This is a genomic window from Streptomyces sp. NPDC049597, assembly GCF_040675505.1.
Taxonomy (GTDB): domain Bacteria; phylum Actinomycetota; class Actinomycetes; order Streptomycetales; family Streptomycetaceae; genus Streptomyces.
Map to the genome: position 1 here is coordinate 57,150 of NZ_JBFAOY010000012.1, position 54,267 is coordinate 111,416.

48 protein-coding genes are annotated in these 54,267 nt (G+C 71.9%); 35 read left to right on the plus strand and 13 right to left on the minus strand.

What is annotated here, in order from left to right; genetic code table 11:
• Positions 1–415: 415 nt before the first annotated feature.
• Positions 416–613, plus strand: a complete 198-nt coding sequence (locus tag AB0K02_RS15985; RefSeq protein ID WP_365993031.1) for a hypothetical protein — start codon at positions 416–418, stop codon at positions 611–613.
• On the opposite strand, the gene AB0K02_RS15990 is transcribed toward AB0K02_RS15985, so the two are convergent.
• The gene (locus AB0K02_RS15990; RefSeq protein WP_365993032.1) at positions 610–831 is read right to left on the minus strand and encodes a hypothetical protein; all 222 of its coding nucleotides are present in this window, start codon (positions 829–831) and stop codon (positions 610–612) included. The two genes, AB0K02_RS15985 and AB0K02_RS15990, sit on opposite strands and share 4 nt — an antisense overlap.
• 31 nt (positions 832–862) lie before the next feature.
• Between AB0K02_RS15990 and AB0K02_RS15995 the strand changes: the two genes are divergently transcribed.
• Genes AB0K02_RS15995 through AB0K02_RS16005 form a run of 3 tightly spaced genes read left to right on the plus strand, consistent with a single transcriptional unit; the run spans position 863 to position 3,218 of the window.
• Complete coding sequence (locus AB0K02_RS15995; protein ID WP_365993033.1) at positions 863–1,180, plus strand: hypothetical protein; 318 nt, start codon at positions 863–865, stop codon at positions 1,178–1,180.
• A 53-nt stretch (positions 1,181–1,233) separates the two neighbouring features.
• Complete coding sequence (locus AB0K02_RS16000) at positions 1,234–1,923, plus strand: response regulator transcription factor (protein WP_365993034.1); 690 nt, start codon at positions 1,234–1,236, stop codon at positions 1,921–1,923.
• Positions 1,920–3,218 (plus strand): HAMP domain-containing sensor histidine kinase, encoded by a 1,299-nt coding sequence (locus tag AB0K02_RS16005; protein ID WP_365993035.1) that lies wholly within the window; start codon positions 1,920–1,922, stop codon positions 3,216–3,218. Before AB0K02_RS16000 ends, AB0K02_RS16005 begins: the two co-directional genes overlap by 4 nt.
• Before the next feature lie 38 nt (positions 3,219–3,256).
• Here AB0K02_RS16005 and AB0K02_RS16010 read toward each other — a convergent pair whose 3' ends face one another.
• Positions 3,257–4,090: a CAP domain-containing protein gene (locus AB0K02_RS16010; RefSeq protein WP_365993036.1), complete on the minus strand. Its 834-nt coding sequence runs from the start codon at positions 4,088–4,090 to the stop codon at positions 3,257–3,259.
• A gap of 275 nt (positions 4,091–4,365) precedes the next feature.
• On the opposite strand from AB0K02_RS16010, the gene AB0K02_RS16015 reads away from it, so the two are divergent.
• The 3 genes from AB0K02_RS16015 to AB0K02_RS16025 are packed head-to-tail and all read left to right on the plus strand — an operon-like array spanning position 4,366 to position 6,758.
• Positions 4,366–5,319: a fibronectin type III domain-containing protein gene (locus AB0K02_RS16015; protein WP_365993037.1), complete on the plus strand. Its 954-nt coding sequence runs from the start codon at positions 4,366–4,368 to the stop codon at positions 5,317–5,319.
• Between the two features lie 18 nt (positions 5,320–5,337).
• The gene (locus tag AB0K02_RS16020) at positions 5,338–5,895 is read left to right on the plus strand and encodes a hypothetical protein (RefSeq protein ID WP_365993038.1); all 558 of its coding nucleotides are present in this window, start codon (positions 5,338–5,340) and stop codon (positions 5,893–5,895) included.
• The gene (locus AB0K02_RS16025; RefSeq protein WP_365993039.1) at positions 5,892–6,758 is read left to right on the plus strand and encodes a PhzF family phenazine biosynthesis isomerase; all 867 of its coding nucleotides are present in this window, start codon (positions 5,892–5,894) and stop codon (positions 6,756–6,758) included. The genes AB0K02_RS16020 and AB0K02_RS16025 overlap by 4 nt, the downstream gene beginning before the upstream one ends.
• Before the next feature lie 749 nt (positions 6,759–7,507).
• On the opposite strand, the gene AB0K02_RS16030 is transcribed toward AB0K02_RS16025, so the two are convergent.
• From AB0K02_RS16030 to AB0K02_RS16050, 5 genes are all read right to left on the minus strand, one after another.
• Positions 7,508–8,140 carry a hypothetical protein gene (locus tag AB0K02_RS16030; RefSeq protein WP_365993040.1) on the minus strand — a complete coding sequence of 211 codons (633 nt, stop codon included), beginning with the start codon at positions 8,138–8,140 and terminating at the stop codon, positions 7,508–7,510.
• A complete protein-coding gene (locus AB0K02_RS16035) occupies positions 8,137–9,636 on the minus strand; it encodes a hypothetical protein (RefSeq protein ID WP_365993041.1) in 1,500 nt (499 codons plus the stop codon). Before AB0K02_RS16035 ends, AB0K02_RS16030 begins: the two co-directional genes overlap by 4 nt.
• 15 nt (positions 9,637–9,651) lie before the next feature.
• Positions 9,652–10,137 carry a hypothetical protein gene (locus tag AB0K02_RS16040; RefSeq protein ID WP_365993042.1) on the minus strand — a complete coding sequence of 162 codons (486 nt, stop codon included), beginning with the start codon at positions 10,135–10,137 and terminating at the stop codon, positions 9,652–9,654.
• A gap of 370 nt (positions 10,138–10,507) precedes the next feature.
• Positions 10,508–11,014 (minus strand): hypothetical protein, encoded by a 507-nt coding sequence (locus tag AB0K02_RS16045; RefSeq protein WP_365993043.1) that lies wholly within the window; start codon positions 11,012–11,014, stop codon positions 10,508–10,510.
• A 166-nt stretch (positions 11,015–11,180) separates the two neighbouring features.
• Positions 11,181–12,293, minus strand: coding sequence for an NADAR family protein (locus AB0K02_RS16050; protein WP_365993044.1), 1,113 nt, complete (start codon positions 12,291–12,293; stop codon positions 11,181–11,183).
• A gap of 212 nt (positions 12,294–12,505) precedes the next feature.
• Here AB0K02_RS16050 and AB0K02_RS16055 point away from each other — a divergent pair, with 212 nt between their 5' ends.
• Positions 12,506–15,103 carry an MXAN_6230/SCO0854 family RING domain-containing protein gene (locus AB0K02_RS16055; protein ID WP_365993045.1) on the plus strand — a complete coding sequence of 866 codons (2,598 nt, stop codon included), beginning with the start codon at positions 12,506–12,508 and terminating at the stop codon, positions 15,101–15,103.
• A gap of 92 nt (positions 15,104–15,195) precedes the next feature.
• Here AB0K02_RS16055 and aceB read toward each other — a convergent pair whose 3' ends face one another.
• Positions 15,196–16,827 (minus strand): malate synthase A, encoded by a 1,632-nt coding sequence (gene aceB, locus AB0K02_RS16060; protein WP_365993046.1) that lies wholly within the window; start codon positions 16,825–16,827, stop codon positions 15,196–15,198.
• A gap of 257 nt (positions 16,828–17,084) precedes the next feature.
• Entirely contained in the window at positions 17,085–17,705 is a 621-nt protein-coding gene (locus AB0K02_RS16065) for a nucleotidyltransferase family protein (protein ID WP_365993047.1), read from the minus strand.
• 151 nt (positions 17,706–17,856) lie between these two features.
• Between AB0K02_RS16065 and AB0K02_RS16070 the strand changes: the two genes are divergently transcribed.
• Both AB0K02_RS16070 and AB0K02_RS16075 read left to right on the plus strand, forming a co-directional pair.
• The gene (locus tag AB0K02_RS16070; protein WP_365993048.1) at positions 17,857–19,842 is read left to right on the plus strand and encodes a protein kinase; all 1,986 of its coding nucleotides are present in this window, start codon (positions 17,857–17,859) and stop codon (positions 19,840–19,842) included.
• Positions 19,843–19,974: 132 nt separating this feature from the next.
• Positions 19,975–20,283 (plus strand): DUF5955 family protein, encoded by a 309-nt coding sequence (locus AB0K02_RS16075; RefSeq protein ID WP_365993049.1) that lies wholly within the window; start codon positions 19,975–19,977, stop codon positions 20,281–20,283.
• 113 nt (positions 20,284–20,396) lie between these two features.
• Here the strand turns inward: AB0K02_RS16075 and AB0K02_RS16080 are convergent, their stop codons facing one another.
• Positions 20,397–21,197 carry an IclR family transcriptional regulator gene (locus tag AB0K02_RS16080; protein ID WP_365993050.1) on the minus strand — a complete coding sequence of 267 codons (801 nt, stop codon included), beginning with the start codon at positions 21,195–21,197 and terminating at the stop codon, positions 20,397–20,399.
• Positions 21,198–21,538: 341 nt separating this feature from the next.
• Here AB0K02_RS16080 and allB point away from each other — a divergent pair, with 341 nt between their 5' ends.
• Both allB and alc read left to right on the plus strand, forming a co-directional pair.
• Positions 21,539–22,894: an allantoinase AllB gene (gene allB / locus AB0K02_RS16085; protein ID WP_365993051.1), complete on the plus strand. Its 1,356-nt coding sequence runs from the start codon at positions 21,539–21,541 to the stop codon at positions 22,892–22,894.
• A 4-nt stretch (positions 22,895–22,898) separates the two neighbouring features.
• The gene (gene alc, locus AB0K02_RS16090; protein WP_365993052.1) at positions 22,899–24,029 is read left to right on the plus strand and encodes an allantoicase; all 1,131 of its coding nucleotides are present in this window, start codon (positions 22,899–22,901) and stop codon (positions 24,027–24,029) included.
• A gap of 123 nt (positions 24,030–24,152) precedes the next feature.
• Here the strand turns inward: alc and AB0K02_RS16095 are convergent, their stop codons facing one another.
• A complete protein-coding gene (locus tag AB0K02_RS16095; protein WP_365993053.1) occupies positions 24,153–24,884 on the minus strand; it encodes an SDR family oxidoreductase in 732 nt (243 codons plus the stop codon).
• Between the two features lie 177 nt (positions 24,885–25,061).
• On the opposite strand from AB0K02_RS16095, the gene AB0K02_RS16100 reads away from it, so the two are divergent.
• From AB0K02_RS16100 to AB0K02_RS16115, 4 genes are all read left to right on the plus strand, one after another.
• A complete protein-coding gene (locus AB0K02_RS16100; RefSeq protein WP_365993054.1) occupies positions 25,062–25,673 on the plus strand; it encodes a dihydrofolate reductase family protein in 612 nt (203 codons plus the stop codon).
• Between the two features lie 104 nt (positions 25,674–25,777).
• On the plus strand, positions 25,778–26,704 hold the full coding sequence (locus AB0K02_RS16105; RefSeq protein WP_365993055.1) for a DMT family transporter: 927 nt from the start codon (positions 25,778–25,780) through the stop codon (positions 26,702–26,704).
• Between the two features lie 167 nt (positions 26,705–26,871).
• A complete protein-coding gene (locus AB0K02_RS16110; RefSeq protein WP_365993056.1) occupies positions 26,872–28,050 on the plus strand; it encodes a cytochrome P450 in 1,179 nt (392 codons plus the stop codon).
• Positions 28,051–28,110: 60 nt separating this feature from the next.
• Positions 28,111–29,307, plus strand: coding sequence for a cytochrome P450 (locus AB0K02_RS16115; protein WP_365993057.1), 1,197 nt, complete (start codon positions 28,111–28,113; stop codon positions 29,305–29,307).
• Positions 29,308–29,864: 557 nt separating this feature from the next.
• Here the strand turns inward: AB0K02_RS16115 and AB0K02_RS16120 are convergent.
• Positions 29,865–30,869 carry a Gfo/Idh/MocA family oxidoreductase gene (locus tag AB0K02_RS16120; protein WP_365993058.1) on the minus strand — a complete coding sequence of 335 codons (1,005 nt, stop codon included), beginning with the start codon at positions 30,867–30,869 and terminating at the stop codon, positions 29,865–29,867.
• A gap of 155 nt (positions 30,870–31,024) precedes the next feature.
• On the opposite strand from AB0K02_RS16120, the gene AB0K02_RS16125 reads away from it, so the two are divergent.
• The 11 genes from AB0K02_RS16125 (at position 31,025) to AB0K02_RS16175 (ending at position 41,197) form a co-directional block, all read left to right on the plus strand.
• Positions 31,025–31,744 carry a GntR family transcriptional regulator gene (locus tag AB0K02_RS16125; RefSeq protein ID WP_365993174.1) on the plus strand — a complete coding sequence of 240 codons (720 nt, stop codon included), beginning with the start codon at positions 31,025–31,027 and terminating at the stop codon, positions 31,742–31,744.
• Between the two features lie 135 nt (positions 31,745–31,879).
• Complete coding sequence (locus tag AB0K02_RS16130; RefSeq protein ID WP_365993059.1) at positions 31,880–32,875, plus strand: sugar ABC transporter substrate-binding protein; 996 nt, start codon at positions 31,880–31,882, stop codon at positions 32,873–32,875.
• 152 nt (positions 32,876–33,027) lie between these two features.
• Positions 33,028–34,047, plus strand: a complete 1,020-nt coding sequence (locus AB0K02_RS16135; protein ID WP_365993060.1) for a sugar ABC transporter substrate-binding protein — start codon at positions 33,028–33,030, stop codon at positions 34,045–34,047.
• On the plus strand, positions 34,044–35,108 hold the full coding sequence (locus AB0K02_RS16140; RefSeq protein ID WP_365993061.1) for an ABC transporter permease: 1,065 nt from the start codon (positions 34,044–34,046) through the stop codon (positions 35,106–35,108). The genes AB0K02_RS16135 and AB0K02_RS16140 overlap by 4 nt, the downstream gene beginning before the upstream one ends.
• Positions 35,105–35,968, plus strand: a complete 864-nt coding sequence (locus AB0K02_RS16145; RefSeq protein WP_365993062.1) for an ATP-binding cassette domain-containing protein — start codon at positions 35,105–35,107, stop codon at positions 35,966–35,968. Before AB0K02_RS16140 ends, AB0K02_RS16145 begins: the two co-directional genes overlap by 4 nt.
• A 78-nt stretch (positions 35,969–36,046) precedes the next feature.
• Positions 36,047–37,213 (plus strand): ROK family glucokinase, encoded by a 1,167-nt coding sequence (locus AB0K02_RS16150; protein WP_365993063.1) that lies wholly within the window; start codon positions 36,047–36,049, stop codon positions 37,211–37,213.
• Positions 37,210–37,779 (plus strand): hypothetical protein, encoded by a 570-nt coding sequence (locus AB0K02_RS16155; protein WP_365993064.1) that lies wholly within the window; start codon positions 37,210–37,212, stop codon positions 37,777–37,779. The genes AB0K02_RS16150 and AB0K02_RS16155 overlap by 4 nt, the downstream gene beginning before the upstream one ends.
• 134 nt (positions 37,780–37,913) lie before the next feature.
• The gene (pcaC, locus tag AB0K02_RS16160; RefSeq protein ID WP_365993065.1) at positions 37,914–39,206 is read left to right on the plus strand and encodes a 4-carboxymuconolactone decarboxylase; all 1,293 of its coding nucleotides are present in this window, start codon (positions 37,914–37,916) and stop codon (positions 39,204–39,206) included.
• Between the two features lie 13 nt (positions 39,207–39,219).
• A complete protein-coding gene (locus AB0K02_RS16165; RefSeq protein ID WP_365993066.1) occupies positions 39,220–39,852 on the plus strand; it encodes an MBL fold metallo-hydrolase in 633 nt (210 codons plus the stop codon).
• A gap of 54 nt (positions 39,853–39,906) precedes the next feature.
• On the plus strand, positions 39,907–40,686 hold the full coding sequence (locus AB0K02_RS16170) for an exodeoxyribonuclease III (protein ID WP_365993067.1): 780 nt from the start codon (positions 39,907–39,909) through the stop codon (positions 40,684–40,686).
• Positions 40,687–40,744: 58 nt separating this feature from the next.
• On the plus strand, positions 40,745–41,197 hold the full coding sequence (locus tag AB0K02_RS16175) for a DUF6278 family protein (RefSeq protein WP_365993068.1): 453 nt from the start codon (positions 40,745–40,747) through the stop codon (positions 41,195–41,197).
• Positions 41,198–41,977: 780 nt separating this feature from the next.
• Here AB0K02_RS16175 and AB0K02_RS16180 read toward each other — a convergent pair.
• A complete protein-coding gene (locus AB0K02_RS16180; RefSeq protein WP_365993070.1) occupies positions 41,978–42,721 on the minus strand; it encodes a hypothetical protein in 744 nt (247 codons plus the stop codon).
• A 104-nt stretch (positions 42,722–42,825) separates the two neighbouring features.
• Here AB0K02_RS16180 and ggt point away from each other — a divergent pair, with 104 nt between their 5' ends.
• The 8 genes from ggt to AB0K02_RS16220 all read left to right on the plus strand — a co-directional run bounded on the left by ggt (position 42,826) and on the right by AB0K02_RS16220 (position 53,939).
• Complete coding sequence (gene ggt, locus AB0K02_RS16185; RefSeq protein ID WP_365993072.1) at positions 42,826–44,640, plus strand: gamma-glutamyltransferase; 1,815 nt, start codon at positions 42,826–42,828, stop codon at positions 44,638–44,640.
• Positions 44,641–44,745: 105 nt separating this feature from the next.
• Positions 44,746–45,717: a glycoside hydrolase family 75 protein gene (locus AB0K02_RS16190; protein ID WP_365993073.1), complete on the plus strand. Its 972-nt coding sequence runs from the start codon at positions 44,746–44,748 to the stop codon at positions 45,715–45,717.
• Between the two features lie 208 nt (positions 45,718–45,925).
• The gene (locus AB0K02_RS16195) at positions 45,926–47,623 is read left to right on the plus strand and encodes a hypothetical protein (protein ID WP_365993074.1); all 1,698 of its coding nucleotides are present in this window, start codon (positions 45,926–45,928) and stop codon (positions 47,621–47,623) included.
• 168 nt (positions 47,624–47,791) lie between these two features.
• On the plus strand, positions 47,792–48,634 hold the full coding sequence (locus AB0K02_RS16200; RefSeq protein ID WP_365993075.1) for a nitrilase-related carbon-nitrogen hydrolase: 843 nt from the start codon (positions 47,792–47,794) through the stop codon (positions 48,632–48,634).
• Positions 48,631–49,911 (plus strand): aspartate aminotransferase family protein, encoded by a 1,281-nt coding sequence (locus AB0K02_RS16205; RefSeq protein ID WP_365993076.1) that lies wholly within the window; start codon positions 48,631–48,633, stop codon positions 49,909–49,911. Before AB0K02_RS16200 ends, AB0K02_RS16205 begins: the two co-directional genes overlap by 4 nt.
• 47 nt (positions 49,912–49,958) lie before the next feature.
• Positions 49,959–51,362 (plus strand): dihydropyrimidinase, encoded by a 1,404-nt coding sequence (gene hydA, locus AB0K02_RS16210; RefSeq protein ID WP_365993077.1) that lies wholly within the window; start codon positions 49,959–49,961, stop codon positions 51,360–51,362.
• A gap of 21 nt (positions 51,363–51,383) precedes the next feature.
• A complete protein-coding gene (locus AB0K02_RS16215) occupies positions 51,384–52,385 on the plus strand; it encodes a TIGR03842 family LLM class F420-dependent oxidoreductase (RefSeq protein WP_365993078.1) in 1,002 nt (333 codons plus the stop codon).
• A gap of 24 nt (positions 52,386–52,409) precedes the next feature.
• Positions 52,410–53,939 (plus strand): NCS1 family nucleobase:cation symporter-1, encoded by a 1,530-nt coding sequence (locus tag AB0K02_RS16220; RefSeq protein WP_365993079.1) that lies wholly within the window; start codon positions 52,410–52,412, stop codon positions 53,937–53,939.
• Positions 53,940–54,267: the final 328 nt, after the last annotated feature.

Genomic DNA, 54,267 nt, shown 5'->3' on the forward strand with positions numbered 1-54,267 from the left:
GCAGACCGCTGGGATCTGCTGCTTAACTCGAACCTCCTCGGCTACGTCGGTGCATCGCCCGCGACGCGCGCCATGCACCCCCACATGGCACCCCAGCCCCGTGACCTCGCGTCCCAGCCGACCTCACGCGGCGAGATCCCGGGACCATGCGAGAAGTTGCCGCTCCTGCCGTGTCGAAGGAGCCGCTGAACAGGAGAGCTGGCTGAGAAGCGTCTCACCCCCGAGCGCGTGGCCTGGAAGGACAAGTGATCCTGGCGGCGGCGGAAAACGGTGGGTTCCGTCGACAGAGCGACGGTCTGCGAGCTGGCCGGCTACGCGGAGGACCGCCAGCTCAGAGGTTTCACCCGTCCCATCACCACCGTGGCGCGGGAGCTGGAGGAGGCGGGCGTGCTGAGCGGAGAGGAGCCCTTCCTGCATGCGCACCGTCTACGGTTCGGCGGTAGAGCCGTCATTGGCGTCGGGCTTCCAGATCCCCGACGAGGTGGTTCCGATGGTCACCGACTTCTTCAGGCCACGGACGGGGGGAGACTCCGTGAGGAGCGGGACGGACGCCGACGAGGCCGCAAGGCGCTTGGAACTCGACGAGAGGCAACTCGCGCCGCGCCGGCCCTAGAACGATGTCTCGCGCACGCTCGCCCGGTCCGAGGGTTCCGTCGTGGCCGTGATCTGCGAGCGGTGCCCGGTCCCGTCGAAGGTCACCGTCAGCGTCTCCGGCGCGCTCTGCGTCGTACTCGCGGTGAAACCCTGGCTCGGCACGGCCGATATGAGGCACACCCCGCCGCTGCCGTAGCGCACCGTCGCCTTGCCGCCCCGCGACGAGATCGTGTGCACACCGGAACCGCCCTCCTCGCACCACTCACCCGTGTCCTGCCCGGTGGGCGGGGCCGGTTCCGCCGGCGGCGGCGCGGTCGTCGTGCGGGACGCGGGCGCCGGAGTCGCCGGGCGCGGCTTCACCGTCGTCGGCGACGGGCTCGGCGTCGCCGTGCGGCTCGGCTTCGGACTGGGTTTCGGCGACGGGCTGGGGCGCGGGGACGCCGACGCGTGGGGCGCGGCCGCGAAGTCCTTCGGCGCCGACTGGGCCACCGGCGCGGTCGGGCGGGTGGAGCCCACCACGAAATGGATCGTGATCATGACGGCCGTGACACTGGCCGCGGTGCACGACAGCCAGATCAACAGGTAACGCAGGAGGCGGGACACGACACCATAGTGACGGACCGGCTAACGTGCCTGCCCATGGCCTGCGTACTTGTCGTCGAGGACGACCCCGTGATCCGTGCCGCACTGATCGAGGTGCTCACCGGGCACGGGTACGCCGTCCGCACCGCCCATCAGGGATTCGAGGCGCTGCGCGAAGTCACCCAGGCCCCGCCCGACATCGTCGTGCTCGACCTCGGACTGCCCGACCTGGACGGTCTCGACGTCCTGCGCATGATCCGGGGCATATCGCGCGTACCCGTCCTCGTCGCCACCGCGCGCGACGACGACACCGAGGTCATCAGGCTCCTCAACGCCGGTGCGGACGACTACATGGTCAAGCCGTTCTCCGGCGGGCAGCTCGCCGCCCGGATAGCCGCCGTGCTGCGGCGTTCCGTACCGGCCGCACAGGAACGCGACCAGCAGCCGGTCGTGCAGGTGGCGGACCTCAGGATCGACCCGCTCGCCCGCACCGCGCACCTCGCGGGCCGCGAGCTGAGCCTGACCCGGCGGGAGTTCGACCTGCTCGCCTACCTCGCCGCCCACGCGGACCAGGTCATGTCCCGCCGGCGCATCCTCGCCGAGGTCTGGCAGCAGCCGTACCTGGAGGACCAGACGGTGGACGTCCATCTCTCCGCCCTGCGCAGGAAACTGGGCGAAAGGGCCTCCGAACCCCGCTATCTGCACACCGTGCGCGGTATCGGCATCAAACTGGTCGCCTCGCCATGAGGCGAGCACTCGCGGGCATCGCCCTCGCCGTGACCTCCATGGTCGCGCTGTCCTTCCTCATCCCGCTCGCCCTCCTCGTACGCGAACAGGCCAGGGACCGCGTCACCACGGCCGCCGAGCAGCGCGCGGGCGCGCTGTCCCCCGTTCTCGCCCTGACCACCAAGCGGTCCGACGTGCAGCAGGCCGTGGCTGAGCTCGACTCGCGCGACCAACTCGCCGTACGCCTACCCGGCGGGGAACTCGTCGGCAACCCGCACGCACCGGTGGAGGCGCTGGAACGCGCCGTACGCAAGCGCGAGACCCTGGCCATGGAGATCCCCGAGGGCTGGGTCTACCTCCAGCCCGTCGTCCTGCCGGGGGACCGGGTCGCCGTCGTCGAGGCGTACGTCCCGGCGGCGGACCTGACCCGCGGCGTGGGGGTGTCATGGGGCGTCATGTCCCTGCTCGCCATCGGTCTGGTGGGCGGATCGGTGCTGGTCGCCGACCGCCTCGGCGCCCGGGTCGTCCGCTCCTCGCGCGGGCTCAAGAGCGCCTCGCTCGCCCTGGGCTCCGGGGACCTGGACGTACGCGTGGAACCGGACGGCCCGCCCGAACTCCAGGAGGCCGGCGTCGCGTTCAACACCATGGCCGACCGCGTCGTCGAACTGCTCGCCGTCGAACGGGAGATGGTCGCCGACCTCTCGCACCGGCTGCGCACCCCGCTGACCGCGCTCTACCTGGAGGCGGACCTCATGAGCGGTACGCCGGGGGCGCGGCGGATCACCGAGGCCGTCGGCCGGCTGGAGAGCGAGCTGGACTCGATCATCGCCGCGGCCCGCACCCCGCTCGCCGCCACCACCGCCTCCCAGGCAGCGCCGGGCCGGCCGTGCGAGGTGACCGAGGTGGTCGCGCTGCGGCTCGACTTCTGGTCCGTCCTCGCCACGCAGCAGGACCGGCTGTGCGAGCGTTCCTTCACCCCGCGGCCGACGCCCGTCCTGTTCCCGGAGGACGACCTCGCCGCCGTCGTCGACGCCCTCATCGGCAACGTGTTCCGGCACACGCCGCAGGGCACGGCCTTCGCCGTGCGCGTGGAGCGCACCGACCGGCACGTGCTGCTGACCGTGGACGACGCGGGTCCGGGAGTCGAGGATCCCGAGGCGGCGCTCACCCGGGGAGTGAGCGTCGGCGGCTCCACCGGTCTGGGTCTGGACATCGTGGCCCGCGCGGCGCACACGGCCGACGGGGAACTGCGCATCACCCGCGCCCCGATGGGCGGGGCGCGGGTGCGGGTGTCGTTCGCGCTGGCGGGTGCCTGAGGAACCGGGCCACCGGCTCGGGGTCCGACTGCCGCGGGCTACCGGCTCGCGCCGAAGTTCTGCGTCCACCACGGGCCGTCGTCGCCGAAGTGGACGCCGACGCCCAGCTCGTCGAAGGAGCAGTTGAGGATGTTGGCGCGGTGGCCGGGGCTGTTCATCCACGCGTCCATGACGGATGCGGCGTCGGGCTGCCCCTGAGCTATGTTCTCGCCGAGCGTGGACCAGGCGTACCCGGCCGCCTCGACGCGGCTGGTCATGGTGGAACCGTCCGGCCCGGTGTGGGACATCACGCCGGAGCCGGCCATGACGTCGCTGTAGTCGTCCGCGGCCTGCGTCAGCCGGTCGTTGGCGGCGACCGGTCCGCAACCGGCCGCGGCACGCTCCTTGTTGACGAGCGCGAGGACCTGCGCCTCCGGGCCGCTCGGCGTGCTGTCGCCGGCCGCCTGACTCGTCCGGGCGGCGATGCCGGGAGTGCTCGTGGGCGTGCTCCTGTCCCTGCTCGCCGCGCGCTCCGCCGCCGCCGTACGGTCGGCCGACGGGCTGGGGCTCGCGCTCTTCCCGGGCTTCGCCGGCTTGGCGCGGACCGGGCTGTGCGAAGGGGACGGGCTCGCGCTTCCGGCCGTGGAGGGCGACGCGAGAGGCGAGGCGACGCCGCCCGCGACCTCGTCGGCCGAGCCGCTCGCGGTGTCGGCGCCGTCGGCCGTCAGCCGGTCCGCCGGCCTGCCCTGGTCCCCGCCCGACAAGGCGGTGACACCTGCGCCTGCGGCGACCGTGATCGCGCCGAGGGCCAGAACGATGCCCCGCGCCCGTGGAGCGCCCTTGGGCCGGGCGTGGGAACGGGACGGCTTTCGGGAGGCTCTGTGGGAACCCATGCGGAGGCACCTCGGTGACGGTTCGAAGGATGGTCGGTCCAACGAAAGATCCCGGCAGGCGCGACCGCGCCCACCGGGATTCGTGGGGGGTTGAACGAGAGCGTAGGCGGGACCGGCTCCGGATGGTGCGCAGGAAACGCATCTTCAAGAAGCCATAAGAAAGCCTTGAGGCTGAGGCAAGGTACGTCGCGCCGCAGGCCTTGAAGCGAGCCGGGAGGTGTGCCATACAGGTCTGGACCAATGCTCGTCAGTCTGCCGCCCGCGGAGGCCCGACCGTGCGACGTCCCCCCACCCTGGCCACGTTGGCCTGCCTCGCCGCCCTGCCGCTCGCCGCGTGCGCCGGCGAGCCCGAGGACACCGAACGCCCCACCACTCCCGCCGGGGTCACCGCCCAGGCGAGCAGCGCCACCACCGTCCACGTCATGTGGGAGGCATCCTCGGACAACGAGGAGGTGACCGGATACGAGATCTACGAGAACGGCACCAGGGTCAGGACGCTCCCCGCCTCCGGGCACATGGCCGACGTCGACCGCCTGAGCCCCCGGACCGCGTACCGCTTCACGGTCCGCGCCCGCGACGCAGCCGGGAACCTCTCCGCGCCGAGCACCGCGATATCGGTGACGACCCCGGCACCTGCCCCGGACGACCGCGGCGCGCCCACGCCCCCGGGCGGCGTGCGCGGCACGGTGGACGGCAGCCGGGCCGTCACCCTGACGTGGGCCCGGTCGACGGACGACACGGGCGTCACGTCGTACGACGTCTACCAGGAGGACTCCCGCGTCCACAGCGTGCCCGGCACCCGCACGACGGCCCGCGTGACGGGCCTGCGGCCGGGCACGGTCTACACGTTCACGGTTCGCGCCCGCGACGCCGCCGAGAACTCGTCCCCCGACAGCGCCCCGGTCGACCTCACCACGGCACCGGCCCCGGGCGACGAGACGCCGTCCACGGCCCCGACATCCTTGAAGGCCACGGCCCGCAAGGGGGCGATCGACCTGTCCTGGACGCCCCCGCGCACGGGCGCCCCGGTGCGCGAGCACCGGCTGTACCTGAACGGCCGCCCGGCGACGACGATCGTCTGGGGCGCGGAGCCACCGGCGGGAACAGCCACGTACACGATGACGATCACGGATCCCCCGGGCACCCGCTACAGCATCAAGCTCCGTGCGCGGCTCCCGGACGGCACGTGGGGGGACTTCTCGGCGCAGCGGACGGTGGTGGTGGAGTAGGGGCCCTGTGATCCGCCCGTGGACGCGCACATGCACGGCGATGTGGACCGGGACGCCAGGGCGCGCGATCGCGCCGACGCCGAACTCCCGGCGCTGAGCCGCACCGGCACACCGGACCGGGACGTCGTGGCGGACCGCATCGGCGACCTGCTGCGGGCGCGGGCCCTGAGCGCGGCGGACGCGGAGCGGGTCGTGCGCCGCCTCGCCGCCTGCTCCGTGACCGAGACGTCCTACGCCCTGCGGGAGTCCGCGCTGAACGCGATCGCCGAGGCCGCTGTGGCGTACACCCTGCCGTACGAGCTGCTCGCACCCCTGGCCAAGCGGGCTCACGCGGTCGAGCAGCCGGACCTCCTCGGACACATCCTGTTCAGCCTCGCGGCGACGCACGACGAGCGGGCCCGGGAGACGGCGGAGCTGTTCCTCGGCCATCCGGCCCCGGACGTCCGGCGGGAGGCGGCCGAGGCGGTCCGGGAACTCGACGCCGTCCGCGCCGGGTTGCGCCGCGACCGGGACCGGAGTGGGGGCTCCCGGGGGCCGGGAACAAACGTCTCCGGCCCCTCGTTCCGCGGATCATGACCACGACGCACGAAGTCCTGCGCTACACCGCCTTCTCCGACGACCCGGCCGGAGGCAACCCCGCCGGGGTCGTCCTCGACGCGTCGGGGCTGGACGACGACGCGATGCTGGCCATCGCCGCCGACCTCGGCTACAGCGAGTCCGCGTTCCTGACGGCGCCGCCCCAGGAGCTGGGCGGGCAGCCCGGCCGGGCGTACACCATCCGCTACTTCAGCCCCAAGGCCGAGGTGCCCTTCTGCGGTCACGCCACCGTCGCCACCGCCATCGCGCTGGGCCAACGCATCGGGACCGGCGACCTCGTCTTCGCCACACGGGCGGGCATCGTGCCCGTGACGGTGAGCGAGGAGGGCGGGGCGCTGCGGGCCACGCTCACCACGGTCGAGCCGCACACCGAGCCGGTCGGGACGGGGGACCTCGCGGAGGCCCTCGCGGCGCTCGACTGGCCCGCCTCCGACCTGGACCCGGCGATCCCGCCCCGCATCGCCTTCGCCGGCGCCCGCCACCTGGTGCTCGCCGCGTCGACCCGCGCCCGCCTGGCCGACCTGGCCTACGACTTCGACCGCCTCGAAGCCCTGATGCGCCGCCTCGACCTGACGACGGTCCAGCTGGTGTGGCGGGAGTCGGAGCACGTCTTCCACGTACGCGACCCGTTCCCGGTGGGTGGCGTGGTCGAGGACCCGGCAACGGGCGCGGCGGCAGGCGCGTTCGGCGCGTACGCCCGTGAACTGGGCCTGGTCCCCGAGGCGTCGGTGCTCACCCTCCACCAGGGCGAGGACATGGGCCGCCCCGGCGTCCTGACAGTGGAACTGAGGGAAGGTGACAAGCGGGTACGGGTGACGGGGACGGGGGCACGGATCGGCTGACCGGAGGCGGCGGCCGTCACATCGGTGAGCGTGATGTACGCGTAGTCAGCCGCCTTCATGGCCCGTGGGCCGCCTCGTCGCCCCGGACGTCCGGCGTGAGTTCGACCTTGAAGTCGGGAAACTGCATGGGCGGAGGACGTGGTTGCAGTTGGCGATGAGGAGTCGGCGTGGCGGTACTGCTCCGGCGGGTGCAGTTTGGTGCTGATATCTGCTATCACAGCTTCTGCCTGCAGGAGTCGGATGATGCGGATCTCCCTGTGCCGTATCCCGACGACACGACGTTCGGGCAGTTCCTGACCGCTTTCCCGGAAGGATCGACATCTTCAGCGCCGCCCACACGCACTCGGCCGCGGCGACCGCAGAAGTGTGGGAGGGCGCCCTCCCGAGGAGGACCGGCAACTCTGCGACGAATACGGCGAGTCCGAGTTCGTGTCGACCAGCGGTGTTGTGGCGGTCTGGTCGATGAGCCTCGGGCGAACCGAGCACAACGTGACGCTGTCCGAGGGCGGCGCTACATGGCAGGTGCAGGTGTACTGTGCCGGCCGGGCCGAAACCGAGCGGCTTTTCGCGGAGACCGGCACAGCCGAGGGTGTGGAACGCTACCTCGTCCGGTTCTGGCGCGCCCCGTAACGCCGGGCGACATGTCGGGGGGCGCGGCGCTTGCCGGTGAGCGCGCCACCCAGCTTCCAGCCGGGCATGTCCTGTTCGGGTGGCACAGTCTCCCAGCCAGTCTCTCCCTGAGCTGCCCGCTACCCGCGGGCCGTCGTCGCGGGCGGGCTCGTCCCCGGCTCGATCGTGGACTTGACGTAGATCCGTGTACTGCCCGGTTCGAACTCGTGCGCGAAGAGATCGACGCAGCGCCGGAGATGCTTGCCCTCCGGCGTTTCCAGGTTGTCGGGGCAGACGCTGATCTTCCGTAGCCCCTCGACGAGCGTCTCCGGCTCCGGCAGGTCGAGCTGGGTGAAGCCGTCCGCCGGCCGGAAACCCTTCTTCTCGGGGTGGAAGTTTCGGATCATTCTGGTGCCTTCACGGATGAGCCGTGACGTGTACTCGTCCGCGTCCCGGGTGGGAAGGGTGAAGACCAGCAGCCCGGTGTCGTAGCGGCTTCCGGTCTTGTAGCCGGCTCTGCGGTCTGACGCCTTCTGTGGGATCTGGATGCCGATTTCTTCACTCATCCAGTCAGGCGTCACACCGTCCTGCCAGCAGCAGACCCTGTCCTTCTCCGCCTGGTTCGACGACGTTCGGTCGGCAATCAGGGTGATGCCGCCCACGATGGTTCCCGCAACGACGATAAGGACAGCACCTACGATCAAGAGGCGGTTGCGTGCAGACCACCTGCCAGAGGATCCGATGGTGGGCATGCTCATGTCGGGGTGTTTCACCGGCCTTCCTGCTGCTCGCGCCCCGGGTCCGTACGCCCGCCTTCTCGCCCCGGCTCATCAGGCTTCGGCAGCGGGTCTTCATTGGGGGCACCGCTGCCCAGGTCGTAGTGCTTGACCGAGCTACTGCCTGCCATGTCAAACTCCTGCGCGATCCCGACAGTGTGCAGACGTGCCATCTCCCCGTCCGGGATAGCCATGGTGTACCCCCCTGGAAAGTCGATCGTCACGCCCTTGTTCTTGTCCCAGTTGTAGCGGTCCCAGGCGTTGACCTGGTAATCGAGGCCCACCTGAGGTTGGCCGTTCGCATCGGGAACCACGGTGACAACCCCGGTCACGTTCGATCTTGTGGAGCCGACCGCGTAGAACCAGTTCTCATTGACGTCCTCGTCGAAGCTGTAGTCGCGACGGCTCTCGGTCTCTACAGGGATCGCGACCGGCTGGCCTCCGTTCTTCCTGAACTCCTCCAACGCCTGTTCACGCCAGCCGTCCTGTTGCTCCCTGATGCCGTCCTCGACGTAGTTCCGGAACCCCTGGTCGTCGTCCATCATCTTGTCGACGGGGAGCTCCATGTCTTCGCCCGTGTTGCCCAGATAGTGAGCCATGTGACGCGAGGCATCGCTCATGCCGATCCAATCGGCACCCTCCGAGATCAGATTCATCTTCTCCCGCGTCCTGCGTTCCGCCGGACCGGCCTTCTCCGACCCGTGCGGGCCCGATCCTTGATCAGGAGAGACCTGCTTGACGGTTGGCGAAAACACGCCGGCAGCCAGGAGGTTGTCTCTGTGACCGTTCCACAGCTCTGCCCGTGCCTGCGGGCTGAGCGACTGCCAAAGCCGTTGCAACTCGGCGCGCTGGGCCTTGTTCGCCTCGTCGCCCAGCGAAGCAAGCTTGACAGCCCGCGGCAGCTGGTCCTCGTCGAGGGATGTGTACGTCGCGTGACCTGCGTTGTGCGGGTCACCGCCATGGCTTCTCTTCAGCGCCCGCGCGATGGCAGCATCGATCTCCGCAGCGTGGGAGACCAACCCGGTGAGGGTGTCGGCATACCACTGCATCATGTCCTTGGTGCGCTGCGAGGTCCCCTTGACATCGCAGAAGGCCTCCATCACCTTCACCGTTCCATTGCCGCAGTCGACCACCAACAGACCCGGGTCCGGATCCTCCCTCTCCGGATTCCCCCTGCGGGCTTCGGCAGCTAACTCCCTGGCACGTCGCTGGATATGGGTCAGCTCGCTGTGTCCGTCTTCCAGTACGCTCCAGATGCTCTTGGCCTCCTGGTGGAGATCCCAGACCTCCTTCGCCGCCTTGCGGACGAAATCCTTGGTGACTCCTGCGTTCAACCCGGCCCACTTGGCCCTGTCGGAAAGCTGTATGAGACCGCTGTAGACGTCGGACCGCAACTTCTCGAGTCCATCAGCCATGGCTTTCCAGTGATCGGCGGCCTCGCCCAGCTTGCCGAGGTTCACCTCGATGAGGTCGGTGTAGGTGAACACCCCCATGCCCCCTGCTCCCCGCTACTTGACGTACTTCGAGATTTCGGACACCGAGACCGCCGAGCCGTCGCGATGCCTGAGCGAAGCGGCGATCTCGGCCTCGTCGTTGGCATGCAACTTCTTCGAGAAGTCGAGATGGTTCGATATGTGGGCGAACATCTGGAGCACGGTCTTGACCTGAGAACTCCAGGTCTCAAGTGTGCTGAGGAGCTCGCCGCCTGCAGCGAGGTTGTGGACTTGCAGCTCGGCCGCCGCCTGTGCCGTCGAGCCAGACCCGTCCTTCCTCATGCCCGCGCCGGCGATGTCGGTCTTCTTCTGCAGTTCACCATGAATCCGGAACGCCTCGTTGCCCACGAGACCCAAGTCGTCCTGGTGGACCACGAGGTCGGCGTTGTTCCCCGCCGCTGCTCCATCGGCTTGGGGGCCGACAGAGTTGAGTAGCATCTGCTCAGATTGGCGCTCGTGCGCTTCGGACTTCAACTGGGCCCACTCTTCGTCGAAACCCATTGCTTCCCCCCCCCGTGCCGATCAAATGGATTGCCATGCTAGGCGCTCCGTTCGGTGAAGCTCCGACGTTTTCCATGCTGAGGGTGGTAACCACTGGTAAACGTTGTCCGAAAGTGCATCCGCGGGCCGAGGGCCCACAACCTTCGATGGCTGGTTGCCTGATCGTCGGGCACCCGCGGGAGGTTCCCCCATATGCCCGACCAGTCCAGGACCGTGCCCGCCGCAGGCAGAGCCCGGGCTCGATCGGCTGAAAACCGTACTCGGGGAATGGCGCAACTCGCTGCTTGACATGAGCGGACGGAACCGGCTGCTCAACTTCAGGGGTACGCGGGGGCCGCTGCGCGCCACCCCGACAGGCGGCCCGTCTCGCTCATCGGCGGCGGTTCAGCAAGCGGGCGAGGTCTCCCGGCGTCACGTCGAAGGGGAGCCGCCCGTCGTCGAACAGGTGGATGCCGCAGGCGCGGTAGATGTCGTCGGCCGCCTGCGAGCAGATCATCTTGTCCGAACGTGCCACGCGCGAACGTAAGAAGCGCGTCACCAGTGGCAGCCGGAGGCGGTAGGCCGCCAGGTAGAAGTACGTCGTCCAGTTGTAGCCCGTGCCGACCCGGCTCCGTGCCTCGGCGACGACGGCCTCCCGCTCGTCGCTCCGCAGGTCCCAGGGCACGACGGCATGCGGCCGGCCGTCGTACCTCGACCAGGGGCTGATGACAGCCCCACCGGGCTGGGCCTCGAAGACGGTGCTGTCGTCCAGGGCGACCGCCACGTGCGTCCAGCGGCTCAGGTCTCCGTTGATGGCCTGGAGCAGCCACACCAGCTTTCCGGCGAGGCCGTCTATCTGGGTCAGGACGATGGATCCGGGCAGGGGAGCAGAACCCATGGCGGTCACCTCTCAGAGGACCTGCGGATCGATGAGCCGAGAAGCCGGCGTCGTCATCGAGGTGAGTATTCCCAGCTTGCCGTGCAGTCCAGTCCTGCGGGCCGGCGTGCGACGACTCCTGTCCGCCCAGGCGGCTCCTGCGGGGACCAGCGGCTGGTGGCGGCCGTCACCCCAACCCGGCCCGCTCCGCGTGCAGTTCGGAGCGGACCAGCTCCAGCAGGCGTCCCAGCCAGTTGCGGCCGCGGCCGTCCTTGTCGCCCCAGTAGGCCGAGTCCCAGTCGGCGTAGACGAGAGTCGCGTCGTCCGTCGACAGGAGGAACTCGGCGAGCACCGGGTGCTGGGCGTACTTGGCGCGCAGCAGGCGGGTCATCACGGCGGTGCGGGCCTGTTCCCAGCCGTCGCGACGCGGGGCCTCGGCGGCGAGCCGGGCGGCCGCGCCGGCGGTGGCGGCCGACACGATCGCGGCACGGCCATCGGCGTCCGCCGTGGACAGCGCCCAGTACGCGTACGCGACCGAGGGATACGTGACGCCGTCGATGTCGACCGGCGCGGGGAAGTCCGTCCGCAGCGACAGCGTGGTCCGCGCCGCCGAGGGCTTCAGCGGGTACACCTGGGGGACGTGGACCGCCGGTGCGTGCGGGTCCGTGGGGCCGTCCGCCAGGGCGCGGGTGGGGCGTTCGGCGATCCAGCGGGCCCGGTCCTCGAGGAAGGCGATCGCCTCGTCGTACTCGTCCTGCGTGACGGGGTCGTCGGGCCACTCCTCCGTGTACCCGCCCGGTCCCGCCACGAGGATCTTGAGCGGCTCGTCCCTGCGGTCCATGTCGCCCAGCGCGTAGATCCGCTGGGTGCTCGGAATGGCGTGGTACGCGGCCCGGACGGCGGCGCGCCTCTCCTCGGTCCGGTCGGCGAGGAACGCGGCGACGGTCGCCAGGCACCGGTCCGTGGAGTCCGGGCGGCCGTTGAGCTGCTCGATCGTGTCGCGGATCTCGGCGAGCAGCAGCTCAGGAGTGAGCCGGGTGCACGGCTCGTGGAACGTCCAGCCCGCCAGGTCGTGGCCCGACGCCCGGGCGCCTTCGGGCAGTTCGGTGGCGACCCAGCCGCTGCGGAGCTTCTGCTCGAACTCGTCGAGGGTGACCAGGCCCCAGCAGTCGATCAGCCCGTCCGCGTAGATGAACAGGTCGGTCAGGTAGTAGTCACCGTTGCGGATGAAGGCGTGACGCCACGTGCCGGGGACGCGGACGCCGTCCGCCGTGCGATGGGTGACCCGTCTGCCGATCATCGTGCCATTGTGCAGGGTGCCCTCCGGCACCACGGCACGGAGTCCGGTGTACCGCTCCGAAAACCGGATGATCAGTGCCTCGGCCCCCTGTTACCTTCGTGATGCGCGGGGCGGCTCCCGGGTGTGCTTCCTTCTCATACTCTTCTGATGAATCAGCGCGCTCACTTCCCGCCCCGCGCATCACCCGGTCATCCGGGAGGGGGGAACCGAACGTGTTCAGCACCACCGTCACCACGCACACCACCACTCCGCGCAGTCTCGCCGCCGTGCTCCTCGCACGGCGCGGGGTCGTCCACCTGCCGGAGGCGGGGGACGTCTTTGAGCCCGCCGGCCACGTGGGCGCCGCGCTGCTCGAGGCCGATCTCGTCGAGCGCGGGTATCTCGTCGCCGCCCCGCTGCGTGCCGCGTTCGCGGCGCTCGACGCCCGGGCCCTCGGGGCGGTCGGCCGGGCGCTGCTCCAGGACATCGACCGGGAGACCGGCGCCGACCGGCCGCACGAGCCCCTGCTGCGCGGATTCCCGGACAGCACGCCGCGCGACACGTACGCGCACTACGCCGACCGCGTCCTCACGGTGCTCTTCCAGCGGCCCGAGCAGCCGTGCGTGCTGTGCGGCACGGTGGACTCGGTCGTGCCCGTCGCGCCGTGCGCCCACCTCGTGTGCGGCAGCTGTTTCGACGGCGCCGACTTCTCGGCCTGCCCGGTGTGCGAGCGGCGCATCGACCCCGCCGATCCGTTCCTGCGTCCCAAGCGGCCTCGTCGGATCTTCTCCCGTCGGCCGGCGCGGCCCCAGCGGCTTCGGCTGCTGGCGTACGGCGGCGATCTGAACGACCGTCAGCGCGACGCCGCCAGTGAACTGAACACCCTGCTCGCCCGGACCGGCGCACTGAGTCCGCAGGACAGCGACGACCTGGACGCCCTGCTCGCCGCCCGGCCGCGGGACGACCTCGACCGGCTTCCGACGGCCGTGCCCGGTCGCGAGACCAAGGCACGTCTGGTCGCCTGGCTGCTCGCCGACCCCGCGGACCTGCCGGCCGCCCTGCCCTTCGCCACCGGTCTGATCGACACCGCCACGGACGTGCTGCGCGTGCTCGCGGTCCGTTCCGGCGGCGACGCGGGGCTCGTGCGGATCCCGCGCTTCGCCCGGGTCCCCCGTCCCCTGCGCCGCGCCCTGCTGTCGGCCCTGGACACTCTCGACCCGGTGCAGGCGGCCCAGGACATGGGGCGGTACCGGCGCGCCTGGATCCACGCCGCCGAACTGCTCCACCCCTTCGAGCACGCGGACCGGTACCCTCGCGCGGCACTCGCCTTCGCCGCGCTGCGCGGCACGGCGCTCGGCGACGACGGCCTGTCCCTCGCGCTGCGCAAGGCGGCGGCCGGCGTCGACGGCTTCGACGTCTCGGGCCCGGCGGTGACCGTACGGACCTGGGGCGGCCAGGTCGAGGCCGCTCTCGGCGACCGCGACCTCGGCCGGGCGCTCACGCTGCTCGGCCGGCGGCCGGGCGAACTCGTCCGCCGCCTCGACCACCTGCTGCGCCTCGCCGGCGACGGACGGGACGAGGGCCGCGCCGTCGTGACCGCGCTGGAGCGTGCCGTCGGCCGCGTGGCGCCTGCCGTGGTGCTCTCCGCTCTCGGTGCGATCCGCACCCGTACGCGCGAGCGCACGGTACGGGTGTTCTTCCCCAGGGGCGCGGCGGCACGGGCCCATGTGACCGACGACGGCAGGCCGCCGCTCCCCACGCAGCTCGTGCGCTCGGTCACCGGCGTGCTGACGGCGGAGATGCTGCGCCGCGCCGGGGCAGCGGCACCCGTGGAGGTCGCGGTCGTGGACGCCGCGCTGGACGGCGTGGTCGCGCCGTTCACCGAACGCACCGCCTCACGTGCCCTGGTGACCCTTCCGCGCGGCAGCGAACTCGCCGTCCCGGACGGCACGACGCTGCGCCTGTTCCTGCACTGGATGGAGAGTCCCACGTCGGGGCGCACCGATCTCGACCTGTCCGCGGCCATGTTCGCCGACGACTGGCGGCACATGGGGGAGTGCGCGTACACGAGCCTGCGCTACGAGGGCACGGCGGCCGTGCACTCCGGCGACCTCCAGGACGCCCCGCCCCCGCTCGGCGCGTCAGAGTTCGTGGACCTCGACCTGGAGCGGCTCGCCGAGGCCGGGGTGCGGTACGTCGTCGCGGTCGTCTACTCGTACAACAACGTCCCCTTCGGCGACCTGGCGGACGCCTTCGCCGGGCTCATGGTGCGGGACGCGCCCGGGAACGAGGGCCCCGTGTTCGACGCGCGTGCGGTGGAGCAGCGCTTCGACCTCACCGGCACCAGTCGCGCCTGCGTGCCGCTGGTCGTCGACGTGCGGGCGCGCACCATGCGCTGGCTCGACGTGGTCAAGGGCGTCACGGGCACGCAGCACGCCGTGTGGCGGCATGCGCACGCGCTGGCCACCCTCTCCCACCGGCTCACGGAGCTGTTCGCGTCCGGCGCCCGCGTCGGCCTGGGCGAGCTCGCGGTGTGGCAGGCCGCGGCCCGGGCGGCCACGGTCGTCCTGCGCCACACGGACGGCTCGCGGAGCGTGTACGCGCGGCGGGACGGCGAGGACGTGGCGGCCTTCGCGGCCCGCATCGGCTCACCGGACACCGACGCGGCAGAGCCGCCGGCACCGCCCCGGCTGGCCTTCCTGCTGCGCGGCGACGTCGACGTGGCGGACGGCGGCGAGGTGTTCGCGGTGTACCCGTACGCGCAGGACGCGACACGCGTGCGCCTGCTCGCCGCCCCGGACGTCGTCACGGCCCTCGCGCCGCGACGCTGACACGCCACCGCCCCCGGTGCTGTGCGGTACCGGGGGCGGGGTGCGGCTCAGGCGTCGTCACCCGGGCCGGGTGTGCGCGTCGACGAGGGGTGTCAGCCGGCCAGTTGCTCGTAGGCGGGCAGCGTCAGGAAGTCCTCGTACTTCTCGTCCAGCGCCACCTTCAGCAGCAGGTCGTGCGCCTGCTGCCAGTGGCCCGCGGCGAACGCCTCCGCGCCCATCTCCTCGCGGATCGCGGCCAGTTCCTCGGCGGCGACCGTCCTCGCCAGCTCCGGAGTGGCCCGCACTGTCGTTCCGGCGTGCTCGAACACCACACCCGCGTTGATCCACTGCCAGATCTGGGAGCGGGAGATCTCCGCCGTCGCCGCGTCCTCCATCAGGTTGAAGATGGCGACCGCGCCGAGGCCGCGCAGCCACGCCTCGATGTAGCGGATGCCGACCTGGACCGCGTTGCGCAGGCCCTCGTAGGTGGGCCGGGCGTCCAGGGAGTCGATGGCGATCAGGTCACCCGGCGCCACCGAGACGTCCTCGCGCAGGCGGTCCTTCTGGTGGGGCTTGTCGCCCAGCACCGCGTCGAAGGACGCCATGGCGATGGGGACCAGGTCCGGATGGGCGACCCACGAGCCGTCGAAACCGTCGCCGGCCTCGCGGTCCTTGTCGGCCTTGACCTTCTCGAAGGCGACCTTGTTGACCTCGGCGTCCTTGCGGGAGGGGATGAACGCCGCCATGCCGCCGATCGCGTGCGCGCCCCTCTTGTGGCAGGTGCGGACCAGCAGTTCGGTGTACGCCCGCATGAACGGGGCGGTCATCGTGACCGCGTTGCGGTCCGGCAGGACGAACTTCTCCCCGCCGTCACGGAAGTTCTTGACGATGGAGAACAGGTAGTCCCAGCGGCCCGCGTTCAGACCGGAGGCGTGGTCGCGCAGCTCGTAGAGGATCTCCTCCATCTCGTACGCCGCCGTGATCGTCTCGATCAGGACGGTCGCGCGGACGGTGCCCTGCGGGATGCCGACGTAGTCCTGGGCGAAGACGAAGACGTCGTTCCAGAGGCGGGCCTCCAGGTGCGACTCGGTCTTCGGCAGGTAGAAGTACGGTCCCTTGCCGAGGTCGAGCAGGCGCCGCGCGTTGTGGAAGAAGTACAGGCCGAAGTCGACCAGGGCGCCCGGCACCGGGGTGCCGTCGACCCGCAGGTGGCGCTCGGTGAGGTGCCAGCCGCGCGGGCGCATCACGACGGTCGCGAGCTCCTCGGCGGGGCGCAGGGCGTACGACTTGCCCGACCGCGGGTCGGTGAAGTCGATGCGGCGCTCGTAGGCGTCGATCAGATTGAGCTGGCCGAGGACCACGTTCTCCCACGTGGGGGCGGAGGCGTCCTCGAAGTCGGCGAGCCAGACCTTCGCGCCCGAGTTGAGCGCGTTGATGGTCATCTTGCGGTCGGTGGGTCCGGTGATCTCCACCCGGCGGTCGTTCAGGGCCGCGGGCGCCGGGGCGACCTTCCAGGAGTCGTCCGCGCGGACGGCGGCGGTCTCCGGGAGGAAGTCCAGCGTGGAGGTGCGGGCGATCTCGGCGCGGCGGACGGCGCGGCGGGCGAGCAGCTCGTCACGCCGGGGCGTGAACCGCCGGTGCAGCTCTGCCACGAACGCGAGGGCCGCGTCGGTCAGGACCTCTTCCTGCCGGGGCAGGGGCTCGGCATCGACGATGGCCAGCGGGGACGGCGCTGGTGCGGACATGAGCTGTCACTTCCTTCAGCGAGCATTTCAGCGAGCTTCTAGCGAGCGTCGCGGGCTTCACGAGGGGGCGCCGGGCGGCCGCGGGACGCCACAGCGTGGCACTCAGTGCCAGCGTCCGAGGTACGGCCGAGGGGCGCCCTCCGATGGTCAGGCGCTTCTGAACAGTGGATAGTAGTTACCGCATGGTGGAAGTTCAATGGTTTGTTGATGTCGAGATTCTCCGGGTCGACAGAACGTGTCGCTCAGTGCCACGCCGCTCACTCAAGGTGCCTCAGGTCCCCGGGCGTGTCGATGTCGTACGCCTCCGCCACGTCCCCGCACTCCACGAGCGTCAGCTCGTCCTCGTGCGCGGCCACGTACGCCCGCGCCCCCCGGTCCCCGGCCGCGCTCGCCGCGATGTCCGCCCAGCGGTCCGCGCCGAACACGAGCGGATGGCCCCGCTCGCCCGCGTACGCCGCCGCAGCGAGCGCCGCACGCGACAGGCCCGCCGACCGCACCCGCGCGACGGCCCGCGCACCGATGCCCGGCTGGTCCACCAGCAGGACCAGCGCCGCGTCCACGCCCTCGGCGGGCAGCGAGGCCAGCCCCGCCCTCAGCGACGAGCCCATCCCGCTCTCCCAGTCCGGGTTCTCGGTCACCGTGCACCCCGCCAGGTCCGCCGCCTCGCGCACCGCGCCGGCCGCCGCGCCCAGCACGACATGAACGGGGCCGCACCCGCCCTCCCGCAGGACCCGTACGGCGTGTTCCACGAGCGGTCTGCCGCGGTGCGTCAGCAGCGCCTTCGGCCGGCCGCCGAGCCGCCTGCCGCCGCCCGCCGCGAGCAACAGGCCCGCGACGACCGGTGCTTGGGGCACGGCGTGCGGCTGAGGGTGTGTCATGGGGACTCCTTCGTCCATTTCGGGGCATGCGGCGCCGGTGGCTCGCCGGGCATTTCCCGCGGGCTGCAACCGCGGGGCCCGCTCCGGCCGTCCGACGTGGAGAACACGGGGTGACCTTGGATAAGGTTCACCTCCAATACTGAGGTTCGCCATGGGGGATCGAGAGTCGATGAGTGGGCGCGCGCACCAGGGAGCGGTGTTCCAGCCGCTGGGTGAGGACGATCCGAAGACGGTCGCCGGATACAAGATCGCAGCCCGCCTCGGCGCCGGTGGAATGGGCAAGGTCTACCTGTCGTACACCCCCGGCGGCCGGCCGGTCGCCATCAAGGTGATCCGGCCCGACTTCGGCCAGGACGCGGAGTTCCGCCGCCGGTTCGCCCAGGAGGTGCAGGCCGCGCAGCGCGTGCAGGGCCTGTTCACGGCGCCCGTGATCGACGCCGACGCGGATGCCGAACAGCCGTGGCTCGCCACCGCCTACGTGCCCGGTCCCTCGCTCTCCGACGCCGTCGCCCAGCACGGCAGACTGCCGGTCGAGACCGTGCTGCTGCTCGTCGCCGGCATCGCCGAGGCGCTGCAGATCATCCACGGCGCGGGCATCGTCCACCGCGACCTCAAGCCCGCCAACGTCCTGCTCGCCGCCGACGGCCCGCGGGTCATCGACTTCGGTATCGCCCGCGCCGCCGACGCCACCTCGCTGACCAGCAGCGGAGTGACCATCGGCACGCCCTCGTTCATGGCCCCGGAGCAGGCGGCGGGCAGCCATGTCACGCCCGCGACCGACATCTTCGCCCTCGGCCAGATCGCGGCGTACGCCGCCACCGGCAAGGCGGCCTTCGGCGAGGGCACCTCGCACGGTGTGCTCTACCGGATCGTCCACGAGGAGCCCGACCTCACCGAACTCCCGGAGCAGCTGCGGGAACTCGTCACCCGGTGCATGGTCAAGGACCCCGCGGGCCGCCCCTCCGTCGCGGAGATCCTGGGCATCTGCCAGGCGGCCAACGGCGAGACGGTGCTGCGCCGTCCCGAGGAGTGGCTGCCGAGCGTGGTCGCCGCCGAGATCACCACCCGCAAGGCCGCGCCCGCGCCGCCCGCGACCCCGCCGGCCGGGCAGCCGCCGGTCGCCGCGCAGCCCCCCGCGCAGCCGGCCGCGGCCCCCACCCACATGCCCACCGCGCACGCGGCGCCGTCGACGCCGCCGCCCGGGTTCGGCCCCGCGCCGCAGCCGCCCGCGCAGCCGCACGGCCACTCGGGTCCGCAGAGCCCGTACGGACAGCCCCACGCGCAGCCGGGCGCCCAGCACCCGACCCACGCGCAGCCTGGCGCCCAGCACCCGACCCACGCTCAGCCGGGCACCCAGCCGCACGCCCAGCCGACGTACGGCTACCCGCAGCCCGGCGCGCAGGGCCCTGGGTACGGCTATCCGCAGACGGCCGCCCACCCGCAGCCCGGCGGCCCCGCCCCCTACAACCCCGCCGCCACCGGGCAGACGGCTCCCGCCGCCCCCAAGAAGAAGACGGCGCGCAATCTCGCCATCGCCGTCGCGGTCACGCTGGTGCTGGGCGTCGCCGTCGGCGGCGGCACGTACTTCGCCCTGTCCGGCGACGACAAGGGCAAGGAGAACCAGAGCCAGGACAAGAGCGGTTCGGCCAAGCAGAGCCCGACGCCGGAGCCGGACGGCTCCCCCGCGGATCAGGGTGACGGCGGCAGCGGCGTGGACGCGCCGCCGGACGAGCCGGTGGCCGACCCGACGCCGAAGACGTACACCGGGATCAACCTGGTGGACACCTACCACCTCACCCTCGACGACGATCCCGTCAAGCCCATCGACGACGACTCGCCCTCGGACGTCTACTACAGCGACATGCTCGAGGAGATCAACGCGGATCACAGCCGGTACGTCCTGCTCCGCAGCGGTCAGTCGGGGGACCTCGACACGTGCCGGAGCGAGACGCGCTACGCCACCAGCATCGACCTGGACGTCCTGTCGAAGGGCGCCAAGTTCTGCGTGCTGACGGAATCGGGGCATGTCGGTGTGGCGACCTATCAGGGGAAGTCGCCCGACACCGATCCGAGCCAGTTCATCACACTCGATGTCACCGTGTGGCGTAACGCGATCGATCCCGCCCCTTCGTCCTGAATTCTGTCCGTACTGTGGCGCGTCGCGGGCCGGATGGCGTTAACTGGCCCGCACCCCGCGGACGTTTCGCCGTCCGGCGGAACGCGGTCGCGGGCACAAGGACGTGCGAGGGGCTGGGCTTTGTTGCGGAGCGTGGGGCAGACGCGGGTGACAGGGAGCGGCGAGGATCCGAGAGCGGTGCGGTTACGTGCTGCCGTCGCGCAGCTCCGGCGTGAACTGGCCGGATACCGCGCGGAGTTCGGGGACCGGGCGATCGCCGAGGACGAACTGGCCGTACTGGCGGCGATGATCGCCGCGGGCGACCCCGAGATCCCGCGCATGCGCCGCTCGCTGCTGCTCATAGCGGGTGCGATCGGATCGGTGAGCGCGCTGTCACCGGCGCTGATGCAGGTGCGGAACGCGGTGGACACGTTCGGGGACGTGCCGCCGCGGCGGTTCTGAGACCGGCGACGTGCCGACACGCCCCCCGCTCCTGGAGGGCTGGGCCCCGGGCTGCCCTGGCGGGCGTCGCCCGGCGGTCCGGGCGCGGAGTCCCGGGCCGGACGGGGCCGTGCTCAGGACTGCGGGGACGTGTTCGCCAGGGCCGTGGAGAGGTCGTGCGCGACCTCCTGGAGGATCGGCACGATCTTCTCCGTCGCCGCCTCCGTCACCCGCCCCGCCGGTCCCGAGATCGAGATCGCCGCTGCCGTCGGCGAGTTCGGCACGGGGACCGCGAGGCAGCGCACGCCGATCTCCTGCTCGTTGTCGTCGACCGCGTACCCCGCCCGGCGGACCTGTTCGAGCGCGGCCAGGAAGCCCTCGGGCGTCGTGATCGTCTTCTCCGTCGCGGCCGGCATGCCGGTGCGCGACAGAAGCGCGCGTACCTCGTCCGCCGGGGTGTGCGCCAGCAGTGCCTTGCCCACGCCCGTGGAGTGCGGCAGGACGCGTCGGCCGACCTCGGTGAACATGCGCATCGAGTGCTTGGAGGGCACCTGCGCCACGTACACGATCTCGTCGCCGTCCAGGAGCGCCATGTTCGCCGTCTCGCCGGTCTCCTCGACCAGGCGGGCCAGGTAGGGGCGCGCCCACGTGCCCAGCAGCCGGGACGCGGACTCGCCGAGCCGGATCAGCCGGGGACCGAGCGCGTAGCGGCGGTTGGACTGCTGCCGTACGTACCCGCACGCCACCAGCGTGCGCATCAGCCGGTGGATGGTCGGCAGGGGGAGCCCGCTGCTCGCGGACAGCTCGCTCAGCCCGACCTCGCCGCCGGCGTCGGCCATGCGTTCGAGCAGGTCGAAGGCGCGCTCCAGGGACTGCACGCCGCCACTGGCGGCGGGCTTGGCTGCGTCGGTGGTGCTGGCGCTGGACGTCGGCACGTCGGCGGTCCTTTCGGGCAGGCAGGGCAAGTCAGCAGCCTACCGGGCGTGTGCGCGGGGCACATCGCTCCCGTCGAGGCGTCTTTGCCGGTCAGGGCCCGTTTGTCCGGGTGTCTGCGGGCTTTTCGGGCAGGCCGGCGGCCCCGCCGTTGGGCGAAGCGACCCACATGACAGTGGAATCTTACTTCCACTTTGTGGAAACGTCCAAGGGTGCCGTCCGGGGCGGGCGGGTCTTGACGGGCATCGATCGGAAGTGAAGACTTCTTCAACAGTTCGTTGAATTTCTGGCCCGCCGGAGCAGATCCGGCGTTCGCCTGCGTTCATGATTGTGAGGGGAGCTGGTGTCCGACGTGGACGGAACCGTGGACGTGAACCTGGTGCTGCGCTCGACGCGCGTCGTCACCCCGGAGGGCACGCGCGCCGCGACGGTCGCCATCGCCCACGGGAAGATCGCGGCGGTGGGGCCGTACGACGCCGAGGTCCCGGCAGGCGCCCGGCTGGAGGACTTCGGCGGCGACGCGCTGCTGCCCGGCCTCGTCGACACCCACGTCCATGTGAACGACCCCGGCCGCACCGCCTGGGAGGGCTTCTGGACCGCCACCCGCGCCGCCGCGGCCGGCGGCATCACGACCCTCCTCGACATGCCGCTGAACTCGCTCCCGCCGACGACCACCGTCGAGCACCTGCGCACCAAGCAGGACGTCGCCCGCCCCAAGGCCCACGTCGACACCGGCTTCTGGGGCGGCGCGATCCCGGACAACGTCAAGGACCTGCGGCCCCTGCACGACGCCGGCGTCTTCGGCTTCAAGTGCTTCCTGTCGCCCTCCGGCGTCGAGGAGTTCCCCGAGCTCGACCAGGAGCAGCTCGCCCGCTCCATGGCCGAGATCGCCGGCTTCGGCGGCCTGCTCATCGTGCACGCCGAGGACCCGCACCACCTCGCCTCCGCTCCCCAGCGCAGCGGCCCCAAGTACGCCGACTTCCTCGCCTCCCGGCCCCGCGACGCGGAGAACACCGCCATCGAGGGCCTGATCGCGCACGCCGAGCGGCTGAACGCGCGGGTGCACGTACTGCACCTGTCGTCCAGCGACGCGCTGGCGCTGATCGCCGCCGCGAAGCGCAGGGGCGTGGCGGTCTCCGTCGAGTCCTGCCCGCACTTCCTCACCCTCACCGCGGAGGAAGTCCCCGACGGCGCCACCGAGTTCAAGTGCTGCCCGCCGATCAGGGAGGCCGCCAACCAGGACCTGCTCTGGCAGGGCCTCGCCGACGGCACCATCGACTGCATCGTCTCCGACCACTCCCCGTGCACCACCGACCTCAAGACCCCGGACTTCGCATCCGCGTGGGGCGGCATCTCCTCGCTCCAGCTGGGCCTGCCCGCCATCTGGACCGAGGCCCGCAGGCGCGGCCACACCCTCGACGACGTCGTCCGCTGGATGTCCTTCGCCCCCGCGAAGCTGGCGGGCCTGAGCGACAAGGGCGCCATCGAGGCCGGCCGCGACGCCGACTTCGCGGTCCTCGCCCCCGACGAGACGTTCACCGTCGACCCCGCCGAACTGCACCACCGCAACCAGGTGACCGCCTACGCGGGCAAGACCCTGCACGGCGTCGTCCGGTCGACGTGGCTGCGCGGCGAGCGGATCGTGGAGAACGGCAACCCGGCCGAGCCGACGGGCCGGCTGCTCGAAAGGAACAACTGAAACCGTGTCCTCTTCCTCCCTTCCTTCCTACACCGGTGACGCCAGCCCGTACGGTGGCGGCGACCCGTACGCCGACTACCGCAGCCCAGGACCGTCGGGGTTCCCCTTCACCCAGTACGCCGACCTCGCCGACCGCCGTCTCGGCGCCGGCGTCGTCGCCGCCAACGACGAGTTCTTCGCCGAGCGCGAGAACCTGCTGAAGCCGGAGGCGGCGGAGTTCGACCCCGAGCACTTCGGCCACAAGGGCAAGATCATGGACGGCTGGGAGACCCGCCGCCGCCGCGGTGTCTCCGCCGAGCAGCCCCACCCCACCGACGAGGACCACGACTGGGCGCTGATACGCCTCGGCGCGCCCGGCGTCGTACGCGGCATCGTCGTCGACACCGCCCACTTCCGCGGCAACTACCCGCAGGCCGTGTCCATCGAGGGCACCTCGGTCGCCGGGTCACCGTCGCCCGAGGAGCTGCTCTCCGGCGACGTGAAGTGGACGACGCTCGTCCCGCGCACGGCCGTCGGCGGCCACGCCGCGAACGGCTTCGCCGTCGACGCCGAACAGCGCTTCACGCACCTGCGCGTCAACCAGCACCCCGACGGCGGCATCGCCCGCCTGCGCGTGTACGGCGAGGTCGCGCCGGACCCGGCGTGGCTGGCCGCGCTCTCCACGTTCGACCTCGTGGCGCTGGAGAACGGCGGGCAGGTCGAGGACGCGTCCGACCGCTTCTACTCCCCGGCCACCAACACCATCCAGCCCGGCCGTTCCCGCAAGATGGACGACGGCTGGGAGACCCGCCGCCGCCGCGACAAGGGCAACGACTGGATCCGCTACCGACTCGTGGAGCAGTCCGAGATCCGCGCCGTGGAGATCGACACCGCCTACCTCAAGGGCAACAGCGCCGGCTGGGCCGCCCTGTCCGTACGCGACGGCGAGAGCGGGGAGTGGCGCGAGGTGCTGCCGCGCACCCGCCTGCAGCCCGACACCAACCACCGCTTCGTCCTGGACGCCCCGGCGGTGGGCACCCACGCCCGCATCGACATCTACCCCGACGGCGGCATCTCCCGGCTGCGCCTGTTCGGTTCCCTGACCGACCAGGGCGCGGCCCGGCTGACCGCCCGCCACCAGGAGCTCGGCGGCTGACGGTCCGCCGAGGGGCGGGCAGGCACGACACCCTCCCCGCCCCCGCGCGCGGGGCGCACCGACCGACAGCAACGGTGCGCCCCGCACGCACGCCGGCGCGCCCCGCACGCCCGGCGCGGCGTCTCACGCCCCGTGGCCGCCGTCGACGGAGAACTCGGCGCCTGTCACGTACGCCGCCCCCTCCCCCGCCAGATACGCGACCATGAAGGCGATCTCCTCCGCGGTGCCGAAGCGGCCGAGCGCCGTGTCCGCCTTCTGCGGCTCCGCGTACGGGCCGTCCGCCGGGTTCATGTCCGTGTCGACCGGCCCGGGGTGGACGATGTTGGCCGTGATGCCCCGCCCGCCCAACTCCCGTGCCAGCGCCTTCGTCAGTCCGATCAGGGCCGCCTTGCTCATCGCGTACAGCGTGCCGCCGGGGCCCGGTACGCGCCGCGTCATGCAGGTGCCGATCGTGATGATGCGCGAGCCGTGCCCCATCCGCGTCGCGGCGGCCTGGGACGCCATATAGACACCGCGGACGTTGGTGGCGAGCACCCTGTCCACGTCGGCGACGGTGATGTTCTCCAGCGGCGCGAGGAGCCCCACGCCCACGTTGTTCACCAGCACGTCGAGCCCGCCGAGCGCGTCCGCGGCACGTGTCACCGCCTCGGCGGCCTCGGCCGCGTCCGCGGAGTCGGCGCGCAGCGCCACGGCCCGCCGTCCGAGCGCCTCCGCCGTGCGCACGACGTCCTCGGCGGCTTCCTTCCCCGCCGTGTACGTGATGGCGACATCGGCCCCGTCGCGGGCCAGCCGCAGCGCCGTCGCCGCACCGATTCCGCGGCTTCCGCCGGTCACCAGTGCCACCTTGCCGTTCATCGAAGCCTCCGTGTGCGTTCCCAAGATTGGTTGCGGCTTCAATGACAGCGGGTCGGGGCGCCCGGCGCTGGCGGTGATCGGACGTCGTGATCGGCGCGCCGATGACTTCCGGGCGACAGTGGAGTCAGAGCTGTGACATCCGAAGGAACCTCGCGACCAGCAGTGAAAGGCCCCATCATGGCAACGCTCAGCCTCACCCAGTTCGTCTCCCTCGACGGCGTCTACCAGGCCCCTGGCGGCCCCGACGAGGACCGCCGCGGCGGTTTCGACCAGGGCGGCTGGTCCGTGCCGTACGGGGACGAGGACTTCGGCCGGTTCGTCAACGAGGTGTTCGACCGGCCCACCGCCTTCCTGCTCGGCCGCCGGACGTACGAGATCTTCGCCGGCTACTGGCCCCTGCAGACCGACCCCGCGGACCCGGTCGCCACGAAGCTCAACGCCCTGCCGAAGTACGTCGTCTCGACCACCCTCGAAAGCGCCGACTGGTCGGGCAGCAGCATCATCCGCGGCGACCTGGTCAAGGAGGTCGCCGGCCTGAAGGAGCGCACCGAGGGCGAGATCCAGATGCACGGCAGCGGCCGTCTCGCCCAGTCGCTCATGGCGCACGACCTCATCGACACGCTCTACCTGCTGACCTTCCCGGTCGTGCTCGGGGCGGGGCTGCGCCTGTTCGCCGACGGCGCGACGCCCACCGCCTTCCGGCACGTCGACGCGAGGACCACCGGCTCCGGCATCGCCATCCACACCTACGAGCTGTCCGGCCGCCCCGAGTACGGCAGCTACGTCTGAAACATGTAGCACCCACACGTCTTGCGCGGGTACGGTGATCGCTCCGTGAACGAGCCGCCGACGCCTCCGCCACGCCTGTCCGCCGGAGACGTTGGAGACCCAAGGTGTCGTCGATCGCCGTACCCGCCCCCGCGCTCACCCCACGCCGCGCGTGGCTCACCGATCTGCCCGTCCTGCTGGTGGCCGTCGTCTGGGGCGCCAGCTATCTCGCGGCCAAGGGCATCACCACCGCGCACACCGTCGTCGCCGTGCTGGTCCTGCGCTTCGCGCTCGTCGTGCCGGTGCTCGTGGTCGCGGGCCGACGGCGGCTGCGAGCCCTGAGCGCGGCCCAATGGCGCGGGGCCGGCCTGCTGGGACTCGTCCTGAGCGGGATCTTCCTGCTGGAGACGTACGGCGTCGTGCACACCTCGGCCACCAACGCCGGGCTCATCATCAGCCTCACCATGATCTTCACCCCGCTCGCGGAAGCGGCCGTGACCGGACAGCGGCCCTCCCGCTCCTTCGTCGCCGCGGCCGGCGTCTCCGTCGCCGGAGTGGTGCTGCTGACGCAGGGCGGCGGTTTCACCACGCCCTCCCTCGGAGACCTGCTGATCCTGCTCGCCGCTCTCGCGCGCACCGTCCACGTCCTGGCGATGGCCAGGATGAAGGCGGTGCGGGGCGCGGACTCGCTGTCGCTGACCACCGTCCAACTGGCCGGCGCGGTCGCGGTGTTCGCTGTGCTCGCGGCCGTCCCGGGCGCGGGGGCCTCGCCGTGGTCCGTGGCGGTCGGCTTCGGACCGGGGGAGTGGGCCGGACTGCTGTTCCTGTCGGTGTTCTGCACGCTGTTCGCCTTCTTCGTGCAGATGTGGGCCGTGCGCCGCACCTCGCCGTCGCGCGTGAGCCTGCTTCTCGGCACCGAGCCGCTGTGGGCGGCGGCAGCAGGGATGTCGATCGGCGGGGAACACCTGGGTGCACCGGGCCTGCTGGGGGCGGCGCTGGTCCTGGCGGGCACGACGTGGGGCCGCCGGGCGGCGGACGGCGCGGAGCGTTAGTGGACCATGCGGTCGCCTGTACAGGCGCGCGTGCCGACGGTCAGGACCATGTGTGGCGGAATCCGGCCAAGCCCGGGGCCAACGACCGTGTCCGGATCGCGCTGTTGGCCCATGACGTCGCCCTTGTGGATGAGGACGGCCCCCGCACACCGCCGTAGGCTGGACGAATGACGATCGTCGATCTTGCCGAGTTCGGTGCGGACTTCACGGCGGACCCTTATCCGTACTACGCCCGGCTGCGCGAGGCGGGTCCGGTCCATCTGGTGCGCGGCGCCGACGGCGGCCGGTTCTGGCTGATCGTCGGCCACGAGGAGGCACGGGCGGCGCTCGCCGACACGCGGCTGTCCAAGACGCCTGGCACGGTGGGCGTGACCATGCTCGACGAGCAGGTCATCGGTCCCAACCTGCTGGTGCTCGACCCACCCGACCACACCCGGCTGCGCAAGCTCGTCGCGCGCGAGTTCACCGGCCGGCGCGTGGAGGCGCTGCGCCCGAGGATCCAGCAGATCACCGACGAACTGATCGACGCCATGCTGCCGATGGGCCGCGGCGACCTGGTCGACGCGCTCGCCTTCCCGCTGCCGATCATCGTCATCTGCGAGCTGCTCGGCATCCCGGCCGCCCACCGCGACGACTTCCGCACGTGGTCCAACGCGATCGTCGCCCCCACCAGCGCCGAGGGCGAGTCGGACGCGGTCCACCGGCTGCGCGGCTACCTGGACGAGCTGATCGAGGACAAGCGCTGCGCCGGTCCCGCGGACGACCTGCTCTCCGCCCTGCTGAGCACACGCGCCACGGACGACGACCGCCTCTCCGCCGCCGAACTGCGGGCCCTGGCCTACCTGTTGCTCATCGCCGGCCACGAGACCACGGTCAACCTCATCTCCAACGGCGTGCGCGCGCTGCTCACCCACCCCGATCAGCTCGCCGAGCTCCGAGCCGACTTCTCGCTGCTCGACGGCGCCGTGGAGGAGATGCTGCGCTACGACGGCCCGGTGGAGAACGCCACCGTCCGCTTCAGTGTCGCCCCCGTCCCGTACGGTGACACCGTCATCCCGCCGGGCGAGACGGTCCTCGTGGGCCTCGCCGCCGGCGACCGGGACCCGGCGCGCTTCCCCGAGCCGGACCGCTTCGACATCCGCCGCGACACGCGGGGCCATCTGGCCTTCGGCCACGGCATCCACTTCTGTCTGGGCGCGCCGCTGGCCCGGCTGGAAGCCCGTGTCGCCATCCGCTCGCTGCTGGAGCGCTGCCCGGACCTCGCCCTCGACGAGTCCGCCTCCGCGTACGAGTGGCTCCCCGGCCTGCTGATGCGCGGCGTCCGCCACCTGCCGGTGCGCTGGTAGGCCGGTGACCGACGGCCCCGGCATGCCGCACACAACACCTGACGATGCGAGAGGAACGCCGTGACCACCGAAGCCGCCACCGTTGACCTCGCCGCGCTCGGCGCGGACTTCACCCGCGACCCCTATCCCGTCTACGCCGCGTTACGCGAGCGGGGACCCGTCCACCGGGTCCGGCTGCCCGAGGGGCACGAGGCATGGCTCGTCGTCGGCTACGAGGCCGGGCGCGCCGTCCTCGCCGACGATGCCCTGTCCAAGGAATGGCGCAACGCCGCCCCCGATCTCGGCGCCTCCCAGCTGTCGGCCGGCATCACCATGCTCAGCGCCGACCCGCCCCGGCACACGCGGCTGCGCAAGCTCGTGGCGCGCGAGTTCACCATGCGGCGCGTCGAGCAACTGGCCCCGCGTGTGCAGCACATCACCGACGAACTGCTGGACCGCATGGGGCCCACGGGCAGCGCCGACCTCGTCGACGCGTTCTGCTTCCCGCTGCCCATCGCCGTCATCTGCGAACTGCTGGGCGTGCCCTTCCTCGACCAGGACTCCTTCCGGCGCTGGTCCAACACCGCTCTGGCCTCGACCGACCGCGCCGAGCGGGAGGCGGCGGCGGGCGAGCTGACGACGTATCTGGCCGGGCTGCTCGCCGAGAAGCGGGACAAGCCCGGCGACGACCTCATGAGCGCGCTGATCCACCGCGCCGACGGGGACGACGACGACCGGCTCGGCGGCGACGAACTGATGGGCATGGCGTGGCTGCTGCTGATCGCCGGCCACGAGACGACGGTCAACCTGATCTCCAACGGTGTTCTCGCGCTGCTCACCCATCCCGACCAACTGGCGTCGTTGCGAGCCGACTTCTCGCTGATGGACGGAGCCGTGGAGGAGATGCTGCGCTACGACGGGCCGGTGGAGACCCCGACGTACCGCTTCACCGTCGAGCCCTACGAGATCGGCGGCACCGTTGTCCCCGGTGGCGGACAGCTGGTCCTGGTAGCCCTCGCGGACGCCGACCGCGACCCGGCCCGCTATCCCGAGCCGGACCGCTTCGACATCCGCCGCGACACGCGGGGCCATCTGGCCTTCGGCCACGGCATCCACTTCTGCCTGGGCGCGCCGCTGGCCCGGCTGGAGGCCCGTGTCGCCATCCGCTCGCTGCTGGAGCGCTGCCCGGACCTCGCCCTCGACGCGCACCCGGCCGCACTCGCGTGGCGCACGGGCATGCTGATCCGCGGCCCGGAATCCCTCCCGGTCCGCTGGTGACAGGCCTGGGGGCGCTGCCCTGGGTCGCGCCTGTGCGTGACTGGTCCGTCGGGGCGCTGCCCCTGGGGCCGCGCCTGTGCGTGACTGGTCCGTCGGGGCGCTGTCCCTGGGGCCGCGCCTGTGCGTGACTGGTCCGTCGGGGCGCTGCCCCTGGGGCCGCGCCTGTGCGTGACTGGTCCGTCGGGGCGCTGCCCCTGGGGCCGCGCCTGTGCATGACTGGTCCGTCGGGGCGCTGTCCCTGGGTCGCGCCTGTGCATGACTGGTCCGTCCGGGCTTCGTCCTCGGGCCGCGCCTGTACGCGAGTAGCCCGTCGGGGCTCCGCCCCGGGCCGTCGGGTCTCAGTCTCCCCGTCGCCCCCCGGGCGCGGGTGGGGGCTCGCCCCCGGCGAAGCCAGGGGGGAGTGCGCCCCGGCAAGGCTGATGTCGCGCGGCGGATCGCCACCCGTCCGGGGGGCCTCCACGGCCGCCAGGCCGTAGGGAGGCGACGACACCGCGCCAGGTGCGGTACCGGGGCCGGGGTCAAGCCCCAGTGACCGCGGGGCCCCGGGGCCGGGGGGCTCAGGCCGACGGGATCTCCTCCACCCGCACCGGCCGCCTCTCCCGCCGCGACAGCTCGCACGCCTCCGCCACCCGCAGCGCGGTCAGCGCCTCGCGCCCGTCGCAGGCGTTGTCCGCCTCGCCCCGCACCAGGCGGACGAACGCGTCCAGCTCCGCCTCGTACGCCGGGGCGAACCGCTCCAGGAAGCCCGGCCAGGGGTTGTCCACCGGCGGCAGGCCCTTCGGCTCCGTCGAGCTGATCGGCGTACGGTCGTCCAGCCCGACCGCGACCTGGTCGAGCTCCCCGGCCAGCTCCATCCGGACGTCGTACCCCGCGCCGTTGCAACGCGTCGCGGTCGCCGTCGCCAGCGTCCCGTCGTCCAGCGTGAGCAGCACCGCCGCGGTGTCCACGTCGCCCGCGTCGCGGAACATCGAGGGTCCCGCGTCCGACCCTGTCGCGTACACCTCCACGATCTCGCGGCCCGTCACCCACCGAAGGATGTCGAAGTCGTGGACGAGGCAGTCCCGGTAGAGCCCGCCGGACAGCGGCAGGTACGCGGCCGGCGGCGGCGCCGGGTCGGAGGTGATGGCCCGTACGGTGTGCAGCCGGCCGAGGCGGCCCGAGCGCACCAGCTCGCGGGCGGCGGTGTAGCCCGCGTCGAAGCGACGCATGAAGCCGAGCTGGAGTTCCGTGCCCGCCTCCTCCACCGCGCGCAGCGCCCGGAGCGTCCCCGGCAGGTCCAGGGCGATCGGCTTCTCGCAGAAGGCGGGCAGTCCCGCACGTGCCGCGCGGGCGATCAGGTCGGCGTGCGCGGCGGTGGCCGAGGCGATCACCACGGCGTCCACGCCCCAGGCGAAGACCTCGTCCGCGCTGGGCGCCGCGGTGGCGCCGCAGCGGTCCGCCGTCTCCACGGCACGCGCCGCGTCCGTGTCCGCCACGACCAGCGAGCCCACCTCACGATGGCGGCTCAGCACCCCCGCGTGGAAGCTGCCGATACGTCCCGTGCCGATCAGTCCGATGCGCATGGCCCAAAAATGGAGGCGGCACCGCCGCCTGTCAAGGCTTTGTCCTGACAATCGAACCTCACGACTTCCCGTCAACATGGCGTGCGACTACGCTCGCCCACGTGCCCAAGCAGCCCAGTCACGAGTCGGAACCGTCCCTCTCGCTCGCGTTGAGCGTGGACCGCACCAGCCCGGTCCCGCTCTACTTCCAGCTCGCGCAGCAGCTGGAGGCGGCGATCGAGAGGGGGGCGCTGAGCCCCGGCACCCTGCTCGGAAACGAGATCGAGCTCGCCGGCCGGCTCGGCCTGTCCCGGCCCACCGTCCGGCAGGCCATCCAGTCCCTGGTCGACAAGGGCCTGCTGGTGCGCCGCCGGGGTGTGGGCACCCAGGTCGTGCACAGCCAGGTCAGGCGCCCGCTGGAGCTCAGCAGCCTCTACGACGACCTGGAGGCGGCCGGCCAGCGGCCGGCCACGGCCGTGCTCACCAACACCGTCGAGCCCGCGAGCGCCCAGGTCGCGGCCGCGCTCGGCGTCGCCGAGGGCAGCGAGGTCCGGTTCGTGGAGCGCCTGCGCTATGCCCACGGAGAGCCGATGGCCCGGCTGCGCAACCACCTGCCCGCCGGGTTGCTGGACTGCGACACGGCCGAACTGGAGTCCACCGGGCTGTACCGGCTGATGCGCGCGGCCGGGATCACCCTGCACAGCGCCCGTCAGTCGGTGGGCGCCCGCGCGGCCGACGCGGGGGAGGCGGAGCTGCTGGGCGAGGAGGCGGGGGCGCCGCTGCTCACGATGGAGCGCACCACGTTCGACGACACGGGCCGCGCGGTCGAGTTCGGGTCGCACGTCTACCGGGCCTCGCGTTACGCCTTCGAGTTCCAGCTGCTGGTCCGTTCCTAGCGGTGTCCGGCGCGCCACCGTCGCGTAGGAATGTCGCGTAAGAATGTTCGGACAAAGTCTTGACGGGCCCGCGGGGCCACCGTAGAAACTCACCCAGCCGCAACCCGGCGGCCGGGTAAGGAGGCGGACCCCACGATGCGCAGAACCCGCACGGCAGCAGTCCTGCTCGCCGCGAGCGCCCTGGTCGTCGTCGCCGGATGCAGCAGTTCCGGCGGCAAGGAGGCCAACGAGAAGCCCTCCGCCGAGGGAGGCGGCGAGGCGGCGACGACGCCCCGGATGAAGATCGCCATGGTGACCCATTCGGGTCAGGGCGACACCTTCTGGGACATCGTCCAGAGCGGCGCGAAGGTGGCGGCCCGCAAGGACAACGTCCAGTTCCTCTACGCGGCGAACCCGGAGGGCAAGGAGCAGGCCCAGCTGGTCCAGACGTACATCGACCAGAAGGTCGACGGCATCGTCGTCACCCTCGCCAAGCCCGAGGCGATGAGCGACGTCGTCAGGAAGGCCGTCGCCGCCGGCATCCCCGTCGTCACCATCAACTCGGGAGCCGAGTTCTCCCGGGACCTCGGGGCGCTCGGCCACATCGGCCAGGACGAGTCCGTGGCGGGCGAGGCCGTCGGCGAGGAGCTGAACAAGCGCGGCAGGAAGAAGGCGCTCTGCGTCATCCACGAGCAGGGCAACGTCTCACTCGAAGCGCGCTGCGCCGGTGTGAAGAAGACCTTCGAGGGCACGGTCGAGAACCTCAACGTCGAGGGCACCAACATGCCCGCCACCACCTCGTCCATCGAGGCGAAGCTGCAGAGCGGCAAGGACATCGACGCCGTCGTCACCCTCGGGGCGCCCTTCGCCGCCGCCTCGGTGAAGGCCAAGGACGGAGCGGGCTCCGACGCGGAGATCAGCACCTTCGACCTCAACGCCGACGTGGTGAAGGCCCTCAAGGCCAAGGAGATCGCCTTCGCCGTCGACCAGCAGCCCTACCTCCAGGGCTACCTCGCCGTCGACGGACTGTGGCTCAACAAGGTCAACCGCAACGTCGTCGGCGGCGGCAAGCCGGTCCTGACCGGTCCCGCGCTCGTCACGGAGAAGGACGTCCCGGCGCTGGAGAAGCTCACGGCAGACGGCACCCGATGACGCCTCCCGGTTCCGCTCCGCCGACGGCCGCGGCCCACCCGCTGCCGACCCCGCGACCAGGCGTGACACATACTTGGGCGGCCGGGGCAGGTCGTTTCGGCCCCCGGCCGCACAGGGCGGCACAGCGAGTACGGCAAGAAGGGCACGGCGTCGTGGCACGGGCAAGGACAGGGGTACGCGCGCTGGGCGCGGTGCTGGCAGCGGTACTCGGAGCGACGACCCTGGCAGGGTGCAGCAGCACCGGTGGCAAGCGCGCCGAGGACGCCCGCAAGGCCGCCCAGAACGCCCGTGGCAAGGCCGCGGTCACGACCCCGCGATGGACCTTCGCCATGGTCACCCACTCGGGTGACGGTGACACGTTCTGGGACATCGTCCAGAGCGGAGCCGAGGAGGCGGCCGCCAAGGACAACATCAACTTCCTCTACGCCCACAGCGACGAGGGCCAGCAGCAGGCGCAGCTCGTCGACTCGTACATCTCCAAGAAGGTCGACGCGCTGATCGTCACCCTCGCCAAGCCCGACGCCATGAAGGGGGCCGTCGCCAAGGCCCGCAGGGCCGGCATCCCCGTGATCACGGTGAACTCCGGATCCGAGCAGTCCAAGGCGTTCGGCGCCCTGACCCACATCGGCCAGGACGAGTCCGTCGCAGGCGAAGCCGTCGGCGAGGAACTCGACGCGCGCGGGAAGAAGAAGGCGCTGTGCGTCCTGCACGAGCAGGGCAACGTCGGTCACGAACAGCGTTGCGCCGGGGCGGAGAAGACCTTCGGCGGGCAGATGCAGAACCTGTACGTCGACGGCACCAACATGCCCGACGTCCAGGCGTCCATCGAGGCCAAGCTGCAGGCCGACCGGTCCATCGACGCGGTCGTCACCCTCGGCGCGCCGTTCGCCGACGCCGCCGTCCAGGCCAGGAAGAGCGCCGGGTCCGAGGCCGAGATCGACACATTCGACCTCAACTCCACGGTCGCGGCCGGTCTGAAGGACGGCAGCCTCGGCTTCGCGGTGGACCAGCAGCCCTACCTCCAGGGCTACGAGGCCGTCGACCTGCTGTGGCTGTACAAGTACAACGCGGACGTCCTCGGCGGCGGCCGGCCCGTGCTGACCGGGCCGCAGATCATCACCGAGAAGGACGCCGCCGAACTCGCGGAATACACGGATCGGGGGACTCGATGAGCGCGACCGCACCACCCGCCACACCCGGCAGGACGCCGGAGGGGACCGACGAGCGGCTGCTGCGCACCTCCCCGCTGCGCAGGCTGATGGGCCGGCCGGAACTGGGCTCGGTCGTCGGCGCGGTGGCCGTCTTCGTCTTCTTCTCCGTCTTCGCCGACTCCTTCCTGAAGGCGTCCAGTTTCTCCACCGTCCTGTACGCCGCGTCGACGCTCGGCATCATGGCCGTGCCGGTCGCGCTGCTGATGATCGGCGGCGAGTTCGACCTGTCGGCCGGCGTTCTCGTGACCACCTCGGCACTCGTCTCCTCGATGTTCAGCTACCAGATGACCGCCAACGTCTGGGTGGGCGTGGGCGTCTCCCTGCTGGTGACGCTCGGCGTCGGGGCCTTCAACGGCTTCATGCTGACCCGGACGAAACTGCCGAGCTTCATCATCACGCTCGGTACGTTCCTGATGCTCGCCGGTCTCAACCTGGGCTTCACCAAGCTGATCAGCGGCACCGTGTCGACGAAGACGATCGGTGACATGGAGGGCTTCGAGTCGGCCAGGAAACTGTTCGCCTCCGAACTCACCCTCGGCGACGTGACGCTCAAGGTCACCATCCTGTGGTGGTTCGTCCTGGTCGCCCTCGCCACCTGGATCCTGCTGCGCACGCGCTTCGGCAACTGGATCTTCGCGGTGGGCGGCGGCGCGGACGCGGCCCGCGCGGTCGGCGTCCCGGTCAACCGGACAAGGATCGGGCTGTACATGGGGGTCGCCTTCGCCGCCTGGGTCTCCGGTCAGCACCTGCTGTTCTCGTTCGACGTGGTGCAGTCCGGCGAAGGCGTGGGCAACGAGCTGACGTACATCATCGCGGCCGTCATCGGCGGCTGTCTGATCACCGGGGGCTACGGCTCCGCGGTCGGCTCCGCGGTCGGCGCGTTCATCTTCGGCATGACGAGCAAGGGCATCGTCTACGCCGAGTGGAACCCGGACTGGTTCAAGTTCTTCCTCGGAGCGATGCTCCTTCTCGCGACCCTGCTCAACGCGTGGGTGCGCAAGCGTGCGGAGGCGACCTCATGAGCGCTCTGGTGGAGCTCGACGGCATCAGCAAGTACTACGGCAACATCCGCGCCCTCGAAGGCGTCTCGCTCGAGGTCCACGCGGGCGAGATCACCTGCGTCCTCGGGGACAACGGCGCGGGCAAGTCCACCCTCATCAAGATCATCGCCGGCCTGCACCGGCACGACGCCGGCACCTTCTCGATCGAGGGCGCCACGACCACGCTGAACTCGCCGCGCGAGGCGCTGGACCGCGGTATCGCCACCGTCTACCAGGACCTGGCGGTCGTCCCGCTGATGCCGGTGTGGCGCAACTTCTTCCTCGGCTCCGAGCCGACGAAGGGCACGGGCCCCTTCAAGCGCCTCGACGTGCGGACGATGCGCGAGACGACCCGGTCCGAGCTGCTGCGCATGGGCATCGACCTGCGGGACGTCGACCAGCCGATCGGCACGCTGTCCGGCGGTGAGCGCCAGTGCGTGGCGATCGCCCGCGCCGTCTACTTCGGCGCCAAGGTCCTGGTCCTGGACGAGCCGACCGCCGCGCTCGGTGTGAAGCAGTCGGGTGTGGTGCTCAAGTACGTGGCTGCCGCACGCGATGCGGGCCTCGGCGTGGTGCTGATCACCCACAACCCGCATCACGCCTATCTCGTCGGTGACCGTTTCGTCCTGCTCAAGCGGGGCGTCATGGCGGCGAGCCACACCAGGGACTCGGTCACGCTCGACGAGCTCACCCGCCAGATGGCCGGGGGCAGCGAACTGGAGGACCTGCGCCACGAGCTCGAGCGCGCGCCCGCCCCGGCACACCTGGGCGGCCACGACGTCAACGAGCCGCACACCGCCGACCAGGGCGGTGACCGGCCCACCCGCCGGGCAGGGCACTAGCATCGAGGGCGGCGGGCGCCGCCCGCCCCGGGGCCGGGGTCCGGGTCCGGGACCGCCACGACGAACCGCAGGGACGACTTGAGCACGTACCGCGACTTCACGCACCGAGGCGCCGCACGCGGCACCGTCCTCAAGACCGTCGGACCGCGCGAGCGGCGCTCCCACCTCACCGCGCCCCGGGTGCCGACCGTCGGCATCGACATCGGCGGCACCAAGGTGATGGCCGGGGTCGTCGACGCCGACGGCGTCATCCTGGAGCAGGTCCGCACCGAGACCCCGGACAAGTCCAAGAGCCCCAAGGTGGTCGAGGACACGATCTGCGAGCTGGTCCTCGACCTGTCCGACCGTCACGACGTCCACGCGGTCGGCATCGGCGCCGCCGGCTGGGTCGACGCCGACCGCTCCAAGGTCCTGTTCGCGCCCCATCTGGCCTGGCGCAACGAGCCCTTGCGCGACGCGCTCTCCGCCCGCCTCGCCGTCCCCGTCCTCGTCGACAACGACGCCAACACGGCCGCCTGGGCCGAGTGGCGCTTCGGCGCGGGCCGCGGCGAGGACCACCTCGTCATGATCACCCTCGGCACCGGCATCGGCGGCGCCATCCTGGAGGACGGTCAGGTCAAGCGCGGCAAGTACGGGGTCGCCGGTGAGTTCGGCCACATGCAGGTCGTGCCAGGCGGCCACCGCTGCCCGTGCGGCAACCGCGGCTGCTGGGAGCAGTACAGCTCCGGCAACGCGCTGGTGCGCGAGGCCAGGGAGCTCGCCGCGGCCGACTCCCCGGTGGCGTACAACATCATCGACCGGGTCGGCGGAAGCGTCCGGGACATCACCGGACCGCTGATCACCGAACTGGCCCGCGAGGGCGACGCCATGTGCGTCGAGCTGTTCCAGGACATCGGCCAGTGGCTCGGGGTCGGCATCGCCAATCTGGCCGCCGCCCTCGACCCCTCCTGCTTCGTGATCGGCGGCGGCGTCAGCGCCGCCGACGACCTGCTCATCGGCCCCGCGCGGGACGCCTTCCGCCGCCACCTCACGGGCCGCGGCTACCGGCCCGAGGCGCGCATCGCCAAGGCCCAGCTCGGCCCCGAGGCGGGTATGGTCGGTGCGGCCGACCTGGCTCGCCTGGTCGCGCGCCGCTTCCGCCGGGCGAACCGACGCCGGGTGGAGCGGCACGAACGATACGAGCGCTACGCGCAGGCCCTGCGCAGTCCGAGCTCCGTCCGTCCCACCCAGGAACCGCCGTCATGACCTCCACGCTGACCCGACCGACGATCCCCCCGGCCCCCGAGGGCAGGCGGCACATGCTGGTGCGCCGCTGGCTGACCGCGATCACCATCGTGCTGCTCGTCGGCATCCCGGCCGGCTACCTGGTGATCTCCGCCGAGCAGAGCCGCGCCAGCGGCCGGGACAAGGAGGCCGAGTCCTCGGCCACCGGCCTGCGTGACAAGTGGCCCTCGCTGATGAAGCGCCGCATCTTCGAGGTGCCGATCCCGGCGGGCTCCTGGCGCGTCGGCTACTACGAGACGAGCAACTGGAAGACCAGCCGGCTCTACGTGCAGTTCCGCACGACCCCGGGCGGGCTCGACACGTTCCTGAAGGGCGTCGGCACCAGCCGGGACGCCCTCCAGGACGGCAAGGTGACCATCAGCGACCGCGACAGCGAGGTCGTCGGCTGGAACTTCGGCCTCGAGGGCCGCGCCTGGGCGGGCACCACGCACCGAAACAAGGACCCGCGCCCCACGCAGGACATCACCGTCGACCTCACGGAACCGGCCAAGCCCTGGGTGTACGTCGTGTCCACCGCGACGCCGTAGGACCCCCGGCGCCCGCGTGCCCGGCGCGGATCTCCACCGGCTCCCCCCAGGGCGTTCACATCACGGCCCGCGGTGGCCGGAATGCGCCGTTCAGGGCGACCCCCTGACCGGATCGGCTCGTTCCACTCATTACCGTGGGGCCCGTGAGTGAGACGCAGACGCCCCCGAAGACCCTGCAGTACCGGATCGACGGTCCCGACGACGCCCCCGTGCTCATCCTCGGCCCCTCACTGGGTACCACCTGGCACATGTGGGACCGCCAGATCGGTGAGCTGTCCACGCGGTGGCGGGTGATCCGGTTCGACCTGCCCGGGCACGGCGGCGCTCCCGCGCACCCCGCCGACTCCGTCGGCGAGCTCGCCGAGCGGCTGCTGGCCACCCTCGACCTGCTCGGGGTGCAGCGCTTCGGCTACGCCGGCTGCTCCATCGGCGGCGCGGTCGGCATCGAACTCGCCCTGCGCCACCCGCACCGGCTGGCGTCCCTGGCGCTGGTCGCCGCCTCGCCCCGGTTCGGCACCGCCGACGAGTTCCGCCAGCGCGGTGTGGTCGTGCGCACCAACGGTCTCGACCCGATGGCCCGCAGCGCACCCGAGCGCTGGTTCACCGGCGGATTCGCGGCAGCCCAGCCCGCCATCGTCGAGTGGGCCGTCCAGATGGTCCGCACCACCGACCCCGGCTGCTACATCGCCGCCTGCGAGGCCCTGGCCGCCTTCGACGTGCGCCACGAACTGTCCCGCGTCGGTGTGCCCACCCTCGTCCTGGTCGGCTCCGAGGACCAGGTCACCGGCCCCGCAGAGGCCCGCACCCTGGTCGCCGGCATACCGGACGCCCGGCTCGCCCTGGTGCCCGGCGCCTCCCACCTGGCACCCGTCGAGCAGCCCGCCGCCGTGACCGACCTGCTGGCCCACCACTTCGAGACGGCCTGGAACGACACCCTGGCGTCGATCCCGGTCCCGCCGGCGCCCGCCACATCGGCGCCCGTCTCGCCCGTCGCCGAGATCGCGCCGGCCGCTCCCGAGCAGCCCGCTGCGGTGCAGTACGGCAGGCCCGACCCGTACGAAGCGGGGATGAAGATCCGCCGCGAGGTGCTCGGCGACGCGCACGTGGACCGGGCGACGGTCGCCGCCGACGACTTCACCGCCGACTTCCAGGAACTGATCACCCGCTACGCCTGGGGCGAGGTGTGGTCCCGGGAGGGCCTCGACCGACGCACCCGCAGCTGCGTCACGCTCACCGCCCTGGTCGCCCAGGGCCACCTCGACGAGCTCGCCTTCCACACGCGCGCCGCACTGCGCAACGGGCTGACGCCCGCGGAGATCAAGGAGGTCCTCATCCACGCGGCCGTCTACTGCGGCGTGCCGGCGGCCCATGCGGCGTTCAAGGTCGCCCAGGCGGTGATCCAGGAGGAGACGACGCCACGCGCATAGCAGGATGTGGCGCATGAGGATCGTCAAGAAGACCCATTCCTGCGTCCGGCTGGAGAAGGACGGGAGCACGCTCGTCATCGACCCGGGCGGCTTCAGCGAACCGGACGCGGCGCTGGGCGCCGACGCCGTCCTGGTCACGCACGAGCACCCCGACCACTTCGACGAGGGACGGCTGCGGGCCGCCCTGGAGGCGAACCCGGCCGCCGGGATCTGGACCCTGCGCAGCGTCGCGGCCCAGCTCTCGGCGGCGTTCCCCGGCCGGGTCCACACCGTCGGCCACGGCGACACCTTCACCGCCGCCGGATTCGACGTCCAGGTCCACGGCGAACTGCACGCCGTCATCCACCCGGACATCCCGCGGATCACGAACGTCGGCTACCTGGTGGACGGTTCGCTCTTCCACCCCGGTGACGCGCTGACCGTGCCGGACCGGCCCGTCGACACCCTGATGCTGCCGGTGCACGCGCCGTGGAGCAAGATCTCCGAGGTCATCGACTACGTGCGCGAGGTGCGGCCGAGGCGTGCCATCGACGTCCACGACGCCTACCTCGCCGACATCGCCCGGCCGGTCTACGACCGGCAGATCGGCGGACTGGGCGGCGCCGAGCACGGGCGTCTGGCGCCGGGGGAGGCCCGGGACCTCTGACGCCGTGCACCGGGCGGCCCGGTGCCTGTCACACCCCGCCGTTAGGCTTGCCGCATGCGTATCGCCACGTGGAACGTCAACTCGATCACCGCCCGGCTGCCGCGGCTGCTGGCCTGGCTGGAGAGCAGCGGCACCGACGTGCTGTGCGTCCAGGAGACCAAGTGCACCGAGGAGCAGTTCCCCGCCGAGGCCCTGCGCGAGCTCGGGTACGAGTCCGCGGTGCACGCCACGGGCCGGTGGAACGGCGTGGCGGTGCTCTCGCGGGTCGGCATCGACGACGTGGTCAGGGGCCTGCCCGGCGCCCCTGACTACGAGGGCGTGCAGGAGCCCCGGGCGATCTCGGCGACCTGCGGCCCGGTCCGCGTCTGGTCGGTCTACGTGCCGAACGGCCGCGAGGTGGCCCACGACCACTACGGCTACAAGCTGCGCTGGCTGGAGGCGCTGTCGGTGGCGGTGACGGAGGACGGGGCGGGCGAGCGCCCGTTCGCGGTCCTCGGCGACTTCAACATCGCCCCCACCGACGACGACGTGTGGGACGTGGCCGCGTTCGAGGGCCTGACCCATGTGACCCCGCCCGAGCGCGCCGCGCTGGAGGCGCTGCGCAAGCGCGGCCTCTCGGACGTCGTCCCCCGCCCCCTGAAGTACGAGCACCCCTTCACGTACTGGGACTACCGCCAGCTGTGCTTCCCCAAGAACCGCGGCATGCGCATCGACCTGGTCTACGGGAACGGGCCGTTCGGCAAGGCGGTCAAAGACAGTTACGTCGACCGTGAGGAGCGCAAGGGCAAGGGCGCGTCGGACCACGCACCGGTTGTTGTCGATCTCGACATCTAGCGTTTGCCGACGCGCGCCCTGTGGTGCGTCCGGCCGGGGGGATGCGAGGCTGAGCGGTATGAACATCCCTTTCTTGGACAACTGGCTCAGGCGCCATGGCGATGATCGGGAGCACGGGGGAGGGGCCGCCGCGAAGGAGTTCGATCCCGAGCGCGCGGCGGCGATCACCGAGCTGCTGTCCGAGTGCGAGCTGCTGCGCGTCCGCGCGGGGCAGGCCGGGCTGGAACTGGACGATTCCCCCGCCTCGTTGACGGCTCTCGACCAGCTGCCCCCGCGCTGGCGGGACGACCCGGAGGAGCTGCCCTGGCTGGGAAACGACGCCGGTCTGTATCTGGGCACCGTCATCGTGCGGACGGTTCCCGGCGCCTCCTGGCACGTCTGGCCGGGTGGGCACCCCGTGGTGCGGCTGGCGTCGGGCCGCGAGGTGAGCGTCGTCGAGGCGGGTCTCGAATGGGCGGTCAACGGAGCGCCCGAGCTCTCCCAGGTCTACGCGGAGGCCGCCGAGGCCTGACGGGACCGGGCTGATGTGACCGGGCGCGGAGGGTCCGCCGAGGCCGGACCAGAGGCCTTTCCGTGTCCCTCCCGCGCGCCTGAGGGATACGGAGGAGTGCTCCCTCTGCCTGGCGGAATTCTCGATTTATACGGCTTATGTCGTGTTTATGCGTGTCGGGTGTGAAGGGCCTCGCCGGGCTGGATAGTTTGCGCTGACCGCGACACGGCGACAAGGGGCAAGGCAGCGTATGGCCGTCGATCCGCTGATCGAGCTGACGTCAACACCTACTTCTGATGGCGCACGAGGTGGCGCCCGCCGCCGTAGTTCGTCCCCGTAGACGAGGGTGACGCAGGCCGTGCCGGCAGCAGCCGCCGGCCGAACAGGAACGCTGTTGCCCCGGGTCCTTCGCGCACGCCGGTGCGGGGGAGAGGGCAGCAGCTCTTGGGGCACCACCCCGCCCTGCGTGTGCGCAGGCGGCGGCAGCCGGTGATCACTCCCTCGCGGCGGGACCGACGGGCAGGACGGGTCGGCCGGCGAAAAGGAGAAGGTCAGCTGCGCGCCGGTCGGGTTGTGCCACCAGCTTGCCGGGGCGGAGCGGCCCCACGTCGTCACCGCTGTACGACGAAGGCGCCGCTCGCCCCGGATCCTTGCGCCCCGGATTCCCCGCGCGCCGGTCCGGCGCTGCGGGCCTCTCCGCCCGGGCCCCATCGACCGCTTCACCGGCGCGGCACAGGCGCGCGCCCGTGCCCGCCACCCCCGACCGCGCCCCCGGTCCCGCTCGGACTCCTCCGGCCCCGGTCAGCTCACCGCGCTGTCCGAGGTGCGCGGGGCGGGGAGGGCGCTGAGCGCGGCCCGCGTGACATCGGCCACGACCTCGACCACGTCCGGCCCGTAGGCCTGCGAGTTGACCACCTTCAGCAGCAGACAGAAGGAGTTCCGGCCGTACTTGCGGTGCAGCTTCTCGTGGTGGCGGGCCAGATAGCGGGTGGCGGCCTGGTTGGTGATGGCGCGCTGACCGCAGAACAGGAACACCGGCCGGTTTCCCTCCCCGGCCGTCAGCCGGGCCAGCAGCACGTACTCGGCCGTACCCCGCTCCATCCGGTACTGCTCCGAGCCGAGCACGAACAAGCCCTGGTCCTCGACGGGCTCCGCGTCGGTGTTGACGGACAGCCCCGGCAACAGGGTCCGCAGATGCGCCTCCATGCGCCGGTTCGAGCCCGGACCTCCAACGCAGAATTCCGTACGTTCGCCGAATCCCTGCTGCGTCGCGTCGTGTCGGACGATGTGCGCGTTTGCGCCGCAGTCCTTGATGAGCGCGGACAGTTCGAGCAGCGCGAAGACGTCGAAGCGGTGGACCGCGCCGTCGCTGCCCGCCTCCCGGTTGACGACGAGCAGGCACTCCGAGTTGCCCGGCAGGCCGAAGAACGCCTGCTTGCGCCGGAGCCTGCGCCGCCAGAGGTAGGTGCGGGCCATCCAGCCGATCGAGGCGCTGATCCCGGCGGCCACCACACCGAGCACGATGTTGCGTACGTCGTCCGTCATGGGCGCGCATGCTAGCGGTGCCGGCCGAACGGCGTACCGGCGGTCCTGACCGGGCGGCGACAACGGGGTTAGGCTGCGCGGACGTTCGCCCTCGGGAGGTACGCATGCGTCGTTCCGTCGTACGGAATGTGTCGGTACTGGCCGTTGCCGCCGCTGTCGCCTCGATCGGCGCCGCGGCACCACCGACCTCCTCCCCGCCGGGCGCGACACCTGCCAAGACCCCGGTGGCCGTCGGATACGGCGGCGCCGTCGCCAGCGTCGACGCCGACGCGTCGGCCGCCGGCATCGAGGTCCTGCGGAAGGGCGGCAACGCGGTGGACGCCGCGGTGGCCACCGCCGCCGCGCTCGGCGTCACCGAGCCGTACTCCGCGGGCATCGGCGGCGGCGGCTTCTTCGTCCATTACGACGCCAAGTCCCGTACGGTCCACACCGTCGACGGCCGCGAGACCGCGCCGCTGTCCGCCGACGCGTCCCTGTTCCTGGAGAACGGCGAGCCCATCCCGCTCGCCGAGGGCATGACGTCGGGCCTCGGGGTCGGCACGCCCGGCACCCCCGCGACCTGGCGGACCGCACTGGACGCCTGGGGCAGCAAGCCGCTGAAGGAGCTGCTGCGTCCGGCCGAGCGGCTGGCCGAGGACGGATTCACCGTCGACGCCACGTTCCGTTCCCAGACGCAGGCCAACCACGCCCGCTTCGCCGACTTCCCGGCCACCGCCGAACTCTTCCTGCCCGGCGGCCGACTCCCGGTCGTGGGCTCGGTGTTCAAGAACCCGGACCTGGCCCGCACCTACAAGGAACTCGGCCGCAAGGGCGTCGGCGCGCTCTACCGGGGGCCCATCGCCGACGACATCGTCCGCACCGTGCAGGAGCCCCCCGTCGCCGAGGGCGCGGACCGCGTCGTGCGCCCCGGCGACCTCACCCGGCGCGACCTGCGGGCCTACGAGACGATCCGCCGCGCCCCCACGAAGGTCTCCTACCGGGGACTCGACGTGTACGGCATGGCGCCGTCCTCCTCCGGCGGCACCACCGTCGGTGAGGCGCTCAACATCCTGGAGCGCTCCGACCTCTCCGCGGGCGAGACCACCCGGGCGCGGTACCTGCACCGCTTCATCGAGGCGAGCCGGATCGCGTTCGCGGACCGTGGCCGCTGGGTCGGCGACCCGGCCTTCGAGGACGTGCCCGTCGAGGGGCTGCTGTCCCAGCGGTTCGCCGACTCGCGCGAGTGCCTGATCAAGGACGACGCGGTCCTGAAGAGCCCGCTCGCACCGGGCGACCCGCGCCGGCCCGCGGCCTGCGGCTCGACCGGCGAGGCCGCGCCGACCACGTACGAGGGCGAGAACACCACGCATCTGACGACGGCCGACAAGTGGGGCAACGTCGTCGCCTACACGCTGACGATCGAGTCGACGGGCGGCAGCGGCATCACCGTGCCCGGGCGCGGCTTCCTGCTCAACAACGAGCTGACCGACTTCTCCTTCGCCCCGGCCGACCCCGCGGTCCACGATCCGAACCTGCCCGGCCCCGGGAAGCGGCCGCGTTCGTCCATGTCGCCGACGATCGTGCTCGACCACCACGACCGGCCCCTGCTGGCGCTCGGCTCGCCGGGAGGCGCGACCATCATCACCACCGTCCTGCAGACGCTGACGGGGCATCTCGACCGGGGGATGCCGCTCGTCGACGCGATCGCCGCGCCGCGCGCCAGCCAGCGCAACCAGGCGACGACCGAGCTGGAACCGGAGCTGTGGAACGACCGGGAGCTGCGCGCCGCACTCGAGGCGATCGGTCACGCCTTCCGGCTGAACCCGGAGATCGGCGCCGCGACCGGCGTACAGCGGCTGCCCGACGGGCGGTGGCTGGCCGCGGCCGAGAAGGTGCGGCGGGGCGGCGGTTCGGCGATGGTGGTGCACCCGGCGCCCTGACGTGGGGAGGTGCCGGCGGCGCGGCGGTGTAACCCGTCCGGCGGACAAAACGGAGCCGGTCCCCGTGCCCGTCGGGTAGGAATCCTTTCGACAGAAGGGATTATTGTGCACATATCACACACCGCCCTCGCGGCGGCCGCCGGTACCGTCCTTCTCGCGGCGGCGGCCCTGCCCGCCGCCGCGGCCCCGCCGCCTCGGGCCCTCGCCGACGACCGGGCAGCCCTGCCGGCCGAGGGCACGGTCGGCGCCGACGCCCTCCGGGAGGCCCTCGGCGCCTGCCGGCAGATATCCAACGGCAAGTACCGCACGGACAACGGAGCGCCCGCCGACGTCCCCGTCTGTGAACAGGACGGGGTCGTGCACTGGACCGCCGACCTCGACATCGACTGCGACGGGGTGCGCACGCGGCAGTGCAACAGCACCACCGACAGCTGGTTCCAGCCGCACACGTCCTTCCAGCAGTCCGACGGAAGGCACCTCAACGCCGCGAAGCTGCCGTTCGTCGTCGTGCCGGGCCCGAGCCGCATCTGGGACTACCAGAACTCCGGCATCCGTGGCGGAACCGTGGCCGCGCTGCTGTACCGCGACCGCGTCGTGTACGCCGTCGTCGGCGACACCGGCCCGACCGGAATCATCGGCGAGGCGTCGTACGCCGCCGCCGACGCGCTCGGTATCGATCCGCATCCGACATACGGCGGCGCCTCCTCGGGCGTGACCTACATCCTGTTCAAGAACGTGCGCGCGGCACCGATCGAGAGCCACAAGACGGCTGTCGCACTCGGCGACAAGCTGGCCCGTCGATTCGTGGGCGAGGCGGCTGACGCACGCGGCGACGACTCGGCCCGTCGGTTCGCGGACGAGGCGTTCGAGGAGCGGCGTGACGAGCCGGACGGCCGATGGGGCGACGAGGCGTTCGAGGAACGTGGCGACGAGCCGGAGGGCCGATGGGGCGACGAGGCGTTCGAGGAACGTGGCGACGAGCTGGACGGTCGATGGCGGGACGAGGCGTACGAGGAGCGTGGTGACGAGCCGGACCGTCAACTCGTCGACGCCGCCCGGAGGGAGTCGTCCGACTAGAGCGCGGTGAGGACGCGCGGCCCCGCCGGCCGTGACCGCGACCGTGTCCTCGGCGTGCGCGGCACGGCAGCGCTGCCCGGAAAACTCACGCGAGCGGCCGACGGTCACGGGGCATCGCGGTTCCCGCCTGAAAACGGCGTGTAGCAACGCCGTAACACGCCTGCGGTCGAATGCCTGAGGTTCTACCTCCGAGTGGGCAGGGGCAGCGATGGCGGTGCATCAACTCCCGGCGGAGGTCGGGGCGTTCGCTCGGTACCTCGAAGAGCTGACCGGGCGGCTCGACCCCGCGGGCGGGTGGTACGCGATCTTCCGGCAGCGGGACCCCGACGGAATGCGGGCCTGCCTGCAAGGGGTCGAGATCCCTCCGTGGGACGTGGTCGCGTCCCTGCTCCACGACCTGGCGACGCCGGCGGGCCAGGCGCACGCCGAGCGGGAGTGGGTCCGGGCCCGTGCGCTCCACGCGGCGGCAGCGGCGGCGCACGACCGGCTGCCGGGCGGACGCGAGGCGCTGGAGGAGCGGCGGGAGCTGATGCGCGGTGAGCAGGCGTACGCGGCGGCCCGCGCGGGGGAACTGCTGCGGTCGCTGGCCGGTGAGCCGGAGGGCACGGCGGAGGCGGAGCGCCTGACGCACGAACTGTCCTGGATGCGCGACGACCACGCCCGCGCGACCTCGCGCGTCACGGAACTGACGTCCCGCCTGGAGTCGCTGCCCCGCCCCTCGTCCTGGTTCGCCCAGGTCCGACCCGACGCCCCGGAGCCGGCCGCGCTGTCGGGCCCCGCCGGTGCCGCGGAGCAGCGAACCGACGGGCCCCGGCCGACCGGCATGCCCGGCGCTGCGGGCAAGGCTGCGGCTTACGGGCAGACCGGCACGACACGCACGGACGGGCCCGGCGCTCCTGGCTCCCGGGGCCGATCCGGCGGGCCGGGCGGCGCCGAGCCGCGCGGGTACGGCGACCCCGGCAGCGAGGGACCCCGCTCCGGACCGGCCGCCGGCCTCGGCGCGCCCTCCGCCGCCGACCCGTACGGGACGGGTGTGCGCGAGGCACCTGTGGCCACCGGCGTCGCGGCCGAGGACGCCTGGGCGGCCGCGAGGCCCGGCACCGCCGCGGGCGTTCAAGAGACGGACCCCGGCGCACCGAACGCCGGCGCCGCCCCCGGCACCGCCGCGGGCGGCCCCGGGGAGCGCGTCCGGGGCAAGCGGAAGGCCCGGCGAGGGGCCCGGTTCGCGGGGGTGGACGACGACGGGGGCGGCACCGTCGCCGTGCCCGTGCTGCCCGTCACCGGTGACGTGCCCCGGGGTGCGCGGTACGGCGGTGCCGCCGCGGCCCCCGAGCCGGTCCCGTCGCCCGGGCCCGCGCCCGCGCACGAGAGCGAAGGCGCCGACCGGGCCGCGCGCGAGACCGTCGCCGCTCTTGGGCGGCTGAGGGCCGAGGGCCGCGGCGGCGAGGCGCACGTCGTGCTGTGCGAGGCCGCCGCCCGGCCGCCGGGCTGGCTGCCCGCGCTCGCCGCCGAGCTCCACCGCGGCGGACTGGAGGCCGACTGGGGCACCCTCCTGTGGGAGGTGGCGTCCCAGTCCGCCGCACACCTCGCCGCGGCCGCCGACGCGCTCACCGCGGCCGGCCGGCCCGACGACGGACGGCAGTTGCTGCGCCAGGGCGTCTCGCGGCCCGCCGAGGAGATCGCCGACACCGCGATCGCGCTGACGGACGAGGGCCTCGGCACCCGCGCCCGTGCGCTGCTCGCCGCGTACGCGCAGGTGCGCCCCGCCGAGGACGCCGCCAGGGTCGCCGGCCGCGACCCGGCCCGGCTCGTTCCCGCCCTGCTCGACGCCGCCCGTGACGTCTCACCGGACCGGGAGCGCGGTCTCCTCCACGCGCTGCGCGTGGCCGGTTACCTCGGCGCCTGACCGAGACGAAACCGTTCCGAAATCGACCGCTCGGGTGCGAAACATGATCGACTTCGCGGGTTGACGACGATGGTCTTGCCCCGCTGTGTGACGTGGCTTACGTTCTCCATCTGCGTATTGCGTCTACGTGCGTAGAGGCTCTCTGGCGTCCCGTCGAAGGAGCAGCTCATGGCCCATGTCGTACGCGCCGCCCTCGTCCAGGCCACCTGGACCGGCGACACCGGATCGATGATCGCCAAGCATGAGGAACACGCCCGTGAGGCCGCCGGGCAGGGCGCCAAGGTCATCGGATTCCAAGAGGTCTTCAACGCTCCGTACTTCTGCCAGGTGCAGGAGCCCGAGCACTACCGCTGGGCCGAGCCCGTCCCGGACGGTCCCACCGTCCGCAGGATGCAGAACCTCGCCCGCGAGACCGGCATGGTGATCGTCGTCCCGGTCTTCGAGATCGAGGGCGCGGGCTTCTACTACAACACCGCCGCGGTCATCGACGCCGACGGCAGCTACCTCGGCAAGTACCGCAAACACCACATCCCCCAGGTCAAGGGCTTCTGGGAGAAGTACTACTTCAGGCCGGGCAACGCGGGCTGGCCGGTGTTCGACACGGCCGTCGGCAAGATCGGCGTCTACATCTGCTACGACCGCCACTTCCCCGAGGGCTGGCGCCAACTCGGCCTCGCGGGAGCCCAGTTGGTCTACAACCCGTCCGCCACCCACCGCGGTCTGTCCTCCCACCTCTGGCAGCTGGAGCAGCCGGCCGCCGCCGTCGCCAACGAGTACTTCGTCGCCGCCATCAACCGCGTCGGCATCGAGGAGTACGGCGACAACGACTTCTACGGCACCAGCTACTTCGTCGACCCGCGCGGCCAGTTCGTCGGAGACCTCGCCAGCGACAAGGAGGAGGAACTGGTCGTCCGCGACCTCGACTTCGACCTGATCGAGGCCGTCAGGCAGCAGTGGGCGTTCTACCGTGACCGCCGACCCGACGCGTACGAAGGACTTGTGCAGCCGTGACCGACCTGTACGGGCGCCACAAGGCCGTCCTCCCGGACTGGCTCGCCCTCTACTACGACCGCCCCATCGAGATCACCCACGGCGAGGGACGCCATGTCTGGGACGCGGACGGCAACCGCTACCTGGACTTCTTCGGCGGCATCCTCACCACCATGACCGCGCACGCCCTGCCCGAGGTCACCAAGGCGGTGAGCGAGCAGGCCGCGCGGATCATCCACTCCTCCACCCTCTACCTCAACCGCCCCATGGTGGAGCTCGCCGAGCGCATCGCCGCCCTCTCCGGCATTCCGGACGCCCGCGTCTTCTTCACCACCTCCGGTACGGAGGCCAACGACACCGCCCTGCTGCTCGCCACCGCCTACCGCCGTTCCAACCAGATCCTGGCGATGCGCAACAGCTACCACGGCCGTTCCTTCTCGGCGGTCGCCGTCACCGGCAACCACTCCTGGTCCCCGACCAGCCTCTCCCCGCTCCAGACGCTGTACGTGCACGGCGGCGTCCGCACCAGGGGCCCCTACGCCGGGCTGGCCGACGCGCAGTTCATCCGGGCCTGCGTCGCCGACCTGGAGGACCTGCTCGGCCACACGCGCGACGTCGCCGCGCTGATCGCCGAACCGGTGCAGGGCGTCGGCGGGTTCACCTCGCCGCCCGACGGGCTGTACGCCGCCTTCCGCGAGGTGCTCGACCGGCACGGCATCCTGTGGATCTCCGACGAGGTGCAGACCGGCTGGGGCCGCACCGGCGAGCACTTCTGGGGCTGGCAGGCGCACGCCCAGAACGGCCCGCCGGACATCCTCACCTTCGCCAAGGGCATCGGCAACGGCATGTCGATCGGCGGTGTCGTCGCCCGCGCCGACGTCATGAACTGCCTCGACGCCAACTCCATCTCCACCTTCGGCGGTTCGCCCGTGACGATGGCCGCCGGCGTCGCCAACCTCTCCTACCTGCTGGAGCACGACCTCCAGGGCAACGCCCGGCGCGTCGGCGGGCTGCTCATCGAGCGGCTGCGCGCGATCGGCGCGGGCGTCCCCGCCGTACGGGAGGTGCGCGGACGCGGCCTGATGATCGGCATCGAGCTGGTCGGACCGGGCACGGACGAGGCCGACCCCAAGGCCGCCGGCAAGGTCCTGGAGGCCGCGCGTGAGAGCGGCCTGCTGATCGGCAAGGGCGGCGGCCACAACACCAGCGTCCTGCGCATCGCCCCGCCGCTCTCGCTCACCGTCGCCGAGGCGGAGGAGGGCGCGTCCCTCCTGGAGCGGGCCCTGCGCGCCGTGTAGCGCCGCCTGGGCCTGTCCGGCCGACCGAGTCCACACACGAGGAGACCATGAGCACCCGCACCCTGATCCGCGGCGGTCTCGTCATCACCGCCGCCGACGAGATCCACGCCGACGTCCTGATCGACGACGGCCGGATCGCCGCACTGGCCGCACACGGCACCTCCGCCGCCGAGTCCTTCTCCGCGGACCGCGTCATCGACGCCACCGGCAAGTACGTCATCCCGGGCGGCGTCGACGCGCACACCCACATGGAGCTGCCGTTCGGCGGCACGGCCGCCTCCGACACCTTCGAGACCGGCACCCGCGCGGCGGCCTGGGGCGGCACCACCACCATCGTCGACTTCGCCGTGCAGTCGGTGGGGCGCTCCCTGCGCGAGGGCCTGGACGCCTGGTACGCCAAGGCCGACGGCAACTGCGCCGTGGACTACGCCTTCCACATGATCCTCTCCGACGTCAACGAGTCCTCGCTCAAGGAGATGGATCTCCTGGTGGAGGAGGGAGTGACCTCCTTCAAGCTCTTCATGGCCTATCCGGGCGTCTTCTACAGCGACGACGGGCAGATCCTGCGCGCCATGCAGCGGTCGGCGTCCAACGGCGGCCTGATCATGATGCACGCGGAGAACGGCATCGCCATCGACGTCCTCGTCGAGCAGGCGCTCGCCCGCGGCGAGACCGACCCCCGGTACCACGGCGAGGTCCGCAAGGTGCTCCTGGAGGCCGAGGCCACCCACCGGGCCATCCAGCTCGCCCGGGTCGCCGGCGCGCCGCTGTACGTCGTGCACGTCTCGGCCGAGGAAGCCGTCGCCGAGCTCGCGGCGGCCCGCGACAAGGGGCTGAACGTCTTCGGCGAGACCTGCCCGCAGTACCTGTTCCTGTCCACCGACAACCTCGCCGAACCGGACTTCGAGGGCGCCAAGTACGTCTGCTCCACCCCGCTGCGGCCCAAGGAGCACCAGGCCGCGCTCTGGCGCGGCCTGCGCACCAACGACCTCCAGGTCGTCTCCACTGACCACTGCCCGTTCTGCTTCAGCGGCCAGAAGGAACTCGGCCGGGGTGACTTCTCCAAGATCCCCAACGGGCTGCCGGGCGTGGAGAACCGCATGGACCTCCTCCACCAGGCCGTCGTCGACGGCCACATCAGCCGGCGCCGATGGATCGAGATCGCCTGCGCGACCCCGGCCAGGATGTTCGGCCTCTACCCGAAGAAGGGCACCATCGCGCCGGGCGCCGACGCGGACGTCGTGATCTACGACCCGCACACCGGACAGACGCTCTCCGCCGAGACCCACCACATGAACGTCGACTACTCGGCCTATGAGGGCCGGACCGTCACCGGGCAGGTGGAGACCGTGCTGTCGCGCGGCGAGGTGGTCATCGACCGGCGCGAGTTCACCGGCCGGGCCGGCCACGGCGTCTACACCCCGCGCTCCACCTGCCAGTACCTGAACTAGCCAGAACCAGGAGGCCACCTCGTGGACTTCGGACTCGTCCTGCAGACCGACCCGCCCGCGTCCGCCGTCGTCGGGCTGATGCGGCGCGCGGAACGCAACGGCTTCCGCTACGGCTGGACCTTCGACTCCGCGGTGCTGTGGCAGGAGCCGTTCGTCATCTACAGCCGCATCCTCGAGCACACCCAGAAGCTGACCGTGGGCCCCATGGTCACCAATCCCGGCACCCGGACCTGGGAGGTCACCGCCTCCACCTTCGCCACGCTCAACGACATGTACGGCAACCGCACGGTGTGCGGCATCGGCCGCGGCGACTCGGCCATGCGGGTGGCGGGCCGCAAGCCCAACACCCTGGCCAGGCTCGGCGAGGCCATCGGCGTCATCCGCGATCTCGCCGAGGGCCGCGAGGCGGTCGTCGACGGGCAGCCGGTCCGCCTTCCCTGGGTCAAGGAGGGCCGGCTGCCCGTGTGGATGGCGGCGTACGGGCCCAAGGCCCTGGCGCTCGCGGGACAGAAGGCCGACGGGTTCATCCTCCAGCTCGCCGACCTGTACCTCACCGAGTGGATGGTCAAGGCCGTGCGCGCGGCGGCCGCCGACGCCGGTCGCGACCCGTCGTCGATCACCGTCTGCGTCGCGGCCCCCGCGTACGTCGGCGACGACCTCGCGCACGCCCGCGACCAGTGCCGCTGGTTCGGCGGCATGGTCGGCAACCACGTCGCCGACCTCGTCTCCCGCTACGGAGAGCACTCGGACATGGTTCCCGAGGCGCTGACCGCCTACATCAAGGAGCGGCACGGCTACGACTACAGCCACCACGGCCGCGCCGGGAACCCGTCCACCGACTTCGTGCCGGACGAGATCGTGGACCGGTTCTGCCTCCTCGGACCGGCCGAGGCGCACATCGACAAGCTCAAGGCACTGCGCGACCTGGGCGTGGACCAGTTCGCCGTCTACAACATGCACGACGCGAAGGAAGCGACGATCGACGCGTACGGCGCGCAGATCATCCCGGCTCTCACCAGATGACCGTCTGTCGAAAGGTCACCCACCATGACCGCGACCGTCCCGCCCGTGCCCTCGCAAGGACCCGAATACGACCCGGCGGGACGCGTCGAACTCCCGCCGGGCGCCCTCCCCGCCGACGGCCGTTTCGTCAACGACGACCTGCTGCCCGTCCCCGTCGCGCGCCGCCGCTGGACCACGTACAACTTCGCGGCCCTGTGGGTCGGCATGGCGCACAACATCCCCTCCTGGCTGCTCGCCTCCGGCCTCGTCGCGCTCGGCATGGACTGGAAGCAGGCCGTGTTCACCATCGCGCTCGCCAACCTCATCGTGCTGGCGCCGATGCTGCTCACCGGGCACGCCGGGCCCAAGTACGGCATTCCCTTCCCGGTGCTCGCCCGTGCCTCGTTCGGGCTCTACGGCGCCAATCTGCCCGCGATGATCCGCGCCGCCGTGGCGTGCGCCTGGTTCGGCATCCAGACGTGGATCGGCGGCCAGGGCATCTTCGTCCTGCTGGGCAAGCTGTTCGGCGGCTGGGCCGAGGCGGCGAAGGTCGGCGGCCAGCCGTGGACGCTGTGGGTGTGCTTCGTCCTGTTCTGGGTGCTCGAACTGGCCATCATCCACCGGGGAATGGAGGCCCTGCGCCGCTTCGAGAACTGGGCCGCGCCGTTCGTCATCGTCGGCGCGCTGGTGCTGCTGGCATGGATCGCGGCCAAGGCGGGCGGCCTGGGGCCGCTGCTCGACCAGCCGTCGAAGCTGGGCTGGGGCGCGGACTTCTGGCCGGTGTTCTTCCCGTCCCTGATGGGCATGATCGCCTTCTGGTCCACGCTGTCGCTCAACATCCCCGACTTCACCCGCTTCGGCGCGGGCCAGCGCGCCCAGATCTGGGGCCAGACGCTCGGACTGCCCACCACGATGACGCTCTTCGCCCTGCTGTCCGTCTTCGTCACCTCCGGTTCGCAGGCCGTGTACGGAGCGGCGGTATGGGACCCGGTCGCGCTGGCGGGCAAGACGGACAACGTCTTCGGTCTGCTCTTCGCGCTGGTGACCGTGCTCGTCGCGACGATCTCGGTGAACATCGCGGCGAACGTCGTCTCACCGGCGTACGACCTGGCGAACCTGGCGCCGAAGTTCGTCAACTTCCGCAGGGGCGCGCTGGCCACGGGTGTGGTCGGTGTGCTGATCATGCCGTGGAAGCTGACCGCCACGCCCGAGCTGTACATCTTCACCTGGCTCGGTCTGGTCGGCGGACTGCTCGGCACGGTCGCCGGCATCCTCATCGCGGACTACTGGCTCGTGCGGCGCACCGTCCTCGACCTCCCGGCGCTCTACACGCCGGGCGGACGCTACTGGTACACCTCCGGCTGGAACCTCCGCGCGGTCGCCGCCTTCGCGGTCGGTGGTGTGCTCGCGGTCGGCGGTTCCCACTCGGCACCGGGCAAGGGCCCCTTCCCCCCGGACGGTCTGATCCCGTTCCTGCGCCCGCTCGCGGACTACGGCTGGGCGGTGGGCCTGATGGCGTCGCTGGTGCTGTACGTGGTGCTCATGGGGACGCGGGGTCCGCGGGCGCGGGCGTGAGACCAATCGGGGAGTCCGCCCCCCCGGGCCCTGTCACCTACGCCTGCCGGGGGTGGGGGCCCTCCGTCTGCGCCCTGTCGGGCGTGGGAGACTCCCGCCCTGCCCGGCGTGGGGGCCCTCCGTCTGCGCCCTGTCGGGCGTGGGAGACTCCCGCCCTGCCCGGCGTGGGGGCCCCTCCGTCTGCGCCCTGTCGGGCGTCGGAGACCCGCCGCCCTGCGGAGAGTGGGAGACCCCCACCCTGCGTTCAAATGGGGCGCGCCACCGCCTCAAGCGCCGGCGTGGGGGGGTGTGGGGGCGGGGGGTGCACCCCCGCGCGGGGCGCGGGGGC

Excerpts from the sequence above, each read along its gene's own strand:
- AB0K02_RS15985 (WP_365993031.1), top strand. The coding sequence starts at position 416 with ATGCGCACCGTCTACGGTTCGGCGGTAGAGCCGTCATTGGCGTCGGGC.
- AB0K02_RS16000 (WP_365993034.1), top strand. The coding sequence starts at position 1,234 with ATGGCCTGCGTACTTGTCGTCGAGGACGACCCCGTGATCCGTGCCGCA.
- AB0K02_RS16005 (WP_365993035.1), top strand. The coding sequence starts at position 1,920 with ATGAGGCGAGCACTCGCGGGCATCGCCCTCGCCGTGACCTCCATGGTC.
- AB0K02_RS16010 (WP_365993036.1), bottom strand. The coding sequence starts at position 4,090 with ATGGGTTCCCACAGAGCCTCCCGAAAGCCGTCCCGTTCCCACGCCCGG.
- AB0K02_RS16025 (WP_365993039.1), top strand. The coding sequence starts at position 5,892 with ATGACCACGACGCACGAAGTCCTGCGCTACACCGCCTTCTCCGACGAC.
- AB0K02_RS16035 (WP_365993041.1), bottom strand. The coding sequence starts at position 9,636 with ATGGGGGTGTTCACCTACACCGACCTCATCGAGGTGAACCTCGGCAAG.
- AB0K02_RS16040 (WP_365993042.1), bottom strand. The coding sequence starts at position 10,137 with ATGGGTTTCGACGAAGAGTGGGCCCAGTTGAAGTCCGAAGCGCACGAG.
- AB0K02_RS16045 (WP_365993043.1), bottom strand. The coding sequence starts at position 11,014 with ATGGGTTCTGCTCCCCTGCCCGGATCCATCGTCCTGACCCAGATAGAC.
- AB0K02_RS16050 (WP_365993044.1), bottom strand. The coding sequence starts at position 12,293 with ATGATCGGCAGACGGGTCACCCATCGCACGGCGGACGGCGTCCGCGTC.
- aceB (WP_365993046.1), bottom strand. The coding sequence starts at position 16,827 with ATGTCCGCACCAGCGCCGTCCCCGCTGGCCATCGTCGATGCCGAGCCC.
- AB0K02_RS16065 (WP_365993047.1), bottom strand. The coding sequence starts at position 17,705 with ATGACACACCCTCAGCCGCACGCCGTGCCCCAAGCACCGGTCGTCGCG.
- AB0K02_RS16070 (WP_365993048.1), top strand. The coding sequence starts at position 17,857 with ATGGGGGATCGAGAGTCGATGAGTGGGCGCGCGCACCAGGGAGCGGTG.
- AB0K02_RS16095 (WP_365993053.1), bottom strand. The coding sequence starts at position 24,884 with ATGAACGGCAAGGTGGCACTGGTGACCGGCGGAAGCCGCGGAATCGGT.
- AB0K02_RS16100 (WP_365993054.1), top strand. The coding sequence starts at position 25,062 with ATGGCAACGCTCAGCCTCACCCAGTTCGTCTCCCTCGACGGCGTCTAC.
- AB0K02_RS16110 (WP_365993056.1), top strand. The coding sequence starts at position 26,872 with ATGACGATCGTCGATCTTGCCGAGTTCGGTGCGGACTTCACGGCGGAC.
- AB0K02_RS16120 (WP_365993058.1), bottom strand. The coding sequence starts at position 30,869 with ATGCGCATCGGACTGATCGGCACGGGACGTATCGGCAGCTTCCACGCG.
- AB0K02_RS16130 (WP_365993059.1), top strand. The coding sequence starts at position 31,880 with ATGCGCAGAACCCGCACGGCAGCAGTCCTGCTCGCCGCGAGCGCCCTG.
- AB0K02_RS16140 (WP_365993061.1), top strand. The coding sequence starts at position 34,044 with ATGAGCGCGACCGCACCACCCGCCACACCCGGCAGGACGCCGGAGGGG.
- AB0K02_RS16145 (WP_365993062.1), top strand. The coding sequence starts at position 35,105 with ATGAGCGCTCTGGTGGAGCTCGACGGCATCAGCAAGTACTACGGCAAC.
- AB0K02_RS16155 (WP_365993064.1), top strand. The coding sequence starts at position 37,210 with ATGACCTCCACGCTGACCCGACCGACGATCCCCCCGGCCCCCGAGGGC.
- AB0K02_RS16165 (WP_365993066.1), top strand. The coding sequence starts at position 39,220 with ATGAGGATCGTCAAGAAGACCCATTCCTGCGTCCGGCTGGAGAAGGAC.
- AB0K02_RS16170 (WP_365993067.1), top strand. The coding sequence starts at position 39,907 with ATGCGTATCGCCACGTGGAACGTCAACTCGATCACCGCCCGGCTGCCG.
- AB0K02_RS16175 (WP_365993068.1), top strand. The coding sequence starts at position 40,745 with ATGAACATCCCTTTCTTGGACAACTGGCTCAGGCGCCATGGCGATGAT.
- AB0K02_RS16180 (WP_365993070.1), bottom strand. The coding sequence starts at position 42,721 with ATGACGGACGACGTACGCAACATCGTGCTCGGTGTGGTGGCCGCCGGG.
- ggt (WP_365993072.1), top strand. The coding sequence starts at position 42,826 with ATGCGTCGTTCCGTCGTACGGAATGTGTCGGTACTGGCCGTTGCCGCC.
- AB0K02_RS16195 (WP_365993074.1), top strand. The coding sequence starts at position 45,926 with ATGGCGGTGCATCAACTCCCGGCGGAGGTCGGGGCGTTCGCTCGGTAC.
- AB0K02_RS16200 (WP_365993075.1), top strand. The coding sequence starts at position 47,792 with ATGGCCCATGTCGTACGCGCCGCCCTCGTCCAGGCCACCTGGACCGGC.
- hydA (WP_365993077.1), top strand. The coding sequence starts at position 49,959 with ATGAGCACCCGCACCCTGATCCGCGGCGGTCTCGTCATCACCGCCGCC.
- AB0K02_RS16220 (WP_365993079.1), top strand. The coding sequence starts at position 52,410 with ATGACCGCGACCGTCCCGCCCGTGCCCTCGCAAGGACCCGAATACGAC.